Here is a 55,103-nt window from a genome sequence, read left to right on the forward strand (position 1 = left end):
GCCCAACGACCTGCAGGTCGGCCAGACCGGCAAGATCGTCGCGCCGCAGCTGTACATCGCCTGCGGCATCAGCGGCGCGATCCAGCACCTGGCCGGCATGAAGGACTCCAAGGTGATCGTGGCGATCAACAAGGATCCGGAAGCGCCGATCTTCAGCGTGGCCGACTACGGGCTGGAAGCGGACCTGTTCACCGCCGTGCCGGAACTGGTCAAGGCCGTCTGAGGACGCGGCGCACATGGACCTCGACCTCTCCCCCGAACAGCTCGCGTTCCGCGCGGACGTGCGCCGCTTCATCGACGAGCGCCTGCCCGCTGCCGTGCGCGAGCGCCTGCGCCAGGGCCACCTGCCCGGGCGCGAGGAGACCATCGCCTGGCAACGCGCGCTGGCCGAGCGCGGCTGGGCCGCGCCGCACTGGCCGAAGGAATACGGTGGCGCGGAGCTGGGCCAGGTCGAGCGCCTGATCCTGCTCGACGAATTGCAGCGCGCGCCGGCGCCGGTGCCGCAGGTGTTCAACATCAACATGCTGGGGCCCGTGCTGCTCGAATTCGGCACGCCGGCGCAACGCGATTTCTTCCTGCCGCGGCTGGCGCGGCTGGACCTCTGGTTCTGCCAGGGCTTTTCCGAGCCCGGCGCCGGATCCGACCTGGCCGCCTTGCGCACGACGGCGCAGCGCCGTGGCGACGTGTATGTGGTCAACGGGCAGAAGACCTGGACCTCCATGGCGCACCACGCCGACTGGATGTTCGCGCTGGTGCGCACGTCGTCCGAGGGCCGCAAGCAGGAAGGCATCTCCTTCCTGCTGATCGACCTGAAGTCGCCGGGCATCACCGTGCGGCCGATCTGGTCCATCGACGGGTCCCGGCACCTGAACGAAGTCTTCCTCGACAACGTGGAGGTGCCGGTCGGCAACCTCGTGGGCGAGGAGAACAAGGGCTGGAACTGCGCCCGCTTCCTGCTGGCCAACGAGCGCTCCGGCATCGCCAACGTGGGCCTGTGCCGCCAGCGGCTGGAGATGGCGCGCGAACTGGCGACGCAGCGCCGCCACGCGGGTCGCCGCCTGATCGACGATGCGGCCCTGCGGCACGAGCTCGCGCTGCTGGACGCCGAGGTCCGCGCGCTGGAAGTCACCAACCAGCGCTTCCTGCTCACCGCCTCGGAGCAGGCGCGCCTGCCGGCCTTCGCGTCGGTGCTGAAACTCAAGGGCACCGAGCTGCAGCAGCAGCTCAATACCCTGATCGCGACGCTCGCCGGCCCGCTGGGGCTGGAGCGGGCCGCATCGCACGAAACGGCCACGGACTGGCTGGTGCCGCGCTACTTCTTCTCGCGCGCCACCAGCATCTACGGCGGCAGCTCGGAAATCCAGAAGGAGATCCTCGCCCGCGCGCTGCTGGGTTGAGGAAGGAGACCGCATGAACTTCGAACTGGACGAAGGCCAGCGGGCGCTGCAGGACAGCGTGGCGCGCCTGCTGGCCGACCACCACGGCCTCGAGCGTTATCGCGCCGCCGCCGCGAGCGAGGCGGGCTACAGCGCCGGAATCGACGCGCAAATGGTGCAGATGGGACTGCCAGCGATGCTGGTGCCCGAGGCGTACGGCGGCATCGGCGGCAATGCGACCGACCTGATGGCCGTGATGCGCGAAGGCGGCCGCTCGCTGCTCGCCTCGCCCCTGCTTCCCTGCAGCGTGCTGCCTGCCGTGGTGCTGGCGCAGGCCCGCAGCATGGCGCTGCGCGATCGCTGGCTCACGGCCCTCGCCACCGGCGAGGTGCGCATCGCCTGGGCGCACGAGGAACCCGGGAGCGATCTCGAAGGGCGCTGGCTGGCCACCCGCGCGCGGCGCGAGGGCGAGGGCTGGCGGCTCGCCGGCCTCAAGCCGAACGTGCTGTTCGGCGCGATCGCCGGCCACTTCCTGGTCTCGGCGCGTGTCGCGGCGGAGGACGGCGAGGCCGCGGGCCTCGCGCTGTTCCTGGTCGCGGCCGATGCGCCCGGCGTGGCTTGCCGGCCGCACCGCCTGGTCGACGACACCCCCGCCGCCACGGTGAGCTTCCACGACGCGCCGGCGACGATCGTCACCGACGTCAGCGGCGACGCGGGCCTTGCCGCCCTGCACTCTGCGCTGGCGGTGGGCATCGCCGCGCTGTGCGCGGACATGGTGGGCGCGATGGAAGCCGCCGTGAAGCTCACGATCGAATACCTCAACGTGCGCAAGCAGTTCGGGCAGGTCCTGGCCGCCAACCAGGCGCTGCGGCATCGCGTCGCCGAGATGCACGTCGGCGTGGAGATGGCGGCCAGCATGGCCATCGCGGCGGCGGTCGCGGCCGGCCGGCCCGAGGATCCCGAGGCGCGCTGCGACCTGCACCGCGCCAAGCTGCTCGTGGGGCGCAACGCGCGCGACGTGTGCCATGCCGCCATCCAGCTGCATGGCGGCATCGGCATGACCCAGGAGTACGCCGTCGGCCATTACCTGCGGCGCGTGCATGTGCTGGACCAGCTGTTCGGCCAGGCCGGGACGCACGCCGCCGATCTCGATGCATTGCTGTCCGCCGGGGATCCGAACCCCGCGACTTTTCATTCCAGAGGAGACCGTCCATGAAATCGCTCATCACCCGCCTGCTGCTCGCCACTGCCGTGGCCTGCGGCTCCGCCAGCGCGCAACCCGTCACGAAGTTCGTCGTGCCGTTCGCCGCCGGCGGCGGCACCGACGTCTACGTGCGCATGCTGGCCGCGGAAGTGGCCAAGGCCGGCATGCCGGTCATCGTGGAGAACAAGCCCGGCGCCTCCGGCAACATCGCCGCCGACTACGTGGCGAAGTCGCGCCCGGACGGCCTCACCGTGTTCGTGGGCACCAACAGCACGATGGCCAACAATACCGTGCTGTTCGACAAGCTGCCGTACGACCCGCTGAAGGACTTCGTGCCCGTCACGCACATCGGCTACCAGCCGATGATCATCGTGGCCCGCACCGACCTGCCTTACAGCACGCTGCAGGAGATGGTGGCCTATGCGAAGGCAAACCCCGGCAAGATCAACCGCGGCTCGCCGGGCGCCGGCATCATCAGCAACCTCGCGCCGCTGATGTTCGAGCGGCAGGCCGGCATCCGCACCACGCACGTGCCCTTCAACGGCGACGCGCCGGGCCTGCAGGCGCTGCTGGGCGGCTCGATCGACATCCACGGCACGTCGATCACCGCTTCGCTGCCGCACGTGCAGTCCGGCAAGCTGCGGGTGCTGGGCGTGATGGATCACAAGCGCCTGCCGCAGGTGCCGAACGCGCCCACCTTCAAGGAGGCCGGCTACGACGTCGAGGCCTACGCCTGGTACACGCTGGTGGCGCCCGCCGGCACGCCGCGCGAGGCGATCGATCGCCTGAACAAGGCGGTCAACCAGGTGCTCGCGCGCGAGGACTTCATCGCCAAGGCCCGCGCCGCCGGCATGGAGCCGCGCGGCGGCTCGCCCGAGGAGCTTGGGAAGTTCATGCGGCAGGAATACGATCGCTGGGTTCCGCTGCTCAAGTCGCTGGAGTTGACGAAGACCACGTACTGAAGTCCGCCGGCCGCCGCTTACATCCTGAGCCGTAACCGCACGTTTTCGTGTGTGCAGCGCAGCATTCCTGGCCTAAAGTCGCCCCGCGAAAGGATCGACGGATGCACATGAAGGATTTTTCGGCGCGGGTGGTGACCTTCAAGCTGGCGGCGGCGCTGGAGCAGTACGAGCTCGACCTGCGCGCGCTGGCGGAGAGCTGGCTCGATGCGGATGCGTTCCGGCGGCTGCAGCAGGAGTTCGGCGCGATGCGCATCCTCGGTGCATCGCTGCCGCGGTTGTCTGTATCCTGGGTGGCGGTGCTGGTGTCGCGCACCAGGTTCCTGCAGTCGCTGTGCGGCCGCAGCGGCTCGGCCGCGCTCGCGCTGCACGAGCACCTGGCGGCGGTGGAGCGCCTGCGCTCGCGCTGCCTGCGCATGATCGGGGCGCAGCTGCCGGCGCCCGCCTGAGCAGCGCACGGCGCGGGAACGCGGAGAAGCGAACATGAAAGTGGTGTATGTCAGCCAGAACGGGGCCGGCCCCAGCTACGAGATCGAGGCGGACCGGCATGGCAGCTACACGATCCGCAGCGGCGGGGCGGTGGTCAAGCGCGTGACGGCGTTGACGCAGTACATGGGCAGGCCGCTGTGGGGCACGAGGAAGCTCGAGCTGGCCGCCATCGAGGAAGCGAAGGCCGCGATCGAAGCGCAGCACGCGCCGGGGCGCTGAACGCGGGGCCTTCGTGTATCGTGGCGCTTGCCCGAAGCGCACGGCCGCGGATGCCATGAGAACCAACTTCCCCGGATCCCGAAAGACGTGGGTGCTGGCCGTGCTGGTCGCCAGCGGGCTGCTGCTGGTGCAGGCCGGAGCCTTGCCCCTGTGGGTCTGGGCGCTCGTGGCGGCCTTGGTGGTCGCCACGCAGGTGCTGGCGCACGCCGACCGCTATCGCGACCAGCTGTTCGTCTCCGAGGAAGGCCTCTCGCGCGAGCACGGCTCCCGGCTGCGCAAGACCCTGACCGAATCGGTGCGCTGGGACGAACTGGCCAAGGTGGAAGTGCTCGCCAACGAGACCGGCGCCGGGCGCAAGGAGATGCTGTTCCTGCTGTACGGGCGCACGGGCCAGGGCGTGGCAGTGCCCGGCAGCGTCGCCAGCAGCCACGATCTCGTTGCGGTGCTCGAGGGCCGTCTTCCCGGGTTCCGCAAGGACGCCGTCGCCGAGGCTCAGCGCTCGGCGGAGCGCCGATCGTGGACGCTCTGGGAACGGCCCCCGCCATGATCGTCCATCGCCTGCCCGTGGGCGACGGCCATGTGATGCACGTCGAGGAGCATGGCGATCCGCGCGGCATCCCGGCGCTGGTGCTGCACGGCGGGCCGGGGTCGGGGCAGTCGCCGGTGCTGCGCAGCTTCCTCGATCCGGGGCGTTACCGCATCCTCTGTCCCGACCAGCGCGGCGCCGGGCAGAGCACGCCGCAAGGCAGCATCGCCTCCAACACGCTGGCGCACCTGCTCGCGGACCTGCGCCTGCTGCGTGGCACGCTCGGCGTGGGCCAGTGGCTGGTCGTGGGCGGCTCCTGGGGCGCGACGCTGGCGCTGGCGCATGCACTCGACGATCCCGGCGCTGTGTCGGGGCTGTTGCTGCGCAACGTGTTCCTCGCCCGCCCGCAGGACATCGAGGCCTTCTTCGCGGGCGCGGTGCGGCAGGGCGGGCCCGTGTGGCAGGCGCTGGCACAGCGCGCCGCGCAGGCGAGCCTTCCCCTGCTCGCGTGCCTCTCGGAGGTGTTCACGCAAGGCACGCGCGAGGCGCAGCGGACGCTCGCCACCGCCTGGTCTGCGTGGGAGCAGCGCCTGTCCGGCGAGCCTGTGCGAGCGCCCGACGACGAAGCCCTGGCTCGGCTGGTGCACCGCTACCGCATCCAGGGCCATTACCTCAGGCACGGATGCTGGCTCGACGATCCACCGCTGCTGGCCCGCTGCCGCGCCCTGCCGCGCGTGCCCATCGTCGCCGTCCACGGAACGGCCGATGCGATCTGCCCACCGGAAGGCACCGTGGCCTTGCAGCGGTGCACCGAAGGCGCGGTGCGCGTGCACTGGGTCGAGGGCGCCGGTCACCAGGCATCGGATCCGCGCATGCTCGCGGCGCTGAGGCAGGCCGCCGAGCGCGCGTGTTGACAACACGTTTCCAGCCGCTACCGCTCGCAAGATCGGACCAGCCGGGTAATGATTGTGTCGACGGCCCCGTGCGTGCCGCCTGGCGGTCCCAGAATGCGGATCCAGGACATGCGCATGGAAACCGACCGCTTCGTGAACCGCACCGCCCACGGCCGCGACCGCGAGCTCGCGGCCGCGCTCAAGGGCGCGCGCGCCATGCCCGTGTCGGGCAAGCCGGTGCTGGTGGCCTTCCGCAATGAGGACGGCGAGATGTACCGCTTCGCGCTGCTCTATGGGCCCACCCAGCTGCGCTACCTGCGCCACCGGCTGGTGCAGCTGCACCTGCTGCAGGACCTCGAGGAAGACGACGGCATGATGACCGTGCTGGGAAGTACCTGAAGATTGACGCAGGTGGCTGGTTCCTGTCAGCCAGCGGAGTTAAGCTGTGCGTCCATGCTGAGCCTGCAGCAATCCCCGCCCGCGCCTGCCTGGGCGCACCCGCTCCCCGAACTCATTCCTTCCCTGCGCGACGTCGCCGCGGCCTTGCGCCGCGTGAAGCGTTGCCCGGAGCCGGGCCCGGGCTTCCGCATCGGCATCTGCGACGCCGCCGGCCGCGTGCTGGCCGGGACGGTCGTCGCCAGCTTCAACCAGGTGCAGCGCCTGTCGCTGTTCCTGGCGGACCTCGGCTACGGCGACGTGATCGCCGGCGAGGCGGAGGAGATGCAGGGCTGCCACGTGCTGTTCGTGCGCCGCTAGCCCCGGACTTTTGCCGCCGCACGGCGCGACCCGTCGCGCCCGATCGCGCCCGATGGCGGGACCCCTTGCCGGAGCCAGTACAGTCCGGTCAGGCACATGAACGACCCCGCGCAGTCCCTCCCCCCCGGCTTCATGGTGGTCCACGGCAACCATCCGGAGGCCTTGCGCGACCTGATGGTCGCCTGGATGGCGCGGCACCCGCTGGCGCCGCTGGAGGACGAACTGGTCCTGGTCCAGAGCAACGGCGTCGCGCAGTGGCTCAAGCTGTCGCTGGCCGGCGACCCGGGGCAGGGCGGCATCGGGGTGGCCGCGGCCCTGCGGACCGAACTGCCCGCGCACGCCCTGTGGGGCGCGTACCGAGCGGTCCTCGGCCCCGATGCCGTTCCGCGTGAGTCCGCCCTCGACGAATCGCGCCTCGTCTGGCGCCTGATGCGCCTGCTGCCCGCGCTGCTGGACGAACCCGAGTTCGAACCCCTGCGCGGCTTCCTGCACGACGACGCGGACAGGCGCAAGCTGCACCAGCTGGCCCTGCGCGTGGCCGACCTGCTGGACCAGTACCAGGTCTATCGCGCCGACTGGCTGGCGCGCTGGGCCAAGGGCGACGCCGTGCTGACGCTGGCGCGCGACGGCCGCGAAGCACCCGTGCCGGACACGCTGCGCTGGCAGCCGCGGCTGTGGCAGGCCCTGCTGGCGGATGTCGGCGCAGAAGGCGCCGCCGGCGGGCGCGCCGAGGTGCACCGCCGCTTCCTCGCCGCGGTGGAGGACCGCCAGGGCGCGCGTCCGGTCGGCCTGCCGCGCCGCATCAGCGTCTTCGGCATCTCCTCGCTGCCGCGCCAGTCGCTCGATGCGCTGGCGGCGCTGGCCCGCTTCAGCCAGGTGCTGCTGTTCGTGCACAACCCCTCCGAGCACGACTGGTCCGGCATCGTCGCGGCGCAGGACGCGATGCGCCGGCGCCGCCACCAGCCGCGCCCGGGCCTGCGCGGCGAGCCCGACTCGCAGGCGCTGCACCTGCAGACGCAGCCGCTGCTGGCCGCCTGGGGCAAGCAGGGCCGCGACTTCATCGGCCTGCTGGAGGAATACGACCGCCCCGACACCTACCGCCAGCGCTTCGGCGAGATCGGCCAGCGCATCGACCTGTTCGCGCGCACCGGCGCCGACACGCTGCTGCGCCAGCTGCAGGACGACATCCTCGACCTGCGGCCGCTGGCCGAAACGCAAGCGCGCTGGCCGGCGGTGGATCCCGCGCGCGACACCTCGATCGCCTTCCACGTCACGCACGGCCCGCAGCGCGAAGTGGAGGTGCTGCACGACCAGCTGCTCGCCGCCTTCGCGGCCGACGCGAGCCTGCGCCCGCGGGACGTGATCGTGATGGTGCCGGACGTCTCCACGTACGCGCCGCACATCCGCGCCGTGTTCGGCCTGGCCGACGACCAGGACGCCCGCCGCATCCCCTTCAACGTCGCCGACCAGGCCCAGCGCCAGCAGGACCCGCTGCTCGGCGCCCTGGAAAAGCTGCTGAACCTGCCGCGCGAGCGCGTGGCCGTGAGCGAAGTGCTGGACCTGCTCGACGTGCCGGCGGTGCGCGCGCGCTTCGACATCGCCGAGGACGACCTGCCCCTGCTGCACTCCTGGATCGCCGCGGCGCGCATCCGCTGGGGCCTGCATGCGCAGCACCGCGCCTCGCTGGGCCTGCCGCCCGGCATGGAGCAGAACAGCTGGCGTTTCGGCCTGCGCCGCATGCTGCTCGGGTACGCGGTGGGGGAGGGCGAGGCCTGGAACGGGATCGAGCCCCTGGCCGAAGTGGGCGGGCTGGCGGCCGCGCTGCTGGGGCCGCTGGTGCGCCTGGTCGAAACGCTGGAAGCGCACTGGCAGGTGCTGGACCAGCCGGCGCCGCCGGCGCAGTGGGTCGCGCGGCTGCAGCAACTGCTCGATGATTTCTTCTCCGCGCCTGAGGGCAGCGTCGACGGCCTGACGCTGCTGCGCGCGCAGTCCGCGCTCGACGACTGGCAGGTCGCGTGCGAGGACGCGCGGCTCGCGCAGCCGCTGCCGCTGTCGGTGGTGCGCGAGCACTGGCTGCAAAGCCTGGAGCCGCCGGGGCTGCGCCAGCCCTTCTTCGCCGGCGGCGTCACCTTCGCCTCGCTGATGCCGATGCGGGCGATCCCCTTCCGCCGGATCGCGCTGCTCGGGATGAACGACGGCGACTACCCGCGCTCGCGCCCGCCCATGGACTTCGACCTGATGGCGCAGGAGCACCGCAGCGGCGACCGCTCGCGGCGCGAGGACGACCGCTACCTGTTCCTGGAGGCGCTGCTGTCCGCGCGCGAGCACCTGCACGTGAGCTGGGTGGGGCGCAGCATCCACGACAACGAGGAGCGCCCGCCTTCGGTGCTGGTGGCGCAGCTGCGCGATCACCTGGCCGCCGGCTGGCGCCTGAAGGACGCGAAGGCGGACAAGTCCGGGCGCGAACTGGTGGCAGCGCTGACCGTCGAACACCGGTTGCAGCCTTTCCATCCCGCGTATTTCGACGGCACCGATCCGCGACTTTTCAGCTATGCCAGCGAGTGGCGCGCGCCGCTGCAGGCGCCCGGGGCGCGCGCGAACGCCCCCGCGCTGGAGGCACCGCAGGCCCAGGCGACGCTCACCCTCGCGATGCTGGGGCGCTTCGTGAAGAACCCGGTGCGGGCGTTCTTCGAGCACCGCCTGGCCGTGCGCTTCGCCGACGAGGACGTCGCGGCGCAGGACCAGGAGCCCTTCGGCCTCGACGGGCTGGAGAACTGGAGCCTGCAGGACGAATTGATCCGCGTGCAGCGATCGGCCGTCGACGCGGGGCTGCCGCGGGAGGCCGCGTTGCAGTCGCGCCTGGCGCGCTTCGCCGCCCGCGGCGAGCTCCCGCACGGCGCCTTCTCCGAGCAGGTCGCGGCGCAACTGGCGCAGCCCATGGACAAGCTGTTCGCGCGCTATGGGCAGTTGCTGCAGGACTGGCCCCGCGTGCTTCCCGACGCGCCGCTCGCCTTCGCCGATGAGCGCGGCCAGCCGGACCTGCTGTTCGAGGACTGGCTCGGGGACCTGCGCGCCAGTGCCGACGGCGCGCGCTGCCGCCTGGTGCTCGAAAGCAGCGGCCTGGTGAAGGACAGGCGCTGGCGCTATGCCCGCCTGCTGCCGCACTGGGTCGCGCACGTGGCCGGTCACCTCGAAGGACAGGCGCTCACCACTGTCATCGTGAGCAAGGCCGGCTCCGCGACGCTGCATCCGATCGCGCACGAGGCCGCCCTGGCCTGGTGGCAGGAGCTGCTGGCGGCCTGGCGCGAGGGCATGCGGCGACCGCTGCCCTTCTGCGTCGACAGCGCGGCGGCCTGGCTGCGCTTCGCGGCGCCGGAAAAGGGCGAGTCCTCGGAGGACCGCGCTCGCGCCGAGGCGCGCAAGTGCCACGAAAGCGAATGCGCGCGCGATGCGTACCTGGCGCGCGCCTTCCCGGATTTCGAGGCCCTCGATCGCGACGAGTTCGCGCACTGGGCCACGACGCTGCTGCGGCCACTGCGCGACGCCGTCGGCGCGCCGCCCAAGGGAGAGGCGGAATGACGCCCGCGCTGCTGGACCCCTTGCGCTTTCCGCTTCAGGGCAGTTCGCTGATCGAGGCGAGCGCCGGCACCGGCAAGACCTTCACGATCGCCGCGCTGTACCTGCGGCTCGTGCTGGGCCACGGCGGCGATGCGGCCTTCCCGCGCGCGCTGACGCCGCCGGAGATCCTCGTCGTGACCTTCACCGAGGCCGCGACCAAGGAGCTGCGCGACCGCATCCGCGCGCGCCTGGCGGAAGCGGCCGACGCCTTCGCCGGCGAGCACCCCGGGCCCGATGCTTCCCTGCGCGACCTGCGCGCGAGCTACCCCGCTGTGGACTGGCCGGCCTGCGCGCAACGCCTGCGCCTGGCGGCCGAATGGATGGACGAAGCGGCCGTCTCCACCATCCACGGCTGGTGCAACCGCATGCTGCGAGAGCACGCCTTCGACAGCGGCAGCCTCTTCAGCCAGACGCTGGAGGCGGACCAGACGGAACTGGAGCAGGAGGCCGTGCGCGACTACTGGCGCACCTTCTTCTACCCGCTGCCGCCGGAGGACGCCGAATGCGTGGCCGGCTGGTGGAAGACGCCCGACGCCCTGCGCTTTGCCTTGCGCAACCTGCTGCCGCAGGCGGAGCACGTGGACGGCGCCCCCGAGCCGGCTACCGCGCTGCGCGACGCGCGCCTGGCCCGCGCGCAACACCTGGCCGACCTGCGCGCCCCGTGGGAGACCTGGTGCGACGCGCTGCAAAAGATGCTGGACGAAGCCGTCGAGGCGAAGAAGGTCGACGGCCGCAAGCTGAAGAAGGCCGACTACCAGCGCTGGCTGCAGAAACTGCGCGAGTGGTGCACGGGGACGCATGCCGTGCCGGACCTGACCGACACGGCCTGGACGCGGCTCACGCACGCGGGCCTGCGCGAAGCCTGGAAGGTGCCCGAAGAGGCGCCGCACCACGAGGCGCTCCAGGCGCTCGAGGTGCTGCGCGGCCAGCTCGCCTGCCTGCCGGAATGCCGGGACACCGTGCTGGCGCACGCGGCGCACTGGGTCGCGGCACGCATGGCGTCCGAACAGCTTCGCCGCGCGGAGATGGGCTTCAACGACCTGCTCACGCGGCTGCGCGATGCGCTGCGCCGTCCCGACAGCGGTCCGCGCCTGGCCGCACTGATCCGCCGCCAGTTCCCGGTGGCGCTGATCGACGAATTCCAGGACACCGACCCGGTCCAGTACGAGATCTTCCGCACGGTGTACCGGGGCCGCGACGATACGGCGCTGATCCTGATCGGCGACCCGAAGCAGGCGATCTACGCCTTCCGCGGCGCGGACATCCACACCTACCTGGAGGCGCGGCGCGACACGGCGGGCCACCACACGACGCTGGGCACCAACTACCGGTCGACGAAGCCGATGGTGGACGCGGTCAACCACCTGTTCCTGCAGGCCGAGCGGCGCGCCTCGGGCGAAGGCGCATTCCTGTTCCGCACGGAGGCGGGGAATCCGCTGCCCTTCCTGCCGGTGCAGGCGCAGGGGCGCGACCAGCGTTGGCGCGTGGCCGGCGCCGATGCGCCCTCCCTCACCTGCTGGTGGCTCGACGAAGGCGCGGCGCTGCGGCCCGGCGAGTACCGCGAAGCCGTGTCGGCCGCCACGGCCACCGAGATCGTGCGCCTGCTGCGCCTGGCGCAACAGGGCCAGGCCGGTTTCGTCGACGACAAGCGCAGGCTGCAGCGCCTGTGCCCGCGCGACATCGCCGTGCTGGTCAACGACGGCACGGAAGCGCGCGCGGTACGCAAGGCATTGGCCGAACGCGGCGTGCGCAGCGTGTACCTGTCCGATCGCGACAACGTGTTCCGCAGCGACGCCGCGGGCGAGTTGCAGCGGCTGCTGCAGGCCTGTGCTGCGCCGGAGGAGGGCGCCCTGGTGCGCGCCGCGCTGGCGACGGGCCTGCTCGCGCAGGACTGGGCGGCGCTGGACCGGCTGAACCACGACGAGGTCCACTGGGAAGAGAGGCTGGAGCGGTTCCGCGGGTACCGCACCTGCTGGCAGCGCCAGGGCGTGCTGCCCATGCTGCGGCGGCTGCTGCACGACTTCGAGGTGCCGCAGCGGCTGATCGCGCTCGGCGAGGAACGGCTGCTGACCGACCTGCTGCACCTGGCGGAGCTGCTGCAGCAGGCCAGCATGCTGCTCGATGGCGAGCATGCTCTGGTGCGGTACCTGGCGGAGCAGCGCGCGGAAGGGACCGTCGCCGTCGACAGCCGCCAGTTGCGCCTGGAAAGCGACGCCGACCTGCTGAAGGTGGTGACGGTGCACAAGTCCAAGGGCCTGGAATACCCGCTGGTGTTCGTGCCCTTCCCCTGCGCCTGCCGGCCGGTGAAGGCCGAGGACGTGCCGATCAAGTGGCATGACGACGCGGGCGTGCTGCACCTGTCGCTGCGCGCCAGCGACGAGATCCTCGTGCGGGCCGAACGCGAGCGCCTCGGCGAGGACCTGCGCAAGCTCTACGTGGCCATGACGCGCGCGCGCTTCGCCACCTGGATCGCCGTGGCGGCTACGGGCGATCTCGAACGCAGCGCGCTCGGCTACCTGCTGGCCGGCGGCGAGGCTATCGCGCCGGGGCAGGTGCGGTCCACCGTGGAAGCAGCGCTCGCATCGTCTTCCATGATCGAAGTGGCGCCGGCGCGGCAGGCCTCGGAGGAGACCTACCAGGCCGAGGCCCCGACGATGCAGCTCGCCCTGCCGCCGCCGCTGCCCGCGCATGCGCCCGAGCCGTGGTGGATCGCCAGCTATTCGCGCTTGCGCCGCGCCGCGGGCAGCACGCTGCGCGAGCAGCGCATCGGCGAGACGGCGCAGGAGGAAACCTACCTCGAATCGGCGGAGGAAGGGCGCGAGGATGTGGAACCGCCGCCGTCGACCGGCACGCTGCATGATTTCCCGCGCGGGCCCGCGGCCGGCAGCTTCCTGCACGGCGTGCTCGAATGGGCGGGCCGCGAAGGCTTTGCCGTGGCGGCCGATGCACCCGAAGAGATCGACCGCGTGCTCGCGCGCCGCTGCCGCCCCGCGCGCTGGGCGCCGCACCGCGAAGCCTTGCGCGCGTGGCTCACCCGCTGGCTCGCCACGCCGCTGGACCTGCGGCGCCTGGCGCCCGGCTCGCGCGCCGTCGCGCCGCGCGAGCTCGCCGCGATCCAGCCGGAGATGGAGTTCTGGCTCGCTGCCTCCCGCGTGCAGGCGCAGGCCCTCGACGCGGTGGTGTGCAGGCACACGCTGGAGGGCTTGCCGCGTGCGCCGCTGGAGCCGCAGCAGCTGCACGGAATGCTCAAGGGCTTCGTCGACCTGGTGTTCGAGCACGAGGGCCGCTACTACGTGGCCGACTACAAGTCGAACCGGCTCGGCGCCGGCGATGCCGCGTACACCGTCGAAGCGATGCGCGACGAAGTGCTGCACCATCGCTACGAGCTGCAGTACAGCCTCTACCTGTTCGCGCTGCATCGCCTGCTGCGCTCGCGCCTGCCCGATTACGACTACGAGCGCCACGTCGGCGGCGCGGTCTACGTGTTCCTGCGCGGGCATGCCGCGCCCTCCCAGGGCCTGCACCTGGAGCGTCCGCCCGCCGCATTGATGGACGCGCTGGACGCCCTGTTCACGGAAAAGGTTCAGGCATGAACGAGGCCTTGCGCTCCCCGCAGGCCTGCCTGCAACTGCTGGAAAGCTGGGTCGCCGCCGGCTGGCTGCGCGAGCTGGACCTGGTGTTCGCGGCCTTCCTCGCGCGCGAGGTGCCCGAGGCGGATCCGCTGCTGCTGCTCGCGGCCGCACTGGCGAGCCACCAGCTCGGGCGCGGCTACGTGAGCCTGGATCTTGCGGCGCTGGCCGGCGATCCCGCCGAGGCGCTGGCGATCCCGCCGGAGGAGCCTGCGTCCGCGCCGCCAGCGACTTCACGCCCGATCGAACCCGCTGCATTGCTGCAAGGCATCACCTTGCACGAGTGGCAACGGGCGCTGGGCGACGAGCGCCTCGTCGGCGCAGGCGAGGGCAACACGCCGCTGGCGATCGAAGGCACGCGATTGCTCCTGCGCCGCTTCTGGCAGCACGAGCAGTCGGTGCGCGCAGGCCTGGGACAGCGGCTCGCCGCGGTCGACGCCTGGACGGCGGAGGCGCTGCAGCGCGCGCGCGTGGCGCTCGCCGAACTGTTCGCGCGCGAGGAGGCCGCGCCGCAACCCGATTGGCAGAAGATCGCCTGCGCGGTGGCGCTGCGCTCGCGCTTCGCCATCGTCACCGGTGGCCCCGGCACGGGCAAGACGACGACGGTCGTGCGCCTGCTCGCGCTGCTGCAGCACCTTGCCTTGTCCGCGCCGGACGGCAGCGCGCGGCGGCTGCGCATCCGCCTCGCCGCGCCGACCGGCAAGGCCGCGGCACGCCTGAACGCCTCGATCGCCAACGCGGTGGACGCCCTGAAGCTGGCGAATCTGGGCAACGGAGATGCCGTGCGGGCGGCGATCCCCACCGACGTGAGCACGGTGCATCGCCTGCTGGGAAGCTTCGGCGGCACGCGCCGCTTCCGCCACGACGCCTCCCATCCGTTGCCCCTGGACGTGCTGGTGCTCGACGAGGCCTCGATGGTGGACCTGGAGACCATGGCCGCCGTGATCGCGGCGTTGCCGCCGCGCGCGCGGCTCGTGCTGCTGGGAGACAAGGACCAGCTGGCGTCGGTGGAGGCCGGCAACGTGCTGGGCGAACTGTGCGCCCGCGCGGACGACGGCCACTACCGCCCCGACACGCGCGCGTGGCTGGAAGCGCTCACCGGCGAGCGCATCCCCGAGGGGCTGGTCGACGCACACGGCGAGCCGCTGGACCAGGGCGTGGTGAAGCTGCGGCATAGCTGGCGCTTCGACGCCGGCAGCGGCATCGGCCAGCTCGCGGATGCGGTCAACCGCGGCGAGCCCGCCCGCGCGCGGGAGATCCTGCGGGCGGGGCACGACGACCTCGCCTGGATCGAGCTCGATGCGCGCGACGCCGTCCTGCGGCGGCTCGTGCTCGAGGGCTACCGCCCTTATCTCGCGCGGGCCGCCCAACCTCCGGCCGCCGATGCGCCGCACGAAGCCTTCGACGATTGGGCGCGATCCGTGCTGAAGGCCTATGGCAGCTTCCAGCTCCTGTGCGCGGTGCGCCGCGGGCCTTATGGCGTTGAAGGCCTCAACACGCGCATCGCTGGCCTGCTGCACGCCGAGAAGCTCACGCCAGCGGCGAGCGGCTGGTACGCGGGCCGGCCAGTGATGGTCACGCGCAACGATTACGCGCTGGGCCTCATGAACGGCGACGTCGGCATCGCGCTGCCGCTGCCGGTGGCGGGCGAGCCCGGGCGCACGATGCTGCGCGTCGCCTTCGAGGGCAGCGACGGCGGCATCCGCTGGATCCTGCCCAGCCGCCTGCCCGAGGTGGAGACGGTGTTTGCGATGACCGTCCACAAGTCGCAGGGCTCGGAGTTCGATCACGCGGCGCTGCTGCTGCCGCAGGAGGCCAGCCGCGTGCTCACGCGCGAGCTGGTCTACACCGGCATCACGCGGGCGAAGCGCCGGTTCACGCTGGCCGTGCCGGCGGGCGCCGGCCACGTGCTGGAAGCGGCGCTCGCGCGCCGCACCCGCCAGGGCGGCGAGGGGCCGCGGGTCACAGGAGGAGTCCGTCCATGACGCAAGAGAACGCAGCGCGCGACCACGTGCTGGCGCAACTGCTCGCGGAGCGCCACAGCTGCCGCGGCTTCCGCCCGGAGCCGGTGCCGCGCGCCACGGTGGAACGCATCCTGGCGATCGCGCAGCGCACCGCGTCCTGGTGCAACGCACAGCCCTGGCAGGTGCACGTGCTGTCGCCCGAGGCGACGGGCCGCGTGCGCGAGGCGCTCATCGCGTACGCGCGGGCGCATGCGCCGCAGCCCGACTTCGATTTTCCCGGCGCGTACGAGGGCGTGTACCAGGACCGGCGCCGGGAATGCGGGCTGCAGCTCTATGCGGCCACCGGCGTGCAGCGCGGCGACAAGCCCGCGTACGAACGCCAGTGGCTGGAGAACTACCGCCTGTTCGGTGCGCCGCAACTGGCGATCGTCACGAGCCATGCGCCCCTGGGCACCTATGCCGCGATCGACTGCGGAGCCTACGTGCACAACTTCATGCTGGCCGCCTGGTCGCTGGGCGTGGCCAGCATCGCGCAGGCGGCGCAGGCGGCCGTCGCGCCGTTCTGGCGCGAGCAGCTGGCGCTGCCCGAAGACCGCAAGGTGGTCTGCGGCATCGCCTTCGGCTACGAGGATCCGGCGCATCCGGCGAACGCGTTCCGCACCTCCCGCGCGGACGTGGCGCAGGCGGTTCAGTGGGTGGAGTGAGGATCCCGTAGGCTGGCGGTGAACGCGTGCGCAGCGCGCCGCGAACCCCAGCGATGCGCGAAGCGCCGGGGTTCCGGCGCTGGCGCGCGTCACCGCCGGCCTACGCCTCCTGCGGCTTGCCCATCGCCGGCGCCATCAAGGTGAAGCCCCGGCGCGGCAACTGCAGTGCGACCACGCCCGCGGCGATCAGCAGCGCGCCCGAGGTGCCGAACGCGATCCAGTGCGTGCCGAAGCGCTCGTAGGCCCAGCCACCGAGCCAGGAGCTGAGCGTCGCGCCGAGCTGGTGGCCCAGGTACGCCATGCCATAGAGCACCCCCACCAGCCGCACGCCGTACACGTCCGACAGGATCGCCGACGACAGCGCGATGCTGCCCGCCCACACCAGCCCGCCGATGGTGGCCGTGACGTACAGCTCCCAGTGCGTGCCCACCAGCACCAGCGCGAAGAAGCCCAGCCCGCGCACGAAGTAGATCACCGCCAGGATGTTGCGGCGGGGCAGCCGGTCCGCCAGGCGCCCCAGCACCAGCGTGCCGCCGATCGCGACGATGCCGATCAGGCCGATGCCCATCGAGCTGGTGAAGGCGTCGAAGCCGTGGTCCATCAGCATCGGCATGCCGTGCGTGCCGAGCAGGTTCATGCTGAAGCCGCAGCAGAACAGGCCGAAGAACACCTTCCAGAACGGCGCGGTGCGCATCGCCTCGCGCAGCTTCAGGCTCTGCGGCGCGGCGCCGGCGCGCGCGCGCTGGTACGCCGCTTCCTCGGGCAGCAGGTCGGTGTGCTCCGGCGCCGTGTCGCGGATCACGAACAGGGCCGCCGGCAGCGTCAGCGCGATGAACACACCAGCGAAGCCGACCAGCGTCGCGCGCCAGCCGAAGGACTCGATCGCCCAGGTGCACACCGGCGTCATCACCGCCATGCCCGCCATCGAGCCGGTGGACAGGAAGAACAGCGCCATGCCGCGGCGGCGCGTGAACCAGTGGCTGATCACCGGCGTGAGCGACACCGGGCTGACGAAGGCCAGGCCCACGGAGAAGCCGACGCCGAACGCCAGCAGGAAGGACAGCGGGTCGCGCGTGAGCACGGTCCCCGCCACCGACAGCGCCACGATCCCCGCGCCGAGCAGCAGCACGCTGCGGGTGCCGAAGCGCGCGATCAGGTGGCCGCCCACCGGCATCGCGAGGCCGTAGCACAGCATGCCGATGGCGACGATGGTCGCCAGCAGGCTGCGGCTGAAGCCCAGGTCGTGCGCGATGGGCAGGAAGAAGGGGCCGATGCCCAGGCGCATGCCCGTGGACAGCAGGGTCAGCAGCGCGGCAGCCGCGACGATGTTCCAGCCGAAATACCAGCGGCTGCGGATTGCCGAAGTCAAACGTCACTCCTCGTGCGCCGAGTGAGTGGGGGCCTCGGCAGGCCCCTATTCTGGCGGCATCAGCGCGCCGGTGCCGGCACGGGGGGCATCAGCAGGGTGGCGCGCCGGGGCAATTGCAGCGAGACCACGCCGCCGGCCAGCAGCAGCATGCCGCAGGCGCCGAAGGCGACCCAGTGCGTCCCGAAGGCCTCGTAGGCCCAGCCGCCCAGGAAGGAGCTCAGGGCGGCGCCGACCTGGTGGCCGAAGTAGGCGATGCCATAGAGCAGGCCGACGAGGCGCAAGCCGTAGACGTCGGCCAGGATCGCCGCCGACAACGCGGCGCCGCCCGCCCACACCAGGCCCATCATCGTCGCCGTGAAATAGAGTTCCAGCCCCGAGCTGGCCAGCACCAGCGCGAAGAAGCCGAGGCCGCGCACGAGGTACACGGTGGCGAGCAGGTTGCGCCGCGGCATCCTGTCGGCCATGCCACCCAGGAGCACCGAACCGCCGATGGCCGCGACGCCGACCAGCCCCACGGTCATGGCGGCGGTCACGGCGTCGAAGCCGTGGTCCATCAGCATCGGCATGCCGTGCGTGCCCAGCAGGTTCATGCTGAAGCCGCAGCAGAACAGGCCGAACACGATCTTCCAGAAGGTTCCCGTGCGCACGGCCTCGCTGGGCTCCAGCGGCTGCGGCAGGGTGGCTGCCTGGGCGCGCTGCGCCTGCGCTTCTTCCGGCAGCAGGTCCGTGTTGACCGGTGCCAGGTCGCGCACGATGAACAGGGCCGCCGGCACGGTGCAGGCGGCGAGCAGCGCCGCGAAGCCGACCAGCGTGGCGCGCCAGCCGAACCACGCGACCGCGAAGGTCGTGACCGGGGTGACCACCGCCATGCCGGCCATCGCGCCGGTGGCGAGGAAGAACAGGGCCATGCCGCGCCGGCGCGTGAACCAGTGGCTGATGACGGGGGTGAGCGCCACCGGGCTGGTGAACGCCAGGCCGATCGACAGCAGCCCGCCGAAGGCGAACAGGAACACAGGGGCATCCTGCGTGTTCGCGGCGATGACGGCGGCGAGCAGCACCGCCCCCGCCCCCGCCAGCAGCACCCTGCGCGTGCCGTAGCGCGAGACGAGGAAACCCGCCAGCGGCAGGGCGATGCCGTAGCACAGCATGCCGCCGGCCATGATCGTCGACAGCAGCGTGCGGCTGAACCCCAGCTCGCGCGCCATGGGCATGAAATACGGGCCCATCCCCAGGCGCATGCCCGTCGACAGCAGGGTGAGCACGGCCGCCGCCGCGACGATGTTCCACCCGAAGTACCAGCGGGTGCCGATTTCCGAACGCATATCCCCTCCTCCAACTCTCTCTTCGTGCCGCCCGCGCGCTCGCGGGGGAGGGCGTATTGTTCGTGAGCCGGCGCGGAAAATCCCGGTGCTGCGAAAGGGTCTTGCCCTGTATCAACATGTTCGCGCGGGACCTCGCGCGAGCGCCGCGCGGGCGGCGCGAGTTAAGGCTGGTTTAATCCGCGCATGCCCGACTCCGCCCTCACCCCCGAACGGCTGGCCGAGCTGCGTGCCTGGGAAGGCCGCAGCGAAACGCTGCATGACGACGTCACGGCCGCCCCGGTGCGCAACCTCGCCGCCACCCTCGATCGCGACGATCCCCTGCCGCAGGCCGGCACCGCGCTGCCCCCGCTGTGGCACTGGCTGTACTTCCTGCCCGGCCACCGGCAAAGCGAGATCGGCCCCGATGGCCACGCGCGCCGCGGCGGCTTCCTGCCGCCGGTGCCGCTGCCGCGCCGCATGTGGGCCGGTGGCCGCCTCACCTGGCATGCGCCGCTGTACGTGGGCGAGCGCATCGAGCGCACGTCGACGATCGCGACGGTCACGCACAAGTCCGGCCGCAGCGGCGACCTGGTGTTCGTGCTGGTGCGCCACGAGGTGCGCAACGCGCAGGGGCTCGCGCTGACCGAGGAGCACGACATCGTCTACCGGCCCCTGGCGCAGCCCGGCGACCCGGTGCCGCCGCCCCAGGCCGCACCCGCGCAAGCGCCCTGGTCGCGCGAGATCGCGCCCGACCCGGTGCTGCTGTTCCGCTATTCGGCGCTGACCTTCAACGGCCACCGCATCCACTACGACCGCAGCTACGTGACCGAGGTGGAGGGCTACCCGGGGCTGATCGTGCACGGCCCGCTGATCGCCACGCTGCTGGTGGACCTCGCGCGGCGCCAGCGCCCCGACGCCACCCTGCGCAGCTTCAGCTTCCGTGCGGTGCGCCCCACCTTCGACCTGCATCCGTTCCGAGTCTGCGGCCAGCCCTCCGACGACGGCAAGAGCGCGCAGCTCTGGGCGCAGGACCACGAAGGGTGGCTGACGATGCAGGCTCAGGCGCAGTTCGCATGAACGCGCCGCGACGGCCCCTGGACGGCATCACCGTGGTGTCGCTGGAGCACGCGATCGCCGCGCCCTTCTGCACGCGCCACCTCGCCGACCTGGGCGCGCGCGTGATCAAGGTGGAGCGCCCCGGCAGCGGTGACTTCGCCCGCGCCTACGACGATCGCGCGCACGGCCTGTCCTCGCACTTCGTGTGGGTGAACCGCTCGAAGGAAAGCCTCACGCTGGACCTGAAGCACCCCGAGGCCCTGCAGGTGCTGCAGGACCTGCTGGCGCGCGCCGACGTGCTGGTGCAGAACCTCGCGCCCGGCGCCGCCGAGCGCATGGGCCTGGGCTACGCGCAGCTCTCGGCCACGTGTCCGCGCCTGGTGGTGTGCGACATCTCCGGCTACGGCAACGACGGCCCGCACCGCGACCGCAAGGCCTACGACCTCCTGATCCAGAGCGAGGCGGGCTTCCTCTCCGTGACCGGCACGCCCGAGGAGCCCTGCAAGGCCGGCATCTCCATCGCCGACATCGCCGCCGGCATGTACGCGTACACGGGCGTGCTTGCCGCGCTGCTGCAGCGGCAGCAGACCGGGCAGGGCTCGCACGTGGAGGTCTCGATGCTGGAGGCGCTGGGCGAGTGGATGGGCTTTCCCATGTACTACGCCTACGAAGGCGCGCCGCCGCCGCCACGCAGCGGCGCGGCCCACGCGACGATCTATCCCTACGGCCCGTTCGCGGCCGGCGACGGCAAGACCGTGATGCTGGGGCTGCAGAACGAGCGCGAGTGGAAGGCCTTCTGCGACAAGGTGCTGCGCCAGCCCGCGCTGGCCGCCGATCCGCGCTTCGACAGCAGCTCGCAGCGCAACCGCCATCGCGAGGAACTCGAGGCGATCATCCTGGCCGTCTTCGGCCACCTCGATGCGCAGCAGGTGATGGAGCGCCTGGACGAGGCGCAGATCGCCAACGCGCGCGTCAACACGGTCGGCGAGCTCTGGGAGCATCCGCAACTGCGGGCGCGGGGACGCATCACGCAGGTGGATTCGCCGGCGGGGCCGCTGTCGGCGCTGTTGCCGCCCGGCGTGCACAGCAGCTTCGACTACCGCATGGACGCGATTCCGGCCGTGGGACAGCACACGGAGGCGATCCTGCGCGAGCTGGGTCGCGACGCGGCCATCGTCGCGCGTCTGCGCGCCAGCGGGGCGATCTGACCGCAACGGCCGGGATCGTCCAGAAACGGTGCTATACTCTATGGCTTCGCGGCTGTAGCTCAGTTGGATAGAGTACTTGGCTACGAACCAAGGGGTCGTGGGTTCGAATCCTGCCAGCCGCGCCAGAAATCGAAGGGGTCACGTTCATCCGGACGTGACCCCTTTTCGCTTCACGCGATCGTCGCCCCCGACGGCCTGCGCTTGGGTACCTTGTGGAAGACGACGTCGTACGAGTACTTGCCGGCGCGGGCGCCCGACTCCTGGACGAAGCCCAGGGCGTTCAGGCGCGCGATGAACATGAACAGTTCGAGCGCGCTGAACAACTCCACCCTGCGATAGACCTGCCCATTGCGATTGCAGATGCCCGCGACGGAGTGCCGGGCGCCGCCCTCGGCGGGCGGCAGGCTCGCGATGATCTCCAGCAGCCTGTCGTCGTCCTCGTGGCGGGGTCGGCGGGGCAACAGGCTGCTCCGGGGCGGTAGCCCGTGGGGCTCGCTGGCCTTGATGGTCATGGTCTGCAAACCGGCAGGATGCGCCCGCCACCGGCCCGGGGCATCCTCCTTCGGAGGGAGGCTTGCCGCTCGTCGGGACCGCCCGGCGGCACTGGCGCCTCGTTCGCGCAGGTGCAATAATCCTTACGCGTTAACCTGAAGGTACCTATTTAACGGCCGCCCCGAGCGGCCGTCTTTCTGCCGGGTCCCTGGCGAAGACGAGCGTGTACTTCGAGATCGCGCGTTCCTCCGCGGCCTGCTGCCGGAAGCCGAGCGCATTCAGCCCGGCCCAGAAGTACAGCAACTGCAGCGGGCCGTGCAGGGTCACCTCGCGGTAGACCTCGCCGGCCGCATTGCAGACGCCCACGCGGCGCAGCGGCCCGGCACCATCCGGCAGGCCCAGCACCACGGTGCGGACCTGCTCGTCCCCTTCGCCGGGCGGGATGCCCGCCAGCAGCAGGGTTTCGGGTGCGTACGAAGGGGCCGGGTCACCCGCCGGCGGCTGCGGCCAGTCGCGGGGAGGGCGATCGCGCCGTTCCATGCCGCCCATCGTAGGTGCGGCAGAGCCACGACGCCCCGCTCAATGGCAAGTAGGTGTGAAGGACTCGCCTCTCGGTGACGCGTTGTCACCGAAACGGATGGGCCGGAACCGCCGGCACGCCGAAGCCGGCGTCCTTCGGCGGCGCGAGGTTCGGCTTCTGCGCCAGGTCCCTCAGGAGGTAGCCCAGCACGCTGGCGGAGCCGGCGCCCCAGCGGTTGCCCGGTGGCGCGGCGTAGGACGGCTGCTCGTTCATGCCTTGTTGGAGTCCTACGCCCCGCACTGGTTCTCGCCGCCGAGGTGCGAAAGTCACGCGCCGCGCAGCGACAATGGCCGCGCCATGCCCCTTCCCCTCGTGCTCCTCACCAACGCGATCGATCCCGCCGTGACCGCCGAACTGGCGCGGCACGCCACGGTGCGCGTCGCCGGATCGCCCGACGCCGACACGCTGCGGCGCGACAGCCGCGAGGCGGACTACGTGGTCGTGCGCGCGCCCCTGCCGGAGGACTTCTTCGCCCAGGCCCCGCGCCTGCGCGCGGCGGTGCGCCACGGCGCCGGCCTCGACATGATCCCGCTGGCCCAGGCCAGCCGCCACGGCGTGGCGGTGGCGAACGTCCCCGGTGTCAACGCCGCCACCGTCGCCGAATACGCCGTGGGCCAGATGCTGAACCTCGCGCGGCACCTGCCCCGCATCGACCAGGCCCTGCGCGCCGAGGGCTGGGCCGCGGCGCGCCAGCACTCGGACCGCGCGACGGACCTGGGCGGCAAGACACTGGCGGTGGTCGGCATGGGCTGCATCGGCCATGCCCTGGCCCGCATCTGCGCCGCCGGGTTCGGCATGCGGGTGCTGGGCGTGCGCCGCACGCCGGCGCCGGACACGGAACTGGTGCGCCACGTGACGCTGCAGCAGGCGCTTGCGCAGGCGGACTACCTGGTGCTGGCCTGCCCGCTCACCGAGCAGACGCGCGGCCTCGTCGGCGCGGCCGAATTCGCGCAGCTCAAGCCCGGCGCGCGGCTGGTCAATGTGGCCCGCGGGCCGGTGGTGGACGAGGCCGCGCTGGTCGACGCCCTGCGTTCGGGGCGCCTGGCGGGCGCGGCGCTCGACGTGTTCGCCACGCAGCCCCTGCCGGCCGATTCGCCCCTGCGCGCGCTTGGGAACGTGCTGCTGTCGCCGCACCTGGCCGGCATGACGCTGGAGAGCACCCGCCGCATGAGCGAAGGCGTGCTGGCGCAGCTGCTCGCGATGTTCCGCGGCGAGCTGCCCGAGCACCTTCGCAATCCCGACGCCCGCGAGGCGATCCTCGCGCGCTGGGCGGCGCTGGCGTAGTCACTGGCGCACGCGGCCGGCGCCGTCTACGATCACCGCATGAAACTGACCCTCGTCGCCCTCGCAGCTGCCCTGGCCACCGGCCTCGCCTGCGCCCAACCCGCCACGGACCACGGCGCGCACCAGCACGCCGACCACGCGCAGCACATGGCGCAACGCCAGGCGGAGGTCTCGCAGCGGGGCAAGGACGTGATGCCCTTCGACCTGGCGGCGACGCAGCACGTGTTCACCAAGACGAAGGACGGCGGCGTGCAGCAGGTGTTGGCCCGCCGCGGCAAGGACCGCGAGCAGGTGCGGCTGGTGCGCGAGCACCTGAAGGACATCCACGCGCGCTTCCGCCAGGGCGACTTCGCCGGTCCCGCGCACATCCATGGCCACGACATGCCGGGGCTGCACGAGTTGCAGGCGGCGCCCCCGGGCGCGGTGCGCATCGCCTACCGCCAGCTGCCGGCGGGTGCGGAGCTGGTCTTCACCAGCAAGGACCGCAAGCTCGTGGCCGCGATCCACCGCTGGTTCGATGCCCAGGTGGCGGACCACGGGCACGACGCGATGGCCGGCCACGCGCACGGCCACCGGTAGGCGGCCCGCGGCGGCCGGGTCAGCGCGTCGCGTGTCAGTACCCGCCGTGCTCCTGCGCGGCCTTGAGCACCAGGGCGAGCGTGGCGAGCACCGGGATCACCGTCAGCACCGCGGCCGGGATCCAGGAGCTGGAATGCAGGTTGCGGCCCCGCAGGCGCACACCGGCGGCCAGCAGCGCATCGGCCAGCAGCGCGACGACCAGCAGCGCCACGTAACCCAGCGAGAAGCCGGCATACAGGTGCGCGTTGAGGATCAGGGCGCCGAGCAGCACGGTGGCGGCACCGGAGGCTGCGGGCGGGAAGGCCACGCGCGTCTTCGGCAGGTTGACCAGCATGCAGGCCCCCAGCGCCACGGCCAGCGCGCCACTGAGTTGCCCGATCTGCTGGCTGGAATCCAGCATCAGCGCCAGGCCGGTGCCGCCCGCGACCACGGCCAGCAGCAGCGGGCTGCGGGCGCCGCCTTCGGGCGCGGTGGCGAAAGCGCTCCACACGAAGGTGATCAGCACCGCGGCGAGGACGACGGCCACGGCGGCCTTGGCGAAGCCGAGGCTGCCCAGCGCACCCCAGGCCACGATGCCCGCGGCGACGAAGCCGACGGCCAGGCGCAGGGCCAGCCGTCCGGGGCCGGAGGCCCGCTCGACGCCCACGGCCGCCGCGGCAGCGCCGACAGTGATCCAGGGCATCCAGTCCAGCGCCACGTGCGGCAGCAGCGACCACTGCGCATGCAGCGTCGCGAAATAGGAGGCCACGAAGGCGGCGGCCACGGCCACCACCGCGTTCAGGCGCAGGGAGCGGCTCGCGGCCAGCACTGCCAGGGCCACGATCGCGGGGACGAGGACGCTCTGCCACAGCAACTGCAGCACGAGGGAACTCTCAGGCATGGTCGACTCCTTCGGTTGCCAGGGCGGCCGGCCCCGGGGGGACCGGCCGGGATCCCGATTTACTGCTTGATCGCTTCGATGCCGATGCGCAGGTCGACTTCGTCGGTGGCGGCGCCGGGCACGGCGTAGTTCATGCCGAAGTCGGTGCGCTTGATCGAGCCGGTGGCGACGTAGCCCACGCGCTGCTCGCCCTTCATGCCCTTGCCGGAGCCGATGTGCTTGAGCTTCAGGGTCACGGGCTTGGTCACGCCGTGCAGCGTCAGGTTGCCGGCCACGGTGCCTTCGCCCTTGTTGTCCAGCTTGACGGCGGTGGAGGTGAAGGTCAGGTTGGGGAACTGCACGGCGTTGAAGAAGTCGGGGCTCTTCAGGTGCTTGTTCAGGCCGTCGTGGTTGGTGTCGACGCTCTCGGTCTTGATCGTCACGTTGATCTTGCTCTTCTCGGGCGCGTCCACCACCAGGTCACCGGCGATGTCGTTGAAGCGGCCCATGAAGCGGCTGATGCCGCCCATGTGGCCGATCTCGAAGAAGGCGCCGGAGTGGGCGGGGTCGACCTTGTACGTGCCCACCGGGGCGGCGACGCCCGCGTTCGGGGCGCCGGGGCCGTCGGCGAAGGTGGCGGTGGACAGGGCCAGGCCGGCGGCGGCGATGGCGATGGCGACGGTGCTGCGGATGCTCATGAGTCTCTCTCTCTCTCTCTCTCGGGTTCGAAGGTGGATGGTTGGATTCCGGGACGGCAGGGGTGCCGCCAGCGCAGCCCGCACTGTAGGGAACCAGCCCGGCCATGCGATGTGCGTTTACGCACAAGGTCCGCAATGATGCTGGGGGCGGGTACCCGACGACGGGGTGCGGGAATTCTCTCGGGGTCGCATTGTCGCCCGATTGACCCAAGTCAGCCCATCGGGCGCGGAATGTCGCCCGGGCAGCATCGGGCCTTTGCTGAAACAGCAATAAAGAACGCGCAGGTTCATGCCCAGAATGGCGCCTTCCCCCAAGGAGATCCCCATGCCCAAGGTCCTCGTCCTGTACCACAGCTTCTACGGCCACATCGAAACCATGGCGAACGCCATCGCCCAGGGCGCCCGCGAAGTGGCCGGCGCCGTCGTCGACGTCAAGCGCGTGCCGGAAACGATGCCGGCCGAGGCCTTCAAGGCCGCCGGCGGCAAGGCCAACCAGTCCGCGCCCGAGGCGAAGCCGGGCGACCTGGCCAACTACGACGCGATCATCTTCGGCACGCCGACCCGCTTCGGCAACATGACCGGCCAGATGCGCACCTTCCTGGACCAGACCGGCAGCCTGTGGATGTCCGGCGCGCTGGTGGGCAAGGTCGGCTCGGTGTTCACTTCCTCCGCCACCCAGCACGGCGGCCAGGAAAGCACCATCCTGACCTTCCACCCGACACTGCTGCACCACGGCATGGTGGTCGTCGGCTTGCCCTATTCCGAGCAGCGCCAGATGGGCCTCGACGAGATCAAGGGCGGCAGCCCGTACGGCGCCTCCACCATCGCCGGCGGCCAGGGCGAACGCCAGCCGAGCGAGCAGGAACTGGGCATGGCCCGCTTCCAGGGCAAGCACGTGGCGACGATCGCGCAGAAGCTGTTCGGTTAAGCACTGCCTTCGTTCCCGCGAAGGCGGGAACCCCGGGCTCCCGATGCCACGCGCGGCGCGCGTGGGTCCTGGACCCCCGCCTGCGCGGGGGCGACGGCAATCTCAGGGCTGCGGCACGTCGATGTCCAGCCCTTCCACCGTGCGCCGGGCGTGCGCCACCAGGTACTCCAGGAACACCCGCGTGCGGGACGGCATGAACTTGCGGCTGGGCATGGCCGCCAGCAGGCTCAGGCGCGCCGTGATCCAGGGCGCCAGCACGCGCTGCAGCCGCCCTTCCTTCAGCAGCGCCACCACGATGTCGATCGGCTGGCTGCTGATGCCGCCGCCTTCGAGCGTTGCGCGCAGCAGCGTGTCGCTGTGGTTCGCGGTGAACGCCGACACCACGTCGACTTCCAGCGTGCGATCGGCGTGGACCGGGTCCAGCAGCCGCAGCGGCCCGAGCTTCGCGCCCGGCAGCCGCAGCCGCAGCACGCGGTGGCGCAGCAGGTCCTCCGGCGCGGCGGGCTCGCCGAACTGGCGCAGGTAGGCAGGCGAGGCGCAGAACACCGACTGGCTGTAGACGACGGTGCGGGCGATGAAACCCGGGTCGATGGTGGTCGCCCCGCTCAGGACGGCGAGGTCGTATTCGTGCACCGCCGGGTCGGGCGAGTCCTCCACGTGCACGTCCACGCGGACGTTGGGGTGCTCGCGCTGGAAGGCCACCACCGCGGGGGCGAGCAGGTGCACGGCGACCACCGGCGGCGCCAGCACCCGCACCGTGCCGCTCATGTCGTTGGCCTGGTCCTGCACCATCGCCTCCGCCGCGTCGACCTCGCCGAGGATCACGCGCAGGCGCTCCAGGTACGTCTCGCCGGCCTGGGTGAGCGACAGGCTGCGGGTGGTCCGCTGCAGCAGGCGCACGCCCAGGTGGTGCTCCAGGTCGCTCACCAGCCGCGACACGACGGCCGTGGCCAGGCCCAGCTTGCGCGCCGCCGCCGCGAAGCCGCCTTCCTCCACCACCTGCTGGAACACGCGCATCGACTGCAGCCGGTCCATCGCCCCTCCTCGCCCCGGAAGGGCGACGCCGGATTATCGGGGGCGCAGAATCGCGCCATGGCGGACCCGTTGCAGCGGCTGGTGGAAGTCGAGATGCCCTACGGCAAGTACAAGGGCCGCCTGATCGCGGACCTGCCGGGGAACTACCTGAACTGGTTCGCCCGCGAGGGCTTCCCGCCCGGGGAGCTCGGGCGCCTGCTCGCGCTGATGCACGCGATCGACCACAACGGCTTGAAGCACCTGCTGGCGCCGCTGCGGCGCTGAGGCGGGATCAATGCGAGCCGCGATGCCGGTGCCGCCGGCGCAGCGGCTGTGCCGGGCGCGGATCCTCCCGTTCGCCCCAGTCCGCCAGCAGGCCGGCGGCGGCGACCGCCAGCGGCAGCAGCAGCAGGAACACCCACTCGGGCGGCAGCGCGGCCCACCAGGCCGCCAGTTCGTCGAGCCATGCGGACATCGTCACCTCCTACAACAGCCGGAAGGCCGCCACCGCGACGAGCGTGGCGGGCAGCGCGGCCAGGAACAGCCCCAGCGGATGGATCGCCTCGTCCTGGAAGTGCGAGCGCAGGATCGCGAAGCCCGCCGGGTTCGGCGCATTCGCGATGACGGTGAGGCCGCCGCCGGTGACGGCGCCGGCGACCACCGAATACTTGAACTCGTCGCTCAGTCCGTCGACCAGCGACGCGAGGTACGTGAGCGCGGCGTTGTCGGTCAGGGCGGTGAGCCCCGTGGCGCCGTAGTACACGGTGGTGGCGTCCATGCCGTGCAGCAGCGGCGACAGCCACCACTGCTGGTGGCCGCCCAGCACCACCAGGCCGGCGAGGAAGAAGGCGACCAGCAGGCCTTCGCGCAGCATCAGCCGGTCCTGGAACTTCGGATAGGCGGTGGCGAAGCCCAGGAACAGCAGCAGCAGGCCCATGAAGACCGCCGGATGATGGGAGAAGGCGACGATGCCGGCGAGGAAGCCGATGTGGATCGCGAGGATTCCCGCCGGCAGCTGTCCCTTGCCCCGTGCCGCCGAGGGCGCGATGGCGGCCAGCTCGCGCCGGAAGAAGAACGCGACGCTGGCGGCGTTCACCGTCACCGCCAGCGCGGACTTCCAGCCGAACAGGGTGATCATGTCGACGAAGCCCCAGCCCCACTTGCCCGCCACCATCAGCACCGGCGGGGCGGCGAAGGGCGTGAGCGTGCCGCCGATCGAGATGTTGACGAACAGCACGCCCAGCGTCACGTACTTCAGGCGCGTCGAGACCTGGCGGCTGTACACCTGCTCGCGCAGCATCAGCGCCGCCAGCGTCATGGCCGCCGGCTCGGTGATCAGGGAGCCCATGAGCGGCACGATCACCAGCGTCACCAGGTACAGGCCGATGGCGCCGCGTGCCGGCACCGCCCGCGCCAGCAGCGCCGCGATCGCGCGCGCCACCTGCAGCACCGACTTGCTGCCGGCCACCACCATGATCGCGAACACGAACATCGGCTCGGTGTAGTCGCGCGAATCGACGTACGCGGTCGCGGCCACGCGGCCCTGCAGCGCGATCATCAGCGCCACCAGCACGATCGCCCAGAAGCCGAACACCACCTCCACTTCGCCCAGGAGGTGCCAGAACCCGGCATGGGCGGGCTGCTCGTGCGCGAGGCGCTGGAAGTACTTGCTGGAAAAGGTGTGCAGGATCGCGAGCGCGAACAGGGCACCCGCGAGCCATTGGACGGCGACGGTCATTGGCCGTGCAGACTAATGCCGGCGCGCGCTGCGGGGATCAGGGCAACGCGTACGCGCCGCCCGTACGGGCTCACGTGGCGGGGCCGTCGTGCAGCCGCACCAGTTCCACCATGCTGGAGACGCCGAGCTTTTCCATCACCCGTGCCTTGTGCACTTCCACGGTCCGCGGGCTGATCCCGAGCTGCGCGGCGATCTGCCGGTTGTGCAGCCCCCGCATCAGGAGGGCGAGCACCTCCTGCTCGCGCCCGGTGAGGACTTCGCCGGGCAGCCGGCCGCGCGGCACGCGCGGCGCCCGCCCGGCCTGCGCCGCGCGCCTGGCGCTGGCGTTGGCGATCGCGGCCAGGATGTGGCTGCTGTCGAACGGCTTCTCGACGAAGTCCGCCGCCTCCGCGAGGAAGGCGCGCCGCGCCGCGGCCACGTCGCCGTGCGCCGTCACCACCACCACGGCAAGCTCGGGAAAGTGCTGCCGCACTTCGTCCAGCAGGTCCAGGCCGGACATGCCGGGCATGCGGATGTCGGCCAGCACGCAGCCTTTCCAGTCCGGACGCGCGGTGGCCAGGAAGTCCTCCGCGTTGCCGAAGGTCGCCGTGGCGAAACCCTTGAGGCTCAGCATCAGCGACAGCGAGTCGCGCACCGACGCGTCGTCGTCCACCACGTAGACGGTGTCACACGGCAGGGACGGCGGGGGCGGGGTCGGGGTCATCGCGCGGCAGGGCAAAGCAGAAGCGGCCGCCTGGGCCGGCTTCGGCCCAGAGTTTGCCACCGTGGCTTTCCACGATGCTGCGGCAGATGTTCAGGCCCACGCCCAGCCCTCCCTCCTTGCCCGAGGCCGGCGCATCGAACAGGGCGCGCAGCCGCTGCGTTTCAACGCCGGGGCCGCTGTCGGTCACTTCGACCTGCACGCCGCCGTCGCTGCCCGCCACCCGCAGCAGCACGCTGCCGCCGCCGCCGGCCTGCGCGGCCGACTCGATGGCGTTGGCCAGCAGGTTGCGCAGCACCACCGCGATCTGGATCGGGTCGACGCGCAGGGCGGGCAGGCCGCTGGCGGCGTCGCAGTGCAGCTGCACGCCCAGGCGCTGCGCGAATTCCTGGTGCGCCGCCAGCGTCTCGCGCGCGAGCGTCGCGATGGACGTCGGCTGGAGCGAGGTCGCGCCCGAGCGGAAGAAGTCGCGCAGGCGCCGCGTCACGGCCCCCGTGCGGTGCGCCTCGGCCACCAGCTTGCGCAGCACCTGCGCCAGCTGCTCGCGGCGCGCGCCGTCGAGGGCGGACGGATCGTCGGCCAGCAACTGGCAGGCGTCCGCATAGTTGCTCAGCGCCGTGAGCGGCTGGCTCAGCTCGTGTGCGAGCGCCGCCGCCATCTGCCCCGCGGCGGAGAAGCGCAGGCTCGCCCGCAGGTCTGCTTCGGCGCGCGCGCGTTCGTCCACGGCCACGCCCAGCAGCAGCCCGGTCATCGCCGTTGCGGCCATCAGCGCCTGCAGCTCGAACAGCGTGAGGTCGTGCCGCAGCGCGATCTGCGCTGCGGCGAGCAGGCCCGCCTGGGTGAACAGGGAGGACAGCACCGCGCCCTGCGCGCCGAAGCGCACGGCGGCCCAGACCACCGGCGGCACCAGCAGGTAGAAGAACTTGAAGTAGTTCTGCTCGCCCCGGCCGAACACGATCCAGAGGGCCGCGCAGGTCAGGGCGGCGCCGGCCCACCACGCCGGGCTGCGCAGCACCGCTGCCAGCCCCGCGCGGCGCGCGGGCGCCATCGCCAGCAGCAGCACGGGCAGCAGCACCAGCACGGCCACGGCATCGCCGACCCAGTAGCGGATCACGGCCTCCAGCGGGAACGCTCCCGCGGGCATGTTGCCGAAGTGGATCAGGACGAACAGCACCGCGCTCGCGAGCGAGCCTGCCGTGACCACCAGGGCCAGCCACAGCAGCTCGCCGTGGCGCGCGAGCGGGAACGCGAGGTCCAGCGTGCGCCGCAGGGCATGCGCGATCGCGGCGAAGGTGAACGTCAGCGCCGTGGCGGCCGCCAGGGTGGTGAGCGGTTGCGACGGCACGCCGCGCACCACCAGTTCCGCGGCCAGGAGTCCGGCGAAGACCAGCCACGCGCGGCGCGGCGCGCGGATCAGCAGCGCAATGGCCAGCGCCTGCTGCGGATTCCAGGGCGTGATGTTGAGCCCCGGCACCGGCCGGAAGTAGCTGGCCCAGTCCAGCAGGATGTAGGCCGCAAGGTAGCCGGCCGCCCAGGCCCAGGACGGCACGCGGTCGAAGCGCGATTCGGTGACAGGCATCAAAGGGCATGGTAGCCGTGCTTGCTACGATGGCCGCCTGCACCCCCACTGAAGGACGAACGCACAAATGAACACCCCCCGCATCGCAGTGATCGGCGCCGGCACCATGGGCAACGGCGTGGCGCAGGTCTGCGCGCAGGCCGGACTGGCCGTGACGATGGTCGACGTCAACGACGCCGCCGTGCAGCGCGGCATCGACACCGTCGGCAAGAGCCTCGCGCGCCTGGTGAGCAAGGAAAAGATGAGCGCCGCCGACCGCAGCGCGGTGCTGGGACGCATCCAGGGCACGACCGACTACGCCGCCATCGCCGGCGCCGACATCGTGATCGAGGCGGCCACGGAGAACCTGGACCTGAAGCTGCGCATCCTGCGCCAGATCGACGGCCTGGTGCGCAAGGAGGCGATCATCGCCACCAACACCTCGTCGATCTCCATCAGCCAGCTCGCCGCGGTGATCTCGCGCCCCGAGCGCTTCATCGGCCTGCACTTCTTCAACCCGGTGCCCGTGATGCAGCTGCTGGAACTGATCCGCGGCATGCAGACCTCCGACGAGACGCTGGCGCAGGCGCAGGAATTCGGCAGGCTGGTGGGCAAGACGCCGATCGTGGCCAAGAACAGCCCCGGCTTCGTGGTCAACCGCATCCTCTGCCCGATGATCAACGAGGCGATCTTCGCGCTGCAGGAAGGCCTGGCCACCGCCGAGGACATCGACACCGGCATGCGCCTGGGCTGCAACCAGCCGATCGGGCCGCTGGCGCTGGCGGACCTGATCGGGCTGGACACGATGCTGTCGGTGATGAACGTCTTCTACGAAGGCTTCAACGATTCCAAGTACCGCCCGGCGCCGCTGCTCAAGGAAATGGTGGCCGCGGGGCGCCTGGGCCGCAAGACAGGCCGCGGCTTCTACAGCTACGCCTGACGCGCGTCAGGACTTCTCGAAGAAGAACGCCGGGTTCTTCTCCTCGAACTCGCGCAACTGGGCTTCGGCTTCGTCGAAGCCCAGGTTGTGCCGGTGGCGCAGTCGCTCCAGGAAGTGCTCGCGGTGCCGCATGCCCTCGTGCACGTCCTCGTCCGTGAGGTGCGCCCACTGCTCGCGGATGCGGCTGATCATGTGATGGTGGGAACCGCTGTTGTCTGTCATCTCGGTCTCCTGGGGCGCACGGGTGCGCCAGCTTCAATGTAGGCCCGCTCGCGCGCCCCGGCTTGATGCGAGTCAAGCGCGCGGCGCCGCCCGGCGTGTCAGGCGGCCTTCTTCGAATCGGAGGCCGCCGCCGGCTGGCGCGCCTGCCAGTCCTTCACCGCCTGCTGCCATGCGCTGGCGCGCCGGTGCGCGCTGGTGCCCGAGGCTTTCGTGTTGGCCGCGATCAGCTTGTCGATCTGCGCTTCCTGCCCCTTGCTGAACTCCTCGGGGAACAGCGGCGCGACGGTGACGATGCAATCGGCCCGCTCGCCATCCTCGCCCGGGAAGCCCTGGCCCTTGATGCGGTACGTGTGGTAGCCGCGCTTGAGGCGCATCTGCTGCAGGCCCGAGGGCGTGGGCACCTCGATCCAGCGATTGGCCACCCAGGCGAAGCCGTCGACCGGCAATTCGCAGCGCACGGTGCCGTCCTCGTCGACGGTGAAGAATTCGTGCGGCGCGAGTTCGACCCGCACCTCCAGCGCCACCTTCTCGCTCGCGTGGTGCCCGTGCAGGTTGGCGGACACGTGCAGCAGGTCGCCCTCCCGCACGCCGCCGGGGATGCGCGCGCGGCAGCGGTACTTGCGCGCCGGCGCCTTGCCCGTGCCCTCGCACAGCGCGCAGGCGTGGCGCACCGCGCCGCTGCCCTCGCAGGCCTTGCACTTCGCCACGGTCGCGACCCAGGAGAACCACATCCCCTGGCGCACCTGGCCCGTGCCGGCGCACTCGCGGCATTCGGCGGCGTGCTTCTGCCAGCCGGTGGCGGCGCAGGCGATGCAGTCCTCGACCACCTCGCCTTCGAGATCCTTGATGCAGCCGGCGATCGCCTCTTCCAGCGTCAGGTGCACCGTGTGCAGCAGGGTGCGTTCGGGCGCGGCGCGGGCCTGCGTCGCCGCGCCGGCATCGAACGGAAAGCCGCTTTCGGTGACGGGGCCGAAGCCGCTGGCGCGGAAGCGCCGGATCTCCTCCAGCGCGCGGTTGATGCGCTGGATCTTGCGCAGCGCGTGCGGGCTGGTGTTGCGGTCCGGGTGCCAGCGCGCGGCCAGGCGCCGCCAGGCGGCCTTCACCTCGGCGTCGGTGGAATCGGGGGTGAGCCCCAGCTCGCGGTAGCTGTCTTCGACGTTCACTCTGCCAGCGATGGTAGCCCAGCAGGCCCGCGCGCGCAGGCACCGCGCTGGTGCGCGGCCTGCGCCAGATCACGCCGATCCGGGATTGCTGCGGAAGAAGGCGATGCTGCGCACCCGGCCAGCGACGCAGCCCGGGTCGTGCCGCGGCGAAAGGAGGGCGCAGCTCAGCGAGGCATGTCGGCCCTGGCCGCGGTGGGGCCCTGGGCCAGCGTGGCCCGCAGCGCGAGCGCGGGAAAGGAGCGGGTCCAGGCCCACGCGACCGCGATGGTGCCGATCCCGCCGGCCACGACCGAGCCGACCGGGCCGAACAGCGCGGCGGTCGCGCCGGACTCGAACTCGCCGAGCTGGTTGCTCGCGCCGATGAAGAGGGAGTTCACGGCAGCGACGCGGCCGCGCATCTCCGGCGGGGTTTCGAGCTGCACCAGCGTCTGGCGCACGACCACGCTGATCATGTCGGCGGCGCCGGAGACGGCCAGCGCCAGCGCCGAGAGCCAGAACGACGTCGACAGGCCGAACACGATCATGCAGGCGCCGAACACGGCCACGGCCACGAGCAGCTTGCGGCCGGGCTTGTCGTGCGGCGGCCAGCGCGAAAGCGCGAGTCCCATCGGCAGTGCGCCCAGCGCCGGCGCGGAGCGCAGCAGGCCCAGGCCCTGCGGGCCGGCATCGAGGATGTCGCGCGCGAAGATCGGCAGCAGGGCGGTCGCGCCTCCCAGCAGCACGGCGAACAGGTCCAGCGACACGGCACCGAGCAGCACCGGGTGGCGCCGGATCCAGTTCGCGCCCGCCAGCAGGGTCTGCGTGGTGACGGGCTCGCGCGGCGGCGGCGTGTGTTCGTAGCGCACGGCGGCGCACAGGAGCGCCGCCGCCAGCAGCAGGCCGCAGCAGCTCGCGTAGACCGGGCCGGCACCGAAGGTGAAGAGCAGGCCCGCCGCCGCCGGGCCGGCGATGATCGCCGCCTGCATGCCGCTGGAGCTGAAGGCCATGGCGCGCGCCAGCAGTTCCGGCGGCACCAGGGCGGGCACGAGGGCCTGCTGCGCCGCCATCTGGAAAGGACGCGCCGCGCCGAGCAGCACGGCCGCCAGCAGCAACAGCTCGCGCGAGGCGAAGCCGCCGGCGGCGGAGAGCCACAGCAGCGCCGCCACGACCGCCTGCGCCAGCATGCAGGCCGCGGCCAGCCGGGCGCGATGCAGGCGGTCGGCGGCGTGGCCGGCGGGCAGCGTGACGACGACGGCGGGCACGAACTGCAGCAGGCCGACGAGGCCGAGGTCCCAGGCGGAGTGCGTCAGCTCGTAGAGATGCCAGCCCACCGCCAGCATCAGCATCTGGTTGCCCGCGGTGCCGCACACGCGGGCGCACCAGAAACGCAGGAAGGCGCGGTGCGCCAGGAGGTCGGTCACGCGCGGATGCTAACCGGGCGGGTCAGGAAGCGGGCAGCCGGACGCAGAGGACGCAAAGGGTACGCAGAGGACGCAAAAGAACAGCCATTTCAAGGAGGTTTTCTTTTGCGCTCTCTGCGTACCCTTTGCGTCCTCTGCGTCCGGTATCTGGTTTTTACTCCGTTCGTACGCCCGTCAGAACCGTCCTACGCGCTGGCGCTGCAGTCGCTCGCGTGGAGACGGCCGCGCGCCGCCGACAATCGCCGCGTGCGAGAGGCAGAGCAACTGGAAGCCGGGAACGTGGTGCGCCTGCGGGCGGGTGGGCCGCCCATGGTCGTGCGGGCGGTGAGCGGCGACACCGCCTACTGCCAGTGGTATGCCGGCGTGGACCTGCACCAGGGCACCTTCCTCTTCACCTCGCTGGAAGACATCAGCCGGCACCGCCGCAGCGCGGCGCTCGCGAGCCACGACGAGAGCGATGCGCGCGGCGTCGCCGCCTGATCACTCCGCCGCGATCTTCTGCGCCTTCATCACGCGCGCCCACTCCGCGCTTTCCTGGTCCAGCAGCGTCGCGAGCTGCGCCGGCGGCACATAGGCCGGAATCGCTCCCTGCTGCGAGGCCGACTGCGCCACTTCGGCGCTGGCCAGCACGGTGCGCACCGCGTCGTTCAACCGCTCCACCACCGCCTGCGGCGTGCCCGCGGGTGCCAGCAGCATCAGGCGCGGCGCCACGTTGAAGCCGGGCAGCGCATCGGCCAGCGCCGGCACGTTCTCCGCGCCGGCCAGCTTGCCGGTGTTCATCAACGCGATCGCGGTCACCTTGCCGGCCCTGGCCTGCGCCAGCCCTGCCGCGGCACTGACCACGCCGATCGGCACCTGCCCGCTGATCACGTCCGGCAGGATCTGCGAGGCGCCGCGGTACGGGATGTGCACGATGAAGGACTGCGTCTGCGCCTTCAGCATCTCGAAGCCGAGGTGATGCACGGTGCCGACCCCGGAAGTCGCATACGCGTACTTGCCCGGGCTGGCCTTCAGCAGCGCCACCAGCTCCTGCGGGTTCTTTGCCGGCAGTGCGTTGTTGGCGACGATCAGCAGCGGGGCGACGAAGGTGCCGGCGACCGGCGTGAAGGACTTCAGCGGATCGAGGTTGGCGCGCGGCTGCAGGTGCGAGGAGATCAGCATGCCCGTCTCGCCCATGAGCAGCGTGTAGCCGTCGGCCGGCGCGCGGGCCACGGCGTCGGCGGCGATCATGCCGGAGGCGCCGGCGCGGTTTTCCACCACCACCTGCTGCCCGAGCAGCTGCGGCAGCCGCTGGGCGAGCAGCCGTGCCATGGCATCGACACCGCCGCCGGCGGCATAACCCACCATCAGCTTGATCGGGCGGTTGGGAAAGGCCTGGGCGCCGGCCAGCGGCGCGGCAAGGGACAGTGCAAGTGCCAGCAGGGCGCGGCGGCCGGCGAAGAGGCGATTCGGGTTCAAGGGTCTGCTCTTTCGAAGGGATGGGGGCCATGATCCCCGCGCACCGCGACCCGCGCCATCGGGGTGGACCCCGCCCCGGGCGCGCTACCATCGGGGCGAGGAGGCAAGCATGAAGAACATCGGCATGGTGGGCATCGGCCTGATGGGCCACGGCATCGCGACGAACCTGCAGAAGCACGGCTACCCGCTGGCGCTGTTCGAGCACCCCGGCAACCAGCCGCTGGACGCGCTGAAGGCCGGCGGCGCGCGGGGCTTCGCGAGCGCGAAGGAGCTGGCCGCGGCGTCCGACGTGGTGATCACCGTGCTCACGGGTTCGCCGCAGGTGGAGGCCGTGGTGATGGGCGCGGGCGGGCTGCTGGAAGGGTTGCGCCCCGGCAGCGTGCTGGTCGACTGTTCGACGGCCATCCCGTCGTCGACCGTGCGCGTGGCGCAGGCCGTGCAGCAGGCCGGCGCGCGCTTCCTCGATGCGCCGATGACGCGCACGCCCAAGGAGGCGGCCGAAGGCCGCCTGAACCTGCTGGTGGGCGGCGATGCGGAACTGCTGGAGGCCTGCCGCCCCGTGCTGCGCTGCTTCGCGGAGAACATCACGCATGTCGGCCCGGTGGGTGCCGGCCACGGCATGAAGCTGCTGCACAACTACGTGTCGCTCGGCATGGTGACCCTGATCGCGGAAGCGGCGGCCTGCGCGCAGCGCAGCGGCGTGGCGCTGGACACCTTCGCGGAGGTGCTGGCCAAGGGCGGCGGCGGCGGCATCGCGCTGGACCGCCTGAAGCCCTACCTGCTGGCCGGCGATCCTTCCGGGCTGCGCTTCAGCATCGCGAACGCGCGCAAGGACCTCGATTACTACAACGCGATGGCCTCGGATGCGGGCGCGGCCAAGGAAGTCGCCGCCGCGGTGCTGGCGACGCTGGAAGGCGCGCTGGCGAAGGCGACGCCCGGGACCTTCGTGCCGGAGCTGGTGTCGCTGCTGGCGTCGCGTTGAAACGCGTCACGCCATCGAATACCACGCCACCCCGTCCCGCACCTCCTTGCGCGCCTCGCCCGCGTGCAGCAGGTAATTCAGGCACGCGATCGCCTCGCCGGTCGCCAGGCTGAACTGGTGGCCGTCCGACTCGCGGATCGGCCGCTTGAACAGGGCCTCGAAGGTCTCCGGCACCCGCCGCGGCTCGCGCAGCACCGCGCGCAGGCGGTCGAAGGCGGCCGCCTGGCCTTCGCGCAGCTGCGCGATGCGCGCGTGCAGGCCGTGGAAGCACTCGTTGTGGGCGGGCAGCACCAGCACGTCGTCGGGCACGCGCTGCTCCAGCACGTCCAGCGAGTGGAACCAGTCGGCCATCGGGTTGGCGTCGGGCTCCATGGGATGCACCGACACGTTCGAGGAGATGCGGGGCAGCACCTGATCGCCCGAGATCAGCAGTTTCAGTTCGCGGCTGTAGAGGCAGGAGTGCTCGGGCGAGTGGCCCTTGCCCGCGACCACCTCCCAGTCGTGCGCGCCGATGCGCAGCGTCTCGCGGTCGACGATGCGGCGGAAGCTGTCCGGCAGCGCGTGGATGTTCTTGCCGAAGTTGCCGAAGCGGGCACGGTATTCGTCCACCGCGTCGGTGCTCCACGCCGCCTCCAGGAAGAAGCGCAGGGCGTCCGGCGGCGCGTCGCGGCTGGTGTCCGAGACGAGGACGCGGCAGGCCAGGTATTCCAGCCGCGAGATCCAAAGCCGCGCGCCCGACTTGCGCGACAGCCAGCCCGCCATGCCGATGTGGTCCGGATGCATGTGCGTGACGACGATGCGCTTCAGCGGCCGGTCGAACGGCGCGGTGGCGAGCAGGTGCTGCCAGGCCGCGGCGGTTTCCTCCGTGCGCACGCCCGTATCGACGAGGGTCCACCCATCCCCATCCTCCAGCGCCCACACGTTGATGTGGTTGAGCCGGTACGGCATGGGCAGGCGGATCCAGTGCACGCCGGGGGCGACGGGGGTGGACTGGCCGGCGGCGGGCGTGGGCAGCGGGTAGGCGAGCGCGGAGGACTGCATAAACGTCGAGTTTGCCCCAAGCGCCGGGCGGATGCCGCGCGCGGGGAATTGCGCCATGATGCGGTCAGTTGCCGGAGACGACCATGGACGACGAAGCCTTCAACATCAGCCTGCGCAAGTTCCTCAAGATGGTGGGAGTGAGTTCGCAACGCGAAATGGAGCAGGCGGTGGCGCGCGCACTGCAGGAGCAGTCGATTGCCGGCACCGAGGCCTTTCCGGCGCGCATGACGCTGGAGATCCCCGGGCTGAAGCTGCAGGTGCACTTCGACGGTGAGATCCGGCTGCAATAGCGTGCACCGCTGAGGCACGTGCCGCACGCGCGCAGTGCTGCGGGAGGCGTCCTGCATGCGCTGTGCATGCGCGCGGACACGGCCGCTCACCCACGGCAGCGCTTTGCGATTGCACAATGCCGCTCGACCTCCGGAGCAGCGGCAAAAAGTGAGCACAACAGCAAGACGCCTCCCCATCGGAGCGGAATACCGGGCAGGCGCCGGCACCCATTTCCGGGTGTGGGCGCCGGCGGCCCGCGAGGTGGACGTCGTGTTCGAAGGCCCCGGGGCGCTCCGGCCGGGCGCGCTGCGCCACGAGGGCGACGGCTATTTCTCCGGCCTGGTGGAGCAGGCGCAGCCGGGCCTTCGTTACCGGCTGCGCCTGGACGGCAAGGATGCCCTGCCCGACCCCGCCTCGCGCTGGCAACCCGAAGGCCCGCACGGTCCGTCGGAGATCGTGGCGCCGGACAGCTACGCCTGGCAGGACGCCGCGTGGCGCGGGGTGGGCGCCCGCGGCCAGGTGCTGTACGAGATGCACATCGGCACCTTCACGCCCGAGGGCACCTATGCGGCGGCGGAGCAGCACCTTGCCTACCTGAAGGACGTGGGCATCACCCTGCTCGAACTGATGCCGGTGAACGAATTCAACGGCCCGTTCGGCTGGGGCTACGACGGCGTCAACCTGTTCGCGCCCACGCGCCTGTACGGCACGCCGGACGAACTGCGCCACTTCATCGACCGCGCGCATGCCGTCGGCCTCGGCGTGATCCTCGACGTGGTCTACAACCACTTCGGCCCGAGCGGCAACTACCTCACGCGCTTTTCGCCGTATTACGTCAGCAAGCGCTACGAGAACGAGTGGGGTGAAGCGATCAACTTCGACGACGAGCACAGCGGCCCGGTGCGCGAGTTCTTCGCCTGCAACGCGGAGTACTGGATCCGCGAATTCCACTTCGACGGCCTGCGGCTCGACGCCACGCAGTGCCTGTTCGACGCGAGCCCCACGCACATCGTGTCGGACATCGCGCGCCGTGCGCGCACCGCGGCCGGCCCGCGCGGCATCCACCTGAGCGCCGAGAACGAGCCGCAGCACGCGGAGATCGCGCGGCCGGTGCAGCGCGGCGGCCGGGGCCTCGACGCGATGTGGAACGACGACTTCCACCACAGCGCCACGGTCGCGGCCACGGGCAGTTGCGAGGCGTACTACTCGGAGACGCGCGGCACGCCGCAGGAACTGATCTCCGCGCTCAAGTGGGGCTTCCTGTACCAGGGCCAGTGGTATGCGTGGCAGAAGAAGCGGCGCGGCCATCCCGCGCTGGACTTGCCCGCCACGGCGTTCATCCAGTTCCTGCAGAACCACGACCAGGTCGCCAACAGCGCCCGCGGCCAGCGCATCCACCAGCTCACCACCCCGGGGCGCTACCGCGCGCTGACGGCGCTCCTGCTGCTGGCGCCCGGCACGCCGCTGCTGTTCCAGGGGCAGGAATTCGCCGCCAGCGCGCCCTTCCTCTATTTCGCGCGGCACGAGGACGAACTCGACGGGTTGATCCGCAAGGGCAGGCACGAATTCCTCACCCAGTTTCCCAACATCGCGAGCGAGGATGGTGGCAAGCTGCTCGTGTCGCCCGCCGAAGAAGAGACATTCCGTCGATGCAAGCTGGACCACGCCGAACGCGAACGGCACGCCGAGGTGCTCGCCATGCACCGCGAGCTGCTGCGGCTGCGGCGCGAGGACCCGGTCTTCGCGCGCTGCGATGCGAGCCGCATGCATGGCGCGGTGCTGGGGGCGGAGGCCTTCCTGCTGCGCTTCCTGGACGACGCGGGGGACGACCGCCTCGTGGTGGTGAATCTCGGCCCCACGCTGCCGCTGCATCCCATGCCCGAGCCGCTGCTCGCGCCGCCTGCCGGCATGCGCTGGAAGCTGCTGTGGCACACCGAGGAAGCGCGCTGGGGCGGCAGCGGAATGATCGAACCGGACGGCGAACACGGCTGGCGCCTGCCAGCGCATGCGCTCGCCGTCCTTGCACCTGTGAGCGCCGCACGGCCGCCCGAAGGCGCTCGCCCCCTCCGCTTGCGGAGGGGGGAGGAGGAGTCCGCGCAGCGGACGGATCCTGGGGGAGGTCATCCCATCAGCCTGGAGGATACCGATGGCCGAAGCCATCCTGAACAAGATGCCCTGGGGGGGCAACCATGAGCACCCCGAACGACTGCTGACGCGCGAATGGCTGGTGACCAACGGCCTGGGCGGCTACGCCTCGGGCTCGGTCGCCGGCGTGGCCACGCGCCGCTACCACGGCCTGCTGATCGCCGCGCTGCCGACACCGATCGGCCGCACCGTCATGCTCAGCCACCTCGGCGAATGGGTGCGGCTGGCCGATCGCCGCACCATCCGCGTCGCGGGCGAGGAGCGCCCCGACCGGCCCTACGAGCTGCCCGACATCCTGACCGAGTTCCGGCTCGAGATGGGCCTGCCGGTGTGGACGTACCACGTGGGCGACGCGGTGATCGAGAAGCGCATCCTGCTGCCCTATGGCCAGAACACGGTGCACGTGAACTACCGCATGATCTCCGGCGGCCAGGGCGTGCGCCTGATCCTGCGCCCGCGGCTGCACTTCCGCGGCCACGAGAACCCGGTGGAGCAGTCGTACGACGAACCCTGCCGGCTGCACGTCCTGAGCAACCGCTTCGAGGTTCACTCGGAAAGCAATGCCCAGCTGCCGCCGCTGCGCATGACGCTGCTCGGGCGCGACGCGCAGCTGGTGCTGGAAGGCGGCAACTTCGAGGAGTTCTTCTACCGCGTCGAGGCCTCGCGCGGCTACGCGGCGCGCGGGCGCGTGTGGACGCCCGGCCGCTTCCGCGCGGAGCTGGGCCCCGGCGAGGAATGCACGCTGATTGCATCCACCGAGAGCTGGGACACGATCCACGCGCTCAACCCGCACCAGGCGCTGAAGGCCGAACACGCGCGGCGCGAGCGGCTGATCGAGCAGGCCGATCCGGCGGCGCGCACCGGCCGCGCGGCCGAACTCGTGCTCGCCGCCGACCAGTTCATCATCGCGCCCTTCAGCCGCCAGGCCGATGCGGCCCGGGCGCTGGCCGAGGGCGACCAGGCCCGCACGGTGATCGCCGGCTACCACTGGTTCACGGACTGGGGCCGCGACACGATGATCAGCCTCGAGGGCCTGACGCTCACCACCGGCCGCCACGCGGAGGCCGGCTACATCCTGCGCACCTTCCTGCACTACGTGAAGGACGGCCTGATCCCCAACATGTTCCCCGAGGGGCAGAACGAAGGCCTGTACCACACGGCGGACGCGACGCTGTGGTTCTTCCACGCGATGGACCGCTACGTGACCGTCACCGGCGACCGCCTGACGCTGCGGCATGCGATCCCCACCTTCTGCTCGATCATCGAGCACCACCTGCGCGGCACCCGCTTCAACATCGGCGTGGACCACCGCGACGGCCTCCTGAAGCAGGGCGCCGAGGGCTACCAGCTCACCTGGATGGACGCCAAGGTGGAAGGCTGGGTGGTGACGCCGCGGCGCGGCAAGGCGGTGGAGCTGAACGCGCTGTTCTACAACGCGCTGCGCCTGATGGAGCGCTGGCTGCGCGAAGAGGGGCAGGAGCAGCATGCGCAGCAGATGGCGCAGCACGCGCAGCGCGTGTACGAGAGCTTCAACCAGCGCTTCTGGAACCCGCAGACCAACTGCCTCTACGACGTGATCGACGGCGAGGGCGGCGACGACGCCGCGATCCGGCCCAACCAGGTGTTCTCGATCTCGCTGCCGTACCCGGTGCTCGATCCGCAGCGCTGGCGCAGCGTGCTGGACGTGGCGCAGCGCCTGCTGGTCACGCCGGTGGGCCTGCGTTCGCTGGCACCGGGGCATCCCGACTACAAGCCGAACTACGACGGCGACCTGCGCGCGCGCGACGCGGCGTACCACCAGGGCACGGTGTGGGGCTGGCTGGCCGGCCCGTTCGCCGATGCCTGGCTGAAGGTGCACCCGGACGACAACCGCGGCATCGAGCACCTGATCGACGGTTTCGCCGCCCACCTGGGCGAGGCGTGCATCGGCTCGATCAGCGAGGTCTTCGACGCCGAGCCGCCCTTCACGCCGCGCGGTTGCGTCGCGCAGGCCTGGAGCGTCGCGGAGGTGCTGCGGATCCTCGTGAAGTGCCGGCATGCGATGGCGCAGCAGCACCCGCAGCACCAGCAGGCTGGCGCAGGCAGTGAAGCAACGGTGTCGTCATGGTCGGCTGCGGCCGTCCACGCCTAGCGGCGCCTGGGTTTCTTTCCCTCCCCCTCCGGGGGAGGGTAGGGTGGGGGCACCCCCCGCTGCAGGAATCACGCGCGGTGCGGATCCAGCGTCCGGAGCGCCCCCACCCCAGCCCTCCCCCAAAGGGGGAGGGAGCAAGAGACATCACTGCGGCGTGATGCCGGCCTCCTTGCCCGCCTTCGCCCAGATGTCGATCTGGTCCCGCAGCATCGCCGCCAGTTCCTCCGCCGACGAGCCCTGCGGCTGGAACGCCACTGCTTCCAGCTGCGACCTCACCTCCGGCTGCGCCAGCGCCCGCGCGAGCTCGCGCGCGAGCCGCTCGACGATCTCCCTGGGCATCTTCGCCGGGCCGAAGATGCCGGCCCAGGGCGTCATCGGGATCTGCTCGGCGCCGGCCTCCGGCAGCGTCGGCACCTCGGGCATCCCGCCCGCGCGCTGCGGCAGCAGGGTGGCCAGCACGCGCAGCTTGCCTTCCTTGGCGTGCGGCAGCAGCGTTCCGGTGGCGATCGCCATGTTCACGCGGCCGGCCAGCAGGTCGAGCGTCATCGGCGCGTCGCCCTTGTAGGGCACGTGCACCAGCTGCACCTTCGCCTGCTGCGCCAGCCGCGCCGTGGCGATGATGCTGGTGCTGTTGCCCGACCCGTAGGTCACCTTGCCCGGGTTGGCGCGCGCGTAGTCGATCAGCTGCGCGAGGTTGCGCGCCGGCACCGTGTCGTTGACGAACACGAAGAAGCCGAAGTTGCCGACCTTGCCCACCGGCGTGAAGTCCGCGACCGGGCTGTACGGCACCACCTTGTGCAGGATCGGTGCGGCGTTGAACGCCGTGTTGGTGGCCAGCAGCAGCGTGTAGCCGTCCGGCGGTGACTTCATCACGGCCTCGCCGGCGATGATGCCGTCCGCGCCGGCCTTGTTCTCCACCACCACCGGCTGGCCCAGGCCCTGGCCCATGGCCTGCGCGACCGAGCGCGCCACCACGTCGGCGGAGCCGCCCGGCGGGAAGGGCACCACGAGCCGGATCGGCTTGCCGGGATACGACTGGGCGAAGGCGGCGCTGCCGAGCAGGCCCAGGGTGACGAACAACAGGCGCACGATGGCGACGAAGCGAGGCATGGCAGGCGCTCCTTTCCGGCGGCAAGGCACGCACGTTGCGCCCGCGTGCCGGCCGGTGTCAACCCTGGAGAAATCCGGAGGAGGCGCGGTCAGGCCGTGGCGGCGGCCTTGCGCCGCCGGGGCCGGGTCTTCTTCACCGCCGCCAGGCTGGCCTCGAGCGAGCCCTCCAGCGTGCGCGCCAGCCGCCCTTCCAGCATCGCCAGCACCGCCGCTTCCTCGGGCTTGAGAGTGGCGAGGTCCTCGCGCAGTTCCTGCTCCACCTGGCCCTTGACCTGCAGCAGCAGGCTGCCTTCCACGTAGGCGTTGAGCACCTCCGGATGCACGTAGCACTTGCGGCAGATGGTGGGCGTGTTGCCCAGGCGGGCGGCGACGCGCTCGATCGCCTGCCGGATGTTCCTCTTCTGCGTGGACTGGGAATCGAAGGCCTGGAACTCCTGCAGCGCGAGCGCGGCCATCACCGTGCCGGCCCAGGTGCGGAAGTCTTTGGCCGTGATGTCGCGGCCCGTGATCTCCTTCAGGTAGGCGTTGACGTCGGCCGAGGTCACCTCGCGCAGCTCGTCGCCGTCCTGGTACTGGAACAGGCGCTGGCCCGGCAGGTCCTGGCAGGCGCGCACGATCCGCGCGATGCGGCGGTCCTTCACCTGCAGCCGCCAGGTCTTGCCGCTCTTGCCCTTGAACTGGAAGCGCAGCTCCGAGCCATCCACCTTCACGTGCGGGTTGCGCAGGGTGGTCAGGCCGTAGCTCTTGTTCTCGCGGGCGTAGTCGTCGTTGCCGACGCGGATCAGCGTCGTCTCCAGCAGGTGCACCACGGTGGCCAGCACCTTCTCGCGCGGCAGCCCGCGCAGTGCCATGTGCTGCGCGAGCTTCGCGCGGACCGCCGGCAGCGCCTTCGCGAATTCGAGCATGTGCCCGTACTTCGTGCTCTCGCGCACCTCGCGGAACTGCGGGTGGTAGCGGTACTGCTTGCGCCCCCGCGCATCGCGGCCGGTGGCCTGCAGGTGGCCGTTGGCCTTGGGGCAGATCCAGACATCGGTGTACGCCGGCGGGATGGCCAGCTTGCGGATGCGCTCCAGCGTGGCTTCGTCCTTCAGGGGCTCGCCATTGGGCCGGTAGTACACGAAGCCGTCGCCCTTGCGCTCGCGGCGGATGCCGCGCTCCTCGTCGCTCACGTACACGAGGCCGGCCGCCGCGGCCGCTTCCTTCGGGTCGGCCAGGCTCGCGGTCAAAGCCTCGTTGTCCTTCATGTTCAATTCCTGAAGTCCTGGGTGACCATGAGGCCGTGCTTGCCGCTGTCCAGGATGCCGATGCCCAGGCGCCCGAACTGCGGGCGCAGGATATTGGCGCGGTGGCCGGGGGAGCGCATCAGGCCGGTGTGGGCGGTGTAGAGCGTGGGCGCGAGCGCGAGGTTCTCGCCGGCCGAGAGGTAGCCGATGCGCGCCTGCCGCATGCGGTCGCTGAGATCCTTGCCCTCGGGCGAGACGTGCGCGAAGTAGCCGCGCGCGAGCATGTCGCGGCTGTGCGCGCGGGCCAGCTCGGAGAGGATCGGGTCGGGCCGCACCGCCTTGAGCCCCTGCGCGCGCCGTTCGGCGTTGACCAGTTCCAGCATCTGCTCCTCGAGGTCGGGGCGGGGCTGGCCATCCTTCACGCGGAACTGCAGCGCGATGCGCTCGCGCGATGCGGGATCGACCGTCACCGCTTCGAGGGTGCGCTGCACGGCGGGATCGAAGATCGGCGCCAGCTGCACCTCGACCCATTCGGCGGGGCGCGCCAGCCTGGGCGCCAGCGCGCTTTCGTGCGTCCAGGTCCCGACGCGGGCGCCCAGCGGCAGCGTAAGCAGCAGCACCGCCGCGACGATCGCGTACATCGCGCCGTTGGCCACGCCCGGCAGCACGCCGAGCATGCGGTTCGCGGCGTTGGCATGCACCTTCTTCGGCAGGTGCAGGAGCGCCCGCAGCACGACGCTGCCCAGGAGGACGTGCACCAGCAGGAAGAGGGCGACGAAGCTCAGAGGGGCGAGCCAGACGCCCAGCGCGGGCGCGACGCCGGCCAGCCAGCCGCTGGCCGCGCGCCAGCCGACGAAGGCGGCGGCGAGGCTGGCGGCCAGCGTGAGCAGGTCGAGCGCGGAGAACAGGAAGCCGCGGGCCCAACCCAGCCAGGCACCGGACAGCAGGATCGCCGCGAGCAGGAGGTCGACAGGGGTGAAGTGCATGCCGCGTCCAGTATCGGAGCGGCCTTCGAACTGTTGACGTAGGACGGGGTAGACGCTTCCCCGCGGACGGCCGACGGTGCGGCCGCAGGCGCCTTACGCGGAGGCGGTCGGGCGCGCCACCGCGGTGGCCAGCGACACGCGGGCGCGCGCGGGCTCGCACGCGGTGCAGCCGTGCGCATGGGCGTAGCGCAGGCGGGCCACGGCGACGGCCTGCTTGCCATCGAGGAATTCGCCCAGGTACTCCGTCAGGGCCTCGCCGAGGAAGCAGTCCGGCGGGCAGCGGCTGCGGTCATGCACGGCGACGTCTGCGGCCGGTGGCGCGTGATAAGCGACGAAGTAGCTGGGCATGGGGTCTTTTTTCCTCTCTGAGCGGCCATCGTATGGATGACCCAGAGGGCAAGACATCACCCATTCTGGTGAAGGCGGACCGGGGGTTTACCGCGTTTGGGGGAGGCCGGCGCGGATCATCGCCGGCGCTGCGCCACCAGCTCGCGGCGCAGGTTGGCGACGAGCTGGCCCATCTCGGCGCCGTCTTCGGCCAGCAGCGTATGGGCAGTGCCGCGGAAGAAGCGCGCCCAGCGGATGTGCCAGTCGCGCGTGTCCGTCAGTTCGACGTACACCGAGGCGCGCGGCCCGGCGTGGCACTGGCCGGAGATGAGGAAGCCGATGCCCAGCTCGCGGCAGATGAGCTCCACCGCGTGCGGGGGCGCCTTGGCGAGGAAGTCGGAGCTGATCAGGATGGCCTGCAGGGCGGCATCCTGCCCCAGGCGCTCGCGCAGCAGGTCCGCGATGTCGTTGCCCAGGAGGCGCAGCGATGCGTCCTCGTCGCCCCCGGGCGTGAAGGGCAGCACGGCCACCAGCGGCCGCCGGGGCGCCACCGCGGCGGCGGCAGCGCTGGAGGGGGAGGTGGCAGAAGGAAGGTCCAAGGCGGTTTCCGGGTGGGCACGTCCATTCTAGGAACGGCAAGCTTGCCGCTTCCTGAGTTGGAGGCAGCAAAAGTTGGGGCTCGTCTTTGCGAAATTCGGCGCTTGATTTTTCCCGCCGCGTGTGTGCGGGCTATGCTCGCGCCATGAGCAAGGCGTTCACGCGCGAGGCCGACGGCGACAGCGACGACGACGAGGAAGGCGGCGGCCTGCCTCCGCTGCCGGCGGGCGGCAAGAACTACATCACCCCCGGCGGGTACGCGCGCCTGCGCACCGAACTGCTGCAGCTGATCGACGAGGAGCGGCCCAAGGTGGTGGACGTGGTGCACTGGGCCGCCAGCAACGGCGACCGCTCGGAGAACGGCGACTACCTGTACGGCAAGAAGCGCCTGCGCGAGATCGACCGCCGCATCCGCTTCCTGACCAAGCGGCTGGAGATCGCGGAGGTGACGGACCCGTCGCTGCACCACGGGCACGACCAGGTGTTCTTCGGCGCCACGGTGACGTACGCGGAGGAAGACACGGGCGTCGAGCGCACGATCACCATCCTCGGCATCGACGAGGCGGACAGCGCGCAGGGCCAGGTGAGCTGGATCTCCCCCATCGCCCGTGCCCTGCTGAAGGCGCGCGAAGGGGAGGTGGTCAAGCTGGTGACGCCGGCGGGGGCGAAGGAAATCGAGATCCTCAGGGTGGAGTATCCGGCGCCGGGGGCGCCCAGGCACTGACCTTCAGACCACCCTCGGATCCGTCCCGCCCGGGCGGATCCTCTGCGCGTTCATCACCGAAGGCGTGCGCTTCAGGTTGCGCAGCACCGACTCCAGGTGCACGCGGTCGCGCACCGAGACCACGAAGCGCAGGTCGGTGGCGTCCTGCGCGCGCTCGTCGTCCATGTCCACGTGCGTGATGTCGGCCTCGGCATTGGCCAGCGCCGCCGCCACGCGGGCCAGCGCGCCCTTGCCGTTCGCCACCGTCACCAGGATGCCCGTTTCGAAGGCGCGCACCGGCTCGTCGGACCATTCGACGCCGATGAAGCGTTCCGAGTCCTTGTGCTGCAGGCGCTTGGCGATGGCGCAGTCGGTGGCATGGACCACGAGGCCCTCGCCGCGCCCGAGATAACCGAGGATCGGGTCGCCCGGCACGGGCCGGCAGCAGCTGGCGAACTGCACCGAGGCGTTCTCGCTGCCATCCAGCGTGAGGCCGCCCTGCGAGACGTTCTCGTGCGCGGTGAAGCGCTCGCGGCTGAGCAGGAGCGCGTCGGGCTTCTCGCCCAGTTCCCCCAGCAGCGTCATGAGGCGCTTGGCCACGATGCCGGCGATGCGCTTGCCCAGGCCCAGGTCCGTCAGCAGCTCGGCGCGGCTCTTGTTGCCGGTGAAGCGCAGCAGCTTCTCCCAGATCGCGTGGTAGGTGTCGTCGTCGGGCGGCAGCTTCTCCATGCCCTCGGCCCGCAGCGCCTGGGCGAGCAGCTTCTCGCCGAGCTGCTGCGACTCGGCCTGCGCCAGCGTCTTGAGGTGATGGCGGATCTTGGAGCGGGCCCGCCCCGTGCGCACGAAGCCGAGCCAGGCCGGGTTGGGCGTCGACACCGGCGCCGTCACCACTTCGACCACGTCGCCGTTCTTCAGCTCGGTGCGCAGCGGCACCTGGGCGCCGTTGATGCGGGCGGCCACCGTATGGTCCCCCACGTCGGAGTGGATCGAATAGGCGAAGTCGACGACCGTGGCGCCGCGCGGCAGGGCGAGGATCTGGCTCTTGGGCGTGAAGACGTAGACCGCGTCCGGGAACAGGTCGATCTTGACGTGGTCCCAGAACTCCGCCGCATCGCGGGTCTCGTTCTGGATGTCCAGCAGCGACTGCAGCCACTTGGTGCCCAGGCGCTCGGTGTTCTCTTCCTGCGGCACGCTGGCCTTGTACAGCCAGTGCGCGGCGACGCCGGACTCCGCCACCAGGTGCATGGCCTCGGTGCGCAGCTGGAACTCGACGTTCACGCCCGAGGGCCCGACCAGCGTGGTGTGCAGCGACTGGTAGCCGTTGATCTTGGGGATCGCGATGTGGTCCTTGAAGCGGCCCGGCACCGGCTTGTACAGCTGGTGCAGCACGCCCATGGCCGTATAGCAGTCCGTCACCGTCGGCACGACGATGCGAAACCCGTAGATGTCGGTGACCTGCGCGAACGACAGGTGCTTCTCGTCCATCTTCTTGTAGATGGAGTAGAGCGTCTTCTCGCGCCCGGCGATGCGCACTGCGAGGCCGGCGGCGTCGAAGGCGTTCTCGACGTCGCGGTGCACCTTCTGGATCAGGTCGCGCCGGCGGCTGCGGGCGCGCGACACCGCCTTGGACAGCACCGCGTAGCGCCACGGGCGCAGGTAGCGGAAGGAGAGTTCCTGCAGCTCGCGGTAGGTGTTGTTCAGGCCCAGCCGGTGCGCGATGGGGGCGTAGATGTCCAGCGTCTCGCCGGCGATGCGGTTCCACTTCTCGCGCGGCACGTCTTCCAGCGTGCGCATGTTGTGCGTGCGGTCGGCGAGCTTGACCAGGATGACGCGCACGTCGCGCGCCATGGCCAGCAGCATCTTGCGGAAGGATTCGGCCTGCGTTTCCTCGCGGGTGTTGAACTGCAGCTTGTCCAGCTTGGTGAGGCCGTCGACCAGGTCGGCGACGGCCGAGCCGAAGCGCTCGATCAGCTGCGGCTTGGTGACGCCGCAGTCCTCCATCGAGTCGTGCAGCAGCGCCGCCATGAGGGCCTGGGCGTCCAGCTTCCACTCGGCGCACTGCGCCGCCACCGCGATCGGATGCGTGATGTAGGGCTCGCCGCTGGCGCGCATCTGGCCCAGGTGGGCTTCGTCGGCATAGCGGTAGGCCTTGCGGACCAGGTCGACTTCCACCGGGTCGAGGTAATCCAGCCGTGCCGTGAGCGCGGCAAAGCTGGCCGCTGCGGCATTCGCCGCGGCAGGAGAGGGGAGGATCGGACTGCTGGGCCGTTTGCCGCTGCCCGAGGTCGGCTGGAGCACCGCACTCATGGCCCCATCATAGGGGCTCGATGCGAGGGGCCAGGGATCAGGGGTAAGAAACGGGCTGTTTCCCCGCGGACGCAGGCTGGGCTGCGCGAAGCGAACACCAGCGGTTTCGGGGGCCGGAAGCTGGTGTCGGCTTCGCCGGCCAGCCTGCGAAAACGCCAAACCGGGGGCCCCAAGGAAAAAGGCACCGCCTCGGCGGTGCCTTCGTTCGGGGAGCCGGGTGGCTCAGCCCGGGACCTTCTTGAGCATCTCCAGGCCGATCTTGCCTTCGGCGATCTCGCGCAGGGCGGTCACGCCCGGCTTGTTCTTGCTCTCGATCTTGGGCGCGTGGCCCTGGCTCAGCATGCGGGCGCGGTAGGTCGCGGCCAGCACCAGCTGGAAGCGGTTCGGGATCTTCTCGAGGCAGTCTTCGACAGTGATACGGGCCATCAATCTCTCCGGGGTGTCTAGGTGAGCCCCAAGGCGGTGAACGTCTCGGCGCGAGCGCGGCGCTGGGAAACGTACTTCAGCCGCTGGGAATGAACGATCGCTTTCAGGTCGAAGAGCGCTCGCTCAAATAACTCGTTGATTATAACGAAATCGAATTCCTTTGCCTGCGCCATCTCGGTGGCCGCATTCGCCAGTCGGGTTTCGATGACCTCGGGGGCGTCTTCCCCGCGCCGCTCCAGCCGGGAGCGCAGTTCGTCCCAGCTGGGGGGCAGGATGAACACCAGCACCGCGTTGGTGAAGATGCGCTTGATCTGCAGCGCGCCCTGCCAGTCGATTTCCAGGATCACGTCCTGCCCGTGGGCGATGCGCTCCTCGATCATCCGCTTGGAGGTGCCGTAGCGGCGGCCGTGCACGTGCGCCCATTCCACGAAGGCATCGGCCAGCACCATCTGGTCGAACTCGGCTTCCGGGACGAAGAAATATTCCCGCCCGTGCTTTTCCTGGCCGCGCGGCGCGCGCGTGGTGTGCGACACCGAGGGCTGCACGTGGGAATCGAGTTCGAGCAGGGCCTTGACCAGGCTGGATTTGCCGGCCCCGCTGGGGGCTGCAACGACGAAGAGGTTGCCGGGGTAGTCCATGGCCGATGTTAAGGGGTGCGGCCCGCTGCCGGGCCGCCCCAGGGCAGGCCAGCCCCCTCGGGGGGCAGCGACCCGCACGAAGTGGCGGAGCGTGGGGGCATCGTGGCTACTCCAGGTTCTGGACCTGCTCCCGCATCTGCTCGATCAGCACCTTCATGTCCACCGAGATCTTCGTCAGCTCCAGCGCCGCGGACTTCGAGCCCATGGTGTTGGCCTCGCGGTGCAGCTCCTGGATCAGGAAGTCCAGCCGCTTGCCGACGTCGCCGCCCTTCTTCACCAGCCGCTCGATCTCGTCGAGGTGCGCGGCCAGCCGCGTGAGTTCCTCGGCGACGTCGATGCGGATCGCGAACGCGGTGGCCTCGGTCAACGCCCGGTCCTGCGCCGCCTCCGGCGTGGCCGCGCCCTCCGTGAGGGCCATGGCTTCCTTCCAGCGCTCCAGGAAGCGCTGGCGCTGCTGCTCCACCAGCTGCGGGATCAGCGGGCGGGCCTGTTCGGCCAGCGCGCGCAGCTGCTTCAGGTGCCCCAGGAGCATCGTGGCCAGGCGTGCGCCTTCGCGCTCGCGCGCGGCCAGCAGGTCGCCGAGGACCTGGTTGGCCAGCTGCATCAGCGGCTCGCTCCAGTCCACGCTGCCGCCATCGTCGGCGGAGGCCAGGCGCAGGATCTCGGCGACGGAGAGCGCCGGCGCGTCCGGCAGCCAGCCGCGCACGGTGTCCTGCACGGCGCCCAGGCGCTGCAGCATGCGAACGGTGGGCTCGCGCACGATCTCGGCGCCCATGCCCTCCAGGCCCGCACGCACTTCCACCTTCCCGCGCTTGATGCGGCCCGTGATCATTTCGCGCAGCGCCGGTTCGTGCGCGCGCAGCTCCTCGGACAGGCGGAACGAGAGGTCCAGGAAGCGGCTGTTGACGGATCGGATCTCGAGCCCGAGACGCATGCCCGCGGGGGGCTTGCTGCCTTCGCCGGCCGGCGCGGCCCCGGGGCTGTGCTGCGCCGAGGCGTAGCCGGTCATGCTGTAAACTGGCATTCGAAGGAGTCTTTGAAGTTCGGTTGCGGGGATTTCGAGGATAGACCGGGCCCGCGGCAGGCCCCAACAATCTTCAAATTATGTCAAAGCTCAAACCAGCGCCCTTGCCGCCGGACACCGTGATCGGTGGCTATCGCGTGGTTCGCAAGCTTTCGGCAGGCGGCTTCGGCGTGGTCTATCTCGCCGTCGACAACGAGGGCCAGCAGGTCGCCATCAAGGAATACCTCCCTTCTTCCCTGGCCACGCGCCCCCCGGGCGAGCTGCTGCCGCAGGTGGCGCCCGAGAAGCTGTCGCTGTATCGCCTGGGCCTCAAGAGCTTCTTCGAAGAAGGCCGTTCGCTCGCGCAGATCTCCCACTCCTCGGTGGTGAGCGTGCTGAACTTCTTCCGCGAGAACGAGACCGTCTACATGGTGATGAACTACCTGGAGGGCGCGACCCTGCAGGATTTCATCATCACCGCGCGCGAGCTGAAGAAGCAGAAGGTGTTCCGCGAATCGACCATCCGGTCGCTGTTCGACGAGATCCTGCGCGGCTTGCGCATCGTGCACCAGCACAAGATGTTGCACCTGGACATCAAGCCGGCCAACATCTTCATCACCGACGACAACCGCGCGGTGATGATCGACTTCGGTGCGGCGCGTGAAGTGCTGTCCAAGGAAGGCAACTTCATCCGGCCCATGTACACCCCTGGTTTCGCGGCGCCCGAGATGTACCGGCGCGATTCCTCGATGGGGCCGTGGACGGACATCTACGCGATCGGCGCGTGCATCTATGCATGCATGCAAGGTTATCCCCCCAACGATGCGCCGCAGCGACTGGAGAAGGACCGCCTGTCGCTCGCACTGTCCCGGCTGCGCGGCGTGTATTCCGACAACCTGATCGAGGTGGTCGAATGGTGCATGTCGCTCGATCCGCTGTCGCGCCCGCAGTCGGTGTTCGCGCTCCAGAAGGAGCTCAGCCGCGAGGGCGAGCGGCGCTATACGAAGCTCTCGGTCGGTGAGAAGATGCGGCTGCAATTCGACAACATGGTGAGCGACACCAAGAAGCGCACTGGCATCGGAGCGAAAACGAAATGAGCCCCCACGCTCCCCACTTCGTGTGGTCGCTGCCCCCCGAGGGGGCGCCGAGCCTCCTCGCGGGGTCCCCGGGAAATCTCGGAGAGATTTTCCGGGGTGCCTTTGAGGCGGCTCGGCGGAGTCTCGGATGAAATTCTCGGTCTTCCAGGTCAGCCGCAAGGGCGGCCGCGAAAAGAACGAAGACCGCATGGGCTATTGCTACACGCGCGAGTCCGGGCTGTTCCTGCTGGCCGACGGCATGGGCGGGCACCCGGAAGGCGAAGTCGCCGCCCAGCTCGCGCTGCAGACCATCTCCGCGCTGTACCAGAAGGAAGCACGGCCGGTCGTCAAGGACGTGGCGGAGTTCCTGTCGGTGTCGCTGATGGCCGCGCACCACCAGATCATCCGCTACGCCAGCGAGAAGGGCATGCTGGACACGCCGCGCACCACGCTGGTGGCGGCGATCGTGCAGGGCACGCACGCGACCTGGGTGCATTGCGGCGACTCGCGCCTGTACGTCGTGCGCGCCGGGGAGCTGCTCACGCGCACCCGCGACCACTCCTACCTGGAGCAGCAGAACGCCGGCGTGATCCGCATGGACCGGATCAACCGCAACATCCTGTTCACCTGCCTGGGCTCGCCGACCAAGCCCGTGTTCGACGTCACCGGCCCGGTGCAGCTGCAGGAGGGCGACAAGATCCTGCTGTGCTCGGACGGCCTGTGGGGCAGCCTGGAAGACAAGGACATCGTGCGCGAGCTGAGCGCCAAGCCCGTCGCCGAGGCGGTGCCGGACCTGGTGGAGGCCGCCCTGCGCAGCGGCGGCGAGCACTCGGACAACGTGACGGTGATCGCGCTGGAGTGGGAAACGCCGGACACCTTCGAATCCACCCGCGGGATCTCCACGGACAGCATCAGCGACGGCGTGTTCGCCTCGACCATCCAGGCCGGGGTGCTGGACACGCTGGTGGACGACCTCGACGACGCCGCGATCGAACGCTCGATCGCGGAGATCAACGAGGCGATCCGGCGCAGCGCGGCGAAGAAGGCTTAGGCGACGAAAAAACCGAACCGCCGAACGCAGAGGTCGCAAAGGATACGCAGAGGACGCAGAAGGACATCCACCAAGGAATCCTTTCATGCATTCTTCTGCGTCCTCTGCGTGATCTCTGCGACCTCTGCGTTCGGCTGTCGGGTTTTCTCCCCTACGCAGCGTCCGGCAGGACCCCGCAGGCACAATCGGGGACTTCTCCCCCA

General features: G+C 70.9%; 55 protein-coding genes and 1 tRNA gene. 30 read left to right on the forward strand and 26 right to left on the reverse strand.

Annotated elements, in window-relative coordinates; translation table 11 throughout:
• The 14 genes from WG923_RS27385 to WG923_RS27450 all read left to right on the forward strand — a co-directional run.
• The coding region (locus WG923_RS27385) for an electron transfer flavoprotein subunit alpha/FixB family protein (RefSeq protein ID WP_340354202.1) at positions 1–223 on the forward strand (223 nt) is incomplete at its 5' end.
• A gap of 13 nt (positions 224–236) precedes the next feature.
• Positions 237–1,397 (forward strand): acyl-CoA dehydrogenase family protein, encoded by a 1,161-nt coding sequence (locus WG923_RS27390; protein WP_340354203.1) that lies wholly within the window; start codon positions 237–239, stop codon positions 1,395–1,397.
• 13 nt (positions 1,398–1,410) lie between these two features.
• Positions 1,411–2,592, forward strand: coding sequence for an acyl-CoA dehydrogenase family protein (locus WG923_RS27395; RefSeq protein WP_340354204.1), 1,182 nt, complete (start codon positions 1,411–1,413; stop codon positions 2,590–2,592).
• Positions 2,589–3,542, forward strand: coding sequence for a Bug family tripartite tricarboxylate transporter substrate binding protein (locus WG923_RS27400; RefSeq protein WP_340354205.1), 954 nt, complete (start codon positions 2,589–2,591; stop codon positions 3,540–3,542). The genes WG923_RS27395 and WG923_RS27400 overlap by 4 nt, the downstream gene beginning before the upstream one ends.
• 101 nt (positions 3,543–3,643) lie before the next feature.
• Entirely contained in the window at positions 3,644–3,988 is a 345-nt protein-coding gene (locus tag WG923_RS27405) for a hypothetical protein (protein WP_340354206.1), read from the forward strand.
• Positions 3,989–4,022: 34 nt separating this feature from the next.
• Positions 4,023–4,247 (forward strand): hypothetical protein, encoded by a 225-nt coding sequence (locus tag WG923_RS27410; protein WP_340354207.1) that lies wholly within the window; start codon positions 4,023–4,025, stop codon positions 4,245–4,247.
• Positions 4,248–4,302: 55 nt separating this feature from the next.
• Positions 4,303–4,794, forward strand: coding sequence for a hypothetical protein (locus WG923_RS27415; RefSeq protein ID WP_340354208.1), 492 nt, complete (start codon positions 4,303–4,305; stop codon positions 4,792–4,794).
• A complete protein-coding gene (locus tag WG923_RS27420; protein WP_340354209.1) occupies positions 4,764–5,687 on the forward strand; it encodes an alpha/beta fold hydrolase in 924 nt (307 codons plus the stop codon). The genes WG923_RS27415 and WG923_RS27420 overlap by 31 nt, the downstream gene beginning before the upstream one ends.
• Before the next feature lie 114 nt (positions 5,688–5,801).
• Positions 5,802–6,065 carry a hypothetical protein gene (locus WG923_RS27425; RefSeq protein WP_340354210.1) on the forward strand — a complete coding sequence of 88 codons (264 nt, stop codon included), beginning with the start codon at positions 5,802–5,804 and terminating at the stop codon, positions 6,063–6,065.
• A 54-nt stretch (positions 6,066–6,119) separates the two neighbouring features.
• Positions 6,120–6,422 carry a hypothetical protein gene (locus WG923_RS27430; RefSeq protein WP_340354211.1) on the forward strand — a complete coding sequence of 101 codons (303 nt, stop codon included), beginning with the start codon at positions 6,120–6,122 and terminating at the stop codon, positions 6,420–6,422.
• Positions 6,423–6,518: 96 nt separating this feature from the next.
• Positions 6,519–10,001 carry an exodeoxyribonuclease V subunit gamma gene (gene recC / locus WG923_RS27435; protein ID WP_340354212.1) on the forward strand — a complete coding sequence of 1,161 codons (3,483 nt, stop codon included), beginning with the start codon at positions 6,519–6,521 and terminating at the stop codon, positions 9,999–10,001.
• The gene (gene recB, locus WG923_RS27440) at positions 9,998–13,633 is read left to right on the forward strand and encodes an exodeoxyribonuclease V subunit beta (protein ID WP_340354213.1); all 3,636 of its coding nucleotides are present in this window, start codon (positions 9,998–10,000) and stop codon (positions 13,631–13,633) included. The genes recC and recB overlap by 4 nt, the downstream gene beginning before the upstream one ends.
• Positions 13,630–15,654: an exodeoxyribonuclease V subunit alpha gene (gene recD / locus WG923_RS27445; protein WP_340354214.1), complete on the forward strand. Its 2,025-nt coding sequence runs from the start codon at positions 13,630–13,632 to the stop codon at positions 15,652–15,654. The genes recB and recD overlap by 4 nt, the downstream gene beginning before the upstream one ends.
• A complete protein-coding gene (locus tag WG923_RS27450) occupies positions 15,651–16,337 on the forward strand; it encodes a nitroreductase (protein WP_340354215.1) in 687 nt (228 codons plus the stop codon). The genes recD and WG923_RS27450 overlap by 4 nt, the downstream gene beginning before the upstream one ends.
• A 100-nt stretch (positions 16,338–16,437) precedes the next feature.
• Here WG923_RS27450 and WG923_RS27455 read toward each other — a convergent pair whose 3' ends face one another.
• Both WG923_RS27455 and WG923_RS27460 read right to left on the reverse strand, forming a co-directional pair.
• Complete coding sequence (locus tag WG923_RS27455; protein ID WP_340354216.1) at positions 16,438–17,706, reverse strand: MFS transporter; 1,269 nt, start codon at positions 17,704–17,706, stop codon at positions 16,438–16,440.
• A gap of 59 nt (positions 17,707–17,765) precedes the next feature.
• On the reverse strand, positions 17,766–19,028 hold the full coding sequence (locus WG923_RS27460; RefSeq protein ID WP_340354217.1) for an MFS transporter: 1,263 nt from the start codon (positions 19,026–19,028) through the stop codon (positions 17,766–17,768).
• Positions 19,029–19,211: 183 nt separating this feature from the next.
• On the opposite strand from WG923_RS27460, the gene WG923_RS27465 reads away from it, so the two are divergent.
• The 3 genes from WG923_RS27465 (at position 19,212) to WG923_RS27475 (ending at position 21,396) form a co-directional block, all read left to right on the forward strand.
• Entirely contained in the window at positions 19,212–20,084 is an 873-nt protein-coding gene (locus WG923_RS27465) for an FAS1-like dehydratase domain-containing protein (RefSeq protein ID WP_340354218.1), read from the forward strand.
• Entirely contained in the window at positions 20,081–21,271 is a 1,191-nt protein-coding gene (locus WG923_RS27470) for a CaiB/BaiF CoA transferase family protein (RefSeq protein WP_340354219.1), read from the forward strand. The genes WG923_RS27465 and WG923_RS27470 overlap by 4 nt, the downstream gene beginning before the upstream one ends.
• A gap of 48 nt (positions 21,272–21,319) precedes the next feature.
• A tRNA-Arg gene (locus tag WG923_RS27475) sits at positions 21,320–21,396 on the forward strand.
• Between the two features lie 45 nt (positions 21,397–21,441).
• On the opposite strand, the gene WG923_RS27480 is transcribed toward WG923_RS27475, so the two are convergent.
• The 3 genes from WG923_RS27480 to WG923_RS27490 all read right to left on the reverse strand — a co-directional run bounded on the left by WG923_RS27480 (position 21,442) and on the right by WG923_RS27490 (position 22,556).
• The gene (locus WG923_RS27480) at positions 21,442–21,732 is read right to left on the reverse strand and encodes a hypothetical protein (RefSeq protein WP_340354220.1); all 291 of its coding nucleotides are present in this window, start codon (positions 21,730–21,732) and stop codon (positions 21,442–21,444) included.
• A gap of 196 nt (positions 21,733–21,928) precedes the next feature.
• Positions 21,929–22,303, reverse strand: coding sequence for a hypothetical protein (locus tag WG923_RS27485; RefSeq protein WP_340354221.1), 375 nt, complete (start codon positions 22,301–22,303; stop codon positions 21,929–21,931).
• An 85-nt stretch (positions 22,304–22,388) separates the two neighbouring features.
• Positions 22,389–22,556: a hypothetical protein gene (locus WG923_RS27490; RefSeq protein WP_340354222.1), complete on the reverse strand. Its 168-nt coding sequence runs from the start codon at positions 22,554–22,556 to the stop codon at positions 22,389–22,391.
• Positions 22,557–22,640: 84 nt separating this feature from the next.
• Between WG923_RS27490 and WG923_RS27495 the strand changes: the two genes are divergently transcribed.
• Together WG923_RS27495 and WG923_RS27500 are read left to right on the forward strand one after the other, a co-directional pair.
• Positions 22,641–23,627 (forward strand): NAD(P)-dependent oxidoreductase, encoded by a 987-nt coding sequence (locus tag WG923_RS27495; protein WP_340354223.1) that lies wholly within the window; start codon positions 22,641–22,643, stop codon positions 23,625–23,627.
• A 39-nt stretch (positions 23,628–23,666) separates the two neighbouring features.
• Positions 23,667–24,206, forward strand: a complete 540-nt coding sequence (locus WG923_RS27500; protein WP_340354224.1) for an aspartate carbamoyltransferase — start codon at positions 23,667–23,669, stop codon at positions 24,204–24,206.
• 34 nt (positions 24,207–24,240) lie between these two features.
• On the opposite strand, the gene WG923_RS27505 is transcribed toward WG923_RS27500, so the two are convergent.
• Together WG923_RS27505 and WG923_RS27510 are read right to left on the reverse strand one after the other, a co-directional pair.
• Positions 24,241–25,086 (reverse strand): hypothetical protein, encoded by an 846-nt coding sequence (locus WG923_RS27505; protein WP_340354225.1) that lies wholly within the window; start codon positions 25,084–25,086, stop codon positions 24,241–24,243.
• 59 nt (positions 25,087–25,145) lie between these two features.
• Entirely contained in the window at positions 25,146–25,763 is a 618-nt protein-coding gene (locus WG923_RS27510) for a YceI family protein (RefSeq protein ID WP_340354226.1), read from the reverse strand.
• A 325-nt stretch (positions 25,764–26,088) separates the two neighbouring features.
• On the opposite strand from WG923_RS27510, the gene wrbA reads away from it, so the two are divergent.
• Positions 26,089–26,691 carry an NAD(P)H:quinone oxidoreductase gene (wrbA, locus tag WG923_RS27515; protein WP_340354227.1) on the forward strand — a complete coding sequence of 201 codons (603 nt, stop codon included), beginning with the start codon at positions 26,089–26,091 and terminating at the stop codon, positions 26,689–26,691.
• 102 nt (positions 26,692–26,793) lie between these two features.
• Here wrbA and WG923_RS27520 read toward each other — a convergent pair whose 3' ends face one another.
• Positions 26,794–27,726, reverse strand: a complete 933-nt coding sequence (locus tag WG923_RS27520; RefSeq protein WP_340354228.1) for a LysR family transcriptional regulator — start codon at positions 27,724–27,726, stop codon at positions 26,794–26,796.
• Between the two features lie 57 nt (positions 27,727–27,783).
• Between WG923_RS27520 and WG923_RS27525 the strand changes: the two genes are divergently transcribed.
• The gene (locus tag WG923_RS27525; RefSeq protein WP_340354229.1) at positions 27,784–27,990 is read left to right on the forward strand and encodes a DUF3820 family protein; all 207 of its coding nucleotides are present in this window, start codon (positions 27,784–27,786) and stop codon (positions 27,988–27,990) included.
• 7 nt (positions 27,991–27,997) lie between these two features.
• Here the strand turns inward: WG923_RS27525 and WG923_RS27530 are convergent, their stop codons facing one another.
• The 4 genes from WG923_RS27530 to WG923_RS27545 all read right to left on the reverse strand — a co-directional run bounded on the left by WG923_RS27530 (position 27,998) and on the right by WG923_RS27545 (position 31,722).
• Complete coding sequence (locus tag WG923_RS27530) at positions 27,998–28,180, reverse strand: hypothetical protein (RefSeq protein ID WP_340354230.1); 183 nt, start codon at positions 28,178–28,180, stop codon at positions 27,998–28,000.
• A 9-nt stretch (positions 28,181–28,189) separates the two neighbouring features.
• Positions 28,190–29,443 carry a putative Na+/H+ antiporter gene (locus WG923_RS27535; RefSeq protein WP_340354231.1) on the reverse strand — a complete coding sequence of 418 codons (1,254 nt, stop codon included), beginning with the start codon at positions 29,441–29,443 and terminating at the stop codon, positions 28,190–28,192.
• A gap of 70 nt (positions 29,444–29,513) precedes the next feature.
• Positions 29,514–30,146, reverse strand: a complete 633-nt coding sequence (locus WG923_RS27540) for a response regulator transcription factor (protein WP_340354232.1) — start codon at positions 30,144–30,146, stop codon at positions 29,514–29,516.
• Positions 30,109–31,722 carry an ATP-binding protein gene (locus WG923_RS27545; protein WP_340354233.1) on the reverse strand — a complete coding sequence of 538 codons (1,614 nt, stop codon included), beginning with the start codon at positions 31,720–31,722 and terminating at the stop codon, positions 30,109–30,111. The genes WG923_RS27540 and WG923_RS27545 overlap by 38 nt, the downstream gene beginning before the upstream one ends.
• Positions 31,723–31,789: 67 nt before the next feature.
• Between WG923_RS27545 and WG923_RS27550 the strand changes: the two genes are divergently transcribed.
• A complete protein-coding gene (locus WG923_RS27550) occupies positions 31,790–32,641 on the forward strand; it encodes a 3-hydroxybutyryl-CoA dehydrogenase (RefSeq protein ID WP_340354234.1) in 852 nt (283 codons plus the stop codon).
• Positions 32,642–32,647: 6 nt separating this feature from the next.
• On the opposite strand, the gene WG923_RS27555 is transcribed toward WG923_RS27550, so the two are convergent.
• From WG923_RS27555 to WG923_RS27565, 3 genes are all read right to left on the reverse strand, one after another.
• Positions 32,648–32,863: a general stress protein CsbD gene (locus WG923_RS27555; RefSeq protein WP_340354235.1), complete on the reverse strand. Its 216-nt coding sequence runs from the start codon at positions 32,861–32,863 to the stop codon at positions 32,648–32,650.
• 98 nt (positions 32,864–32,961) lie between these two features.
• Positions 32,962–34,026, reverse strand: coding sequence for a DnaJ C-terminal domain-containing protein (locus WG923_RS27560; RefSeq protein WP_340354236.1), 1,065 nt, complete (start codon positions 34,024–34,026; stop codon positions 32,962–32,964).
• Between the two features lie 164 nt (positions 34,027–34,190).
• On the reverse strand, positions 34,191–35,426 hold the full coding sequence (locus tag WG923_RS27565) for an MFS transporter (protein ID WP_340354237.1): 1,236 nt from the start codon (positions 35,424–35,426) through the stop codon (positions 34,191–34,193).
• 246 nt (positions 35,427–35,672) lie between these two features.
• Here WG923_RS27565 and WG923_RS27570 point away from each other — a divergent pair, with 246 nt between their 5' ends.
• Entirely contained in the window at positions 35,673–35,906 is a 234-nt protein-coding gene (locus WG923_RS27570; protein WP_340354238.1) for a YodC family protein, read from the forward strand.
• Here WG923_RS27570 and WG923_RS27575 read toward each other — a convergent pair whose 3' ends face one another.
• A complete protein-coding gene (locus tag WG923_RS27575; protein WP_340354239.1) occupies positions 35,907–36,884 on the reverse strand; it encodes a tripartite tricarboxylate transporter substrate-binding protein in 978 nt (325 codons plus the stop codon).
• Here WG923_RS27575 and WG923_RS27580 point away from each other — a divergent pair.
• Positions 36,790–37,866, forward strand: coding sequence for an NAD(P)-dependent oxidoreductase (locus tag WG923_RS27580; RefSeq protein ID WP_340354240.1), 1,077 nt, complete (start codon positions 36,790–36,792; stop codon positions 37,864–37,866). The genes WG923_RS27575 and WG923_RS27580 overlap by 95 nt on opposite strands.
• 6 nt (positions 37,867–37,872) lie before the next feature.
• On the opposite strand, the gene WG923_RS27585 is transcribed toward WG923_RS27580, so the two are convergent.
• On the reverse strand, positions 37,873–38,907 hold the full coding sequence (locus WG923_RS27585; RefSeq protein WP_340354241.1) for an MBL fold metallo-hydrolase: 1,035 nt from the start codon (positions 38,905–38,907) through the stop codon (positions 37,873–37,875).
• A gap of 83 nt (positions 38,908–38,990) precedes the next feature.
• Between WG923_RS27585 and WG923_RS27590 the strand changes: the two genes are divergently transcribed.
• The 3 genes from WG923_RS27590 (at position 38,991) to WG923_RS27600 (ending at position 43,453) form a co-directional block, all read left to right on the forward strand.
• Complete coding sequence (locus WG923_RS27590) at positions 38,991–39,197, forward strand: DUF6494 family protein (protein WP_340354242.1); 207 nt, start codon at positions 38,991–38,993, stop codon at positions 39,195–39,197.
• A gap of 148 nt (positions 39,198–39,345) precedes the next feature.
• The gene (gene treZ, locus WG923_RS27595; protein ID WP_340354243.1) at positions 39,346–41,370 is read left to right on the forward strand and encodes a malto-oligosyltrehalose trehalohydrolase; all 2,025 of its coding nucleotides are present in this window, start codon (positions 39,346–39,348) and stop codon (positions 41,368–41,370) included.
• On the forward strand, positions 41,324–43,453 hold the full coding sequence (locus tag WG923_RS27600) for an amylo-alpha-1,6-glucosidase (protein ID WP_340354244.1): 2,130 nt from the start codon (positions 41,324–41,326) through the stop codon (positions 43,451–43,453). Before treZ ends, WG923_RS27600 begins: the two co-directional genes overlap by 47 nt.
• A 144-nt stretch (positions 43,454–43,597) precedes the next feature.
• Here the strand turns inward: WG923_RS27600 and WG923_RS27605 are convergent, their stop codons facing one another.
• The 5 genes from WG923_RS27605 to WG923_RS27625 form a co-directional block, all read right to left on the reverse strand.
• Positions 43,598–44,563: a Bug family tripartite tricarboxylate transporter substrate binding protein gene (locus WG923_RS27605; protein WP_340354245.1), complete on the reverse strand. Its 966-nt coding sequence runs from the start codon at positions 44,561–44,563 to the stop codon at positions 43,598–43,600.
• Between the two features lie 89 nt (positions 44,564–44,652).
• Positions 44,653–45,807: a DNA topoisomerase IB gene (locus WG923_RS27610; RefSeq protein WP_340354246.1), complete on the reverse strand. Its 1,155-nt coding sequence runs from the start codon at positions 45,805–45,807 to the stop codon at positions 44,653–44,655.
• 2 nt (positions 45,808–45,809) lie between these two features.
• The gene (locus tag WG923_RS27615) at positions 45,810–46,772 is read right to left on the reverse strand and encodes a CvpA family protein (RefSeq protein ID WP_340354247.1); all 963 of its coding nucleotides are present in this window, start codon (positions 46,770–46,772) and stop codon (positions 45,810–45,812) included.
• Positions 46,773–46,865: 93 nt separating this feature from the next.
• Positions 46,866–47,120 carry a hypothetical protein gene (locus WG923_RS27620; RefSeq protein ID WP_340354248.1) on the reverse strand — a complete coding sequence of 85 codons (255 nt, stop codon included), beginning with the start codon at positions 47,118–47,120 and terminating at the stop codon, positions 46,866–46,868.
• Between the two features lie 116 nt (positions 47,121–47,236).
• Positions 47,237–47,698 (reverse strand): hypothetical protein, encoded by a 462-nt coding sequence (locus WG923_RS27625; RefSeq protein ID WP_340354249.1) that lies wholly within the window; start codon positions 47,696–47,698, stop codon positions 47,237–47,239.
• Positions 47,699–47,841: 143 nt separating this feature from the next.
• On the opposite strand from WG923_RS27625, the gene greB reads away from it, so the two are divergent.
• The gene (gene greB / locus WG923_RS27630) at positions 47,842–48,420 is read left to right on the forward strand and encodes a transcription elongation factor GreB (RefSeq protein WP_340354250.1); all 579 of its coding nucleotides are present in this window, start codon (positions 47,842–47,844) and stop codon (positions 48,418–48,420) included.
• A 3-nt stretch (positions 48,421–48,423) separates the two neighbouring features.
• Here greB and WG923_RS27635 read toward each other — a convergent pair whose 3' ends face one another.
• The 4 genes from WG923_RS27635 to WG923_RS27650 all read right to left on the reverse strand — a co-directional run bounded on the left by WG923_RS27635 (position 48,424) and on the right by WG923_RS27650 (position 52,794).
• On the reverse strand, positions 48,424–50,706 hold the full coding sequence (locus tag WG923_RS27635; protein ID WP_340354251.1) for a RelA/SpoT family protein: 2,283 nt from the start codon (positions 50,704–50,706) through the stop codon (positions 48,424–48,426).
• Positions 50,707–50,928: 222 nt separating this feature from the next.
• Positions 50,929–51,132: a DNA-directed RNA polymerase subunit omega gene (gene rpoZ / locus WG923_RS27640; RefSeq protein WP_077592946.1), complete on the reverse strand. Its 204-nt coding sequence runs from the start codon at positions 51,130–51,132 to the stop codon at positions 50,929–50,931.
• Between the two features lie 17 nt (positions 51,133–51,149).
• Positions 51,150–51,770, reverse strand: coding sequence for a guanylate kinase (gene gmk, locus WG923_RS27645; protein ID WP_340354252.1), 621 nt, complete (start codon positions 51,768–51,770; stop codon positions 51,150–51,152).
• Positions 51,771–51,876: 106 nt separating this feature from the next.
• Positions 51,877–52,794 carry a YicC/YloC family endoribonuclease gene (locus WG923_RS27650; RefSeq protein WP_340354253.1) on the reverse strand — a complete coding sequence of 306 codons (918 nt, stop codon included), beginning with the start codon at positions 52,792–52,794 and terminating at the stop codon, positions 51,877–51,879.
• Between the two features lie 80 nt (positions 52,795–52,874).
• Between WG923_RS27650 and WG923_RS27655 the strand changes: the two genes are divergently transcribed.
• Both WG923_RS27655 and WG923_RS27660 read left to right on the forward strand, forming a co-directional pair.
• Positions 52,875–53,870 carry a serine/threonine protein kinase gene (locus WG923_RS27655; RefSeq protein WP_201690811.1) on the forward strand — a complete coding sequence of 332 codons (996 nt, stop codon included), beginning with the start codon at positions 52,875–52,877 and terminating at the stop codon, positions 53,868–53,870.
• 127 nt (positions 53,871–53,997) lie between these two features.
• On the forward strand, positions 53,998–54,900 hold the full coding sequence (locus tag WG923_RS27660) for a PP2C family protein-serine/threonine phosphatase (RefSeq protein WP_340354254.1): 903 nt from the start codon (positions 53,998–54,000) through the stop codon (positions 54,898–54,900).
• The last annotated feature ends 203 nt before the right edge of the window (positions 54,901–55,103 follow it).

Source organism: Ramlibacter sp. AN1133 (assembly GCF_037890035.1).
In the GTDB taxonomy this organism is placed as follows: domain Bacteria; phylum Pseudomonadota; class Gammaproteobacteria; order Burkholderiales; family Burkholderiaceae_C; genus Ramlibacter.

What these genes read in the sequence shown, in the direction of transcription:
- WG923_RS27405 (WP_340354206.1), top strand. Translation starts at nt 3,644, where the DNA reads ATGCACATGAAGGATTTTTCGGCGCGGGTGGTGACCTTCAAGCTGGCG.
- recB (WP_340354213.1), top strand. Translation starts at nt 9,998, where the DNA reads ATGACGCCCGCGCTGCTGGACCCCTTGCGCTTTCCGCTTCAGGGCAGT.
- WG923_RS27620 (WP_340354248.1), bottom strand. Translation starts at nt 47,120, where the DNA reads ATGCCCAGCTACTTCGTCGCTTATCACGCGCCACCGGCCGCAGACGTC.
- WG923_RS27505 (WP_340354225.1), bottom strand. Translation starts at nt 25,086, where the DNA reads ATGCCTGAGAGTTCCCTCGTGCTGCAGTTGCTGTGGCAGAGCGTCCTC.
- WG923_RS27530 (WP_340354230.1), bottom strand. Translation starts at nt 28,180, where the DNA reads ATGTCCGCATGGCTCGACGAACTGGCGGCCTGGTGGGCCGCGCTGCCG.
- WG923_RS27655 (WP_201690811.1), top strand. Translation starts at nt 52,875, where the DNA reads ATGTCAAAGCTCAAACCAGCGCCCTTGCCGCCGGACACCGTGATCGGT.
- WG923_RS27610 (WP_340354246.1), bottom strand. Translation starts at nt 45,807, where the DNA reads ATGAAGGACAACGAGGCTTTGACCGCGAGCCTGGCCGACCCGAAGGAA.
- WG923_RS27425 (WP_340354210.1), top strand. Translation starts at nt 5,802, where the DNA reads ATGGAAACCGACCGCTTCGTGAACCGCACCGCCCACGGCCGCGACCGC.
- WG923_RS27525 (WP_340354229.1), top strand. Translation starts at nt 27,784, where the DNA reads ATGGCGGACCCGTTGCAGCGGCTGGTGGAAGTCGAGATGCCCTACGGC.
- WG923_RS27585 (WP_340354241.1), bottom strand. Translation starts at nt 38,907, where the DNA reads ATGCAGTCCTCCGCGCTCGCCTACCCGCTGCCCACGCCCGCCGCCGGC.
- WG923_RS27540 (WP_340354232.1), bottom strand. Translation starts at nt 30,146, where the DNA reads ATGACCCCGACCCCGCCCCCGCCGTCCCTGCCGTGTGACACCGTCTAC.
- WG923_RS27400 (WP_340354205.1), top strand. Translation starts at nt 2,589, where the DNA reads ATGAAATCGCTCATCACCCGCCTGCTGCTCGCCACTGCCGTGGCCTGC.
- WG923_RS27550 (WP_340354234.1), top strand. Translation starts at nt 31,790, where the DNA reads ATGAACACCCCCCGCATCGCAGTGATCGGCGCCGGCACCATGGGCAAC.
- WG923_RS27520 (WP_340354228.1), bottom strand. Translation starts at nt 27,726, where the DNA reads ATGGACCGGCTGCAGTCGATGCGCGTGTTCCAGCAGGTGGTGGAGGAA.
- WG923_RS27390 (WP_340354203.1), top strand. Translation starts at nt 237, where the DNA reads ATGGACCTCGACCTCTCCCCCGAACAGCTCGCGTTCCGCGCGGACGTG.
- WG923_RS27535 (WP_340354231.1), bottom strand. Translation starts at nt 29,443, where the DNA reads ATGACCGTCGCCGTCCAATGGCTCGCGGGTGCCCTGTTCGCGCTCGCG.
- greB (WP_340354250.1), top strand. Translation starts at nt 47,842, where the DNA reads ATGAGCAAGGCGTTCACGCGCGAGGCCGACGGCGACAGCGACGACGAC.
- WG923_RS27545 (WP_340354233.1), bottom strand. Translation starts at nt 31,722, where the DNA reads ATGCCTGTCACCGAATCGCGCTTCGACCGCGTGCCGTCCTGGGCCTGG.
- WG923_RS27500 (WP_340354224.1), top strand. Translation starts at nt 23,667, where the DNA reads ATGAAACTGACCCTCGTCGCCCTCGCAGCTGCCCTGGCCACCGGCCTC.
- WG923_RS27410 (WP_340354207.1), top strand. Translation starts at nt 4,023, where the DNA reads ATGAAAGTGGTGTATGTCAGCCAGAACGGGGCCGGCCCCAGCTACGAG.
- WG923_RS27460 (WP_340354217.1), bottom strand. Translation starts at nt 19,028, where the DNA reads ATGCGTTCGGAAATCGGCACCCGCTGGTACTTCGGGTGGAACATCGTC.
- gmk (WP_340354252.1), bottom strand. Translation starts at nt 51,770, where the DNA reads ATGGACTACCCCGGCAACCTCTTCGTCGTTGCAGCCCCCAGCGGGGCC.
- WG923_RS27615 (WP_340354247.1), bottom strand. Translation starts at nt 46,772, where the DNA reads ATGCACTTCACCCCTGTCGACCTCCTGCTCGCGGCGATCCTGCTGTCC.
- rpoZ (WP_077592946.1), bottom strand. Translation starts at nt 51,132, where the DNA reads ATGGCCCGTATCACTGTCGAAGACTGCCTCGAGAAGATCCCGAACCGC.
- WG923_RS27650 (WP_340354253.1), bottom strand. Translation starts at nt 52,794, where the DNA reads ATGCCAGTTTACAGCATGACCGGCTACGCCTCGGCGCAGCACAGCCCC.
- WG923_RS27450 (WP_340354215.1), top strand. Translation starts at nt 15,651, where the DNA reads ATGACGCAAGAGAACGCAGCGCGCGACCACGTGCTGGCGCAACTGCTC.
- WG923_RS27495 (WP_340354223.1), top strand. Translation starts at nt 22,641, where the DNA reads ATGCCCCTTCCCCTCGTGCTCCTCACCAACGCGATCGATCCCGCCGTG.
- WG923_RS27605 (WP_340354245.1), bottom strand. Translation starts at nt 44,563, where the DNA reads ATGCCTCGCTTCGTCGCCATCGTGCGCCTGTTGTTCGTCACCCTGGGC.
- WG923_RS27555 (WP_340354235.1), bottom strand. Translation starts at nt 32,863, where the DNA reads ATGACAGACAACAGCGGTTCCCACCATCACATGATCAGCCGCATCCGC.
- WG923_RS27415 (WP_340354208.1), top strand. Translation starts at nt 4,303, where the DNA reads ATGAGAACCAACTTCCCCGGATCCCGAAAGACGTGGGTGCTGGCCGTG.
- WG923_RS27470 (WP_340354219.1), top strand. Translation starts at nt 20,081, where the DNA reads ATGAACGCGCCGCGACGGCCCCTGGACGGCATCACCGTGGTGTCGCTG.
- recD (WP_340354214.1), top strand. Translation starts at nt 13,630, where the DNA reads ATGAACGAGGCCTTGCGCTCCCCGCAGGCCTGCCTGCAACTGCTGGAA.
- WG923_RS27465 (WP_340354218.1), top strand. Translation starts at nt 19,212, where the DNA reads ATGCCCGACTCCGCCCTCACCCCCGAACGGCTGGCCGAGCTGCGTGCC.
- recC (WP_340354212.1), top strand. Translation starts at nt 6,519, where the DNA reads ATGAACGACCCCGCGCAGTCCCTCCCCCCCGGCTTCATGGTGGTCCAC.
- WG923_RS27490 (WP_340354222.1), bottom strand. Translation starts at nt 22,556, where the DNA reads ATGAACGAGCAGCCGTCCTACGCCGCGCCACCGGGCAACCGCTGGGGC.
- WG923_RS27635 (WP_340354251.1), bottom strand. Translation starts at nt 50,706, where the DNA reads ATGAGTGCGGTGCTCCAGCCGACCTCGGGCAGCGGCAAACGGCCCAGC.
- WG923_RS27600 (WP_340354244.1), top strand. Translation starts at nt 41,324, where the DNA reads ATGGCCGAAGCCATCCTGAACAAGATGCCCTGGGGGGGCAACCATGAG.
- WG923_RS27590 (WP_340354242.1), top strand. Translation starts at nt 38,991, where the DNA reads ATGGACGACGAAGCCTTCAACATCAGCCTGCGCAAGTTCCTCAAGATG.
- WG923_RS27430 (WP_340354211.1), top strand. Translation starts at nt 6,120, where the DNA reads ATGCTGAGCCTGCAGCAATCCCCGCCCGCGCCTGCCTGGGCGCACCCG.
- wrbA (WP_340354227.1), top strand. Translation starts at nt 26,089, where the DNA reads ATGCCCAAGGTCCTCGTCCTGTACCACAGCTTCTACGGCCACATCGAA.
- WG923_RS27485 (WP_340354221.1), bottom strand. Translation starts at nt 22,303, where the DNA reads ATGGAACGGCGCGATCGCCCTCCCCGCGACTGGCCGCAGCCGCCGGCG.
- WG923_RS27660 (WP_340354254.1), top strand. Translation starts at nt 53,998, where the DNA reads ATGAAATTCTCGGTCTTCCAGGTCAGCCGCAAGGGCGGCCGCGAAAAG.
- WG923_RS27510 (WP_340354226.1), bottom strand. Translation starts at nt 25,763, where the DNA reads ATGAGCATCCGCAGCACCGTCGCCATCGCCATCGCCGCCGCCGGCCTG.
- WG923_RS27395 (WP_340354204.1), top strand. Translation starts at nt 1,411, where the DNA reads ATGAACTTCGAACTGGACGAAGGCCAGCGGGCGCTGCAGGACAGCGTG.